Genomic DNA, 57671 nt, shown 5'->3' with positions numbered 1-57671 from the left:
GCCATGTAAGTAATAGTGGGAAAAGAATTTTTCACTTTGCTTATCACCGATCCCTGTATCAATAAGGATTAATTTATTGTCTTGTTCAATAAGCATACTGCGCATGGCCCAGTTACACATATTATTTTCATCGGCCGGATTGGTACGTTGCCAAATAGATTTCGGAACGACTCCAAACATAGCTCCGCCGTCTAACTTGAACATACCGGTATTGAGAGGGTGTATTGTCATTTGTTTGTATTATTTTCTTTGTCTAAAATAACAAACATTTGGAGAATTCGGGAAAGGAAAGGGACAAAAACAAAAAATCCCGGAATTTTCCGGGATATATAGTGTTCTGGTAACAATAGGATTATTTTTTCGTAATCCAGTTTACGATCTCTTCATCAAATGGTTTGGTTCCCGAATAAAACACTTTTTCCAGTTCTCCTTTTTCATTAATCAGGTATTTTTGAAAATTCCATTTTACCTTGGTGTCCATTACGCCATTTTTGGCAGATTCTGTGAGGAATTGATAAATGGGGTGTATGTCGCCTCCTTTAACACTGATTTTTTCCATCATCGGGAAGGTGACACCATAATTCTTTTTACAAAATTCAGCGATCTCTTCATTACTTCCCGGTTCTTGTTTCATAAAATTGTTAGCAGGAAAACCCAGTATGACAAAATTGTCATCTTTGAATTGTGTGTATAGTTTTTCCAGATCTTCATATTGAGGTGTATACCCACATTTTGAAGCGGTGTTAACAATCATGATTCTTTTTCCTTTAAACTGGTCCAAACAGATTTTTTCTCCTTCTATGGTATTGGCACAAAGGTTATAAATGCTTTTGGGTTGTTGTCCTTTTAGCGTAAAAGAGAGGAGGGTACCTAAGATGGCTAGAACTCCTGTAAACATTAATTTTTTCATAATTAATTTATTTTATGTAAAACATCCGGTCAGGCTGATTTGTTCAAAAAACGGGAAACACTATAAAAAGCGTTTCCCGTTTTAATATATTATAATGTTTTTATTTCATGAGGGGTTCCATTACTTCAGCTGAGACACGAAGCGTTGTGATAACAGGGTCTGTATTCGCTTTTATAGTAACTGTTTTGGACTGATTTCCTAATTGACTGGGTTTCGGACTGAAAATAACTTCAATTTCACCGACTTCCCCAGGAGCAATCGGTGCTTCCGGTTTTTTTGGTACAGTACAACCGCAAGTAGCAGAGGCATCCGTTATAATCAAAGGAGCTGTTCCCGTATTCGTTACTTTAAAAACATGTTTGTTATCCGTACCGGCAAATACTTTTCCAAAATGATGTTCATAAGTATCAAAAGCCAGTGTTGTGTATTGCTTTTCGTTCGGGTTTTGCTCCGGTTCTTTGTAATCCTCTTCAGACCATCCGTCAGCAGCCATTTTGCTTCTAACCTCTTCCGATTTTACGGTTCCTTCATTTCCTTTTTCTTCAGAACATGCAGTAAATAATACAACTGCGATTAAGGGAATCCATACTTTTTTCATAGAACTTAATTTTTCGCTAATTTAGATTTTTCGTATTCTTTATTTCCTAAAACTTCAACGGCACGAAGTAAAATTTCGTTGGTTGCGTTGTAAATTTCGTAAAAACGGTCATAATCCCATAAGTTTTGAGCTATAAATGCAAGCACACGCGTTTTGATAAGAAATTCACTTTCTGCATATTCTTCATTATCCAATGTTAACTCAGGATCTTCTTTTGCGAGGTAAGCCCGGAATGCTTTTTCTACTTCAGGATAAAATGTATCCAAAGAAGCTTTATAGGATTCGAAAGACGGGAACCGTTTCTTTAATTGTTCACGGTTATCATTTACATAATCAATAGAAAAACCATTCATATGTCCTTTTCGGGCAAGGGTACGTAAAACGTCTGTTACACCAATTGTGTCCAGTGGTACAAAGATATCAGGCATTATGCCACCACCTCCGTAGACTTCACGTCCACTGATCTTGGTTCGGTGTAAGAGAGAGTCAGGAAGACGTATACTGTCTTTGTGCATATACTCCCCTCTCAGATAACGGTTAACGGCATCTTTTTCATAGGATTCGGAATCTTCGTATGGTTTTTGAATAAAACGCCCGGAAGGTGTGTAATAACGAGCGATAGTCAGACGAATTTGTGCTCCGTCAGAGAGATCAATAGGACGTTGTACCAAACCTTTTCCAAAAGAACGGCGACCGACGATCAATCCTCTGTCCCAATCCTGAACTGCGCCGGATAAAATTTCACTGGCAGAAGCAGACCCTTCATCTATAAGTAGTACCAAACGACCTTTTTCAAAGATTCCTTTCTGGTCGGCAAGGTATTCCTGACGAGGCTGTCTTCGTCCTTCCGAATATACAATAAGCTGATCATCACTGAGAAATTCATCCGCTACAACTTTGGATGCATACAAAAGACCTCCCCCGTTACCTTGCAGATCAAAAATAAGGTCTTGCATTCCTTTGGATTTCAATTCTTTGATGGCTTCACGTACTTCGTCTACCGTTGTTCTTGAAAAGCTGGTCAGTTTGAGGTATCCGATTCGATTGTCGATCATATAATGGCTGGCAACCGAATGTAAAGGAATTTTATCCCGTTTGATTGTATATTCCAGAGGATCGGTTTCATTTTTACGCTTGATTGTAACGTTTACTTTACTCCCCAATTCCCCCATTAATTGTTCGCGCACATCAGCGTTCTTTATTCCTATTCCGGCAACATTTTCACCGTCTACAGCAATGATTTGATCGCCTGCGCGAATCCCTAATTTTTCGGAAGGACCGCCGGGGATCGGGTTGACGATCATTAAAGTATCCTTAATGATTTGAAAACGGACTCCGATTCCTACAAAACTACCGTTAATCTGCTGGTTAGCATCGTCTACGTCTTCTTTAGGAATGTAGACTGAGTGTGGGTCTAATTTTTCCAACATAGCAACTATTGCTTCATTAGCAAGCTCTTCTGCATTTACTTCATCTACATACAGGTAATCAATAAAGCTCAAGGCTTCAGAAACTCTGTTTTCCGGTCGTATTACTGTTTGCTCTTGAGCCTGAATCGTTATCCCGGTTAGTAAAAAGATAAAGAAAGCAGGTAAATATAATCGGAATGGTATCATATTTTTCATTTGTTTTGTGCCGTAGCCTAAAATTACAAAAATATCAGGAACGGGGTAATTTATTAACGAATCATTATCAAAATCCGAGCCATTTTTGAAAGAAAAACAGAAAAGAAATAATACAGCTTAGATACGTAAGTTAACAACGGATTGTGTATTAGATGTCCAATAGAGCAGGAGGGGCGAACATAATAATTACGATTTTTGTTCGTAATGAAAATTGGTAGAATGCGCAGTTTTGTTTTTCTTTTTATACTGTTCCCTTTTCTGGCAGTAGCACAGATAAAGGAATTTGACCAGGTGGAGATGTTGTATGATCAGGGGCACTACAAAAAAGTACTGCGCAGATCAAACAGGTTGTTGGATAATCCTGAGTATGATTTTTCAATGATTCCGACGTACTATAAAAGTTTGGCATTGTTTCAACTCTACCGCGATGACAACTGGAGAAAACGAAATGAGACTGCTTTTGACGAGGCGATTGTTTTGTTGCAGGAGGTAAAAAAGGAAGATGCAGGAGGAAAAATTTTCCACGCACATTATTATGAATTACAGGCATTAAAACAAGACTTACAATCATTTGCCCTGCTTTGTAAACAAACAGGAAATGAGGTGCTTTTCGCAAAAATTAATGCTGCGCTTACTACTTCTTTTTCAGGAATTGAAGGTCTGGACGAGTTGGAGTCAATAGTAGATACAGTAGAACCTTCACCTGAGATGAGTGATAAAGGAGAAGATCAATCTGGAACAGAACGGGCTAAATTAGTTGCCTTTGCTCAAAGTTATGTAGGCGTGCCGTACAAACCGGGAGGAATGGATCCAAAAGGGTTTGATTGCAGTGGGTTTACGTCCTATGTTTTTGAGAAGTATAACCGACAGCTTCCTCGAATAGCAAGAGATCAACAGCGTTCTTCACGAAAAAAAGATATGGGAATTGCCCAACCCGGAGATTTAATCTTCTTTAGTAGTGGATCGGGAGTAAATCATGTTGGAATTGTAGTTGAAAATCAGGATAAGTCAATCAAAATGGTTCATGCCAGTACCAGTCAGGGAATTATAATAACAGACGTACAGTCATCAACCTACTGGAGTCGGAGAGTACATAGTGTCGGCTCCTACCTGGATTAATTACTTTAGTTGAAATCAGGTGATTTTTTGTCAATAATCATCCGAAGTGAACTGAGAAAGCTCAATCCAATCAACAGAAGGATACTATTGAAAAGTGAGTTGTTTGGATAAAAAGCAAATAGGACTGATAATACAATTGCAACCAAGGTGAGAATAAAGGTCAGTTTTCCAAACAGATGTGATGGTGATTTTGCCAAAACCCCGGAATGATTGATAAGCAGAGTTCCAAGGCTTATCAGAAATGAGAAGATCAAATAATCGGAAGCTTCCAAGATAATGAACCGGATAGGGAAAAGACTAACGGGAATTAAGGGAAGAAGACTGAAAGCTGCGAATAGAAAACGAATCCTGTTTCTGTTGTCTTTATGATAATCAATTAATTGGTTCAGCACAACAATAAATACAGCGGCAATTATAAGTAACCACCGGATATTCTCCGGGAAACTTAATTGGGATGGATCTAAACGCAATGCCATTACTATTGCCAGAATTGGCAGGAGTAGTATTAATACGAGTGACAGGTAATATATTTTCTTTCTCATACGCGTATGGCAAATATGCAAACATCATCAATTTGTTCCATATTCCCTTTCCAGGATTCAAATTTTTCTTTCAGAATAACAACTTGTTGATCCATGGGGCGATGATGTATTTGCGTTAAAAGTTCTTTAAAGGGCCTTGATTTGAATTTTTTTCCTCCATTTTTGGCATCTGGTCCTCCAAATTGGTCAATAAAACCATCAGTATACAGATAGATAACGTCCTTTTCTTGAAGAGTTATACTCTGTAAGCTAAAGGGGGAGGAAAACTCATATTGCCCAACGGGTTGTTTATCTGCTTTCAGTTCTATGATTTCTCCATTGCGGATAATGACACACGAGTTATTCGCTCCGGCAAATAATAGTTCTTTTGTTGAACGATCCCATGAACATAAGGCAATATCCATACCATCTTTTACTTCCGATTGGTGTTGTCCCTTAAATGATTCAATTACAATTTCCCTGAGTTTGTCCAGTATTTCATTGGGTTTTCGCAATGAAAATTCGTTTATGGCCCGGATGATTCCATTGTGTCCCACAATACTTACGAATGCTCCCGGAACACCATGCCCCGTACAATCTGCTGCTGCAAATAACAACAGGTCGTCCAGTTGTTCTGCCCAGTAGAAATCGCCGGATACAATATCTTTCGGTTGATAAAAAACGAAATGCTCGGTATGTAAGTTATCCAATTCTTCTTTATCGGGAAGTATTGTGTTCTGAAGACGTTTTGCATAACGAATGCTGTCTACAAGATCCCGGTTGATCGTCTCGATTTTGTTCTTTTGTTTTTCAATCTCCCGCGTCCGTTCTGAAACGGTATCTTCAAGACGTTGATTTTGTTGTTTTACACGAAATAAAGAAATACGAATTAACAGATAGATAATGGAAGCTATCCCTATCAGGTATAGAAGGTAAGCCCACCAGGTTCTGTACCAGGGAGGGAGAATAGAAAAAGTGTATGCCGTTACGTCACTTTTTCTTCCATATTGATCACGCGCCTGTACGAAAAACTGATAACGACCCTCACGAAGTTTATTATACACAACAAAGTCATATGAATTCCAGTCTGACCAGCTTTCTTCCAGCCCTTTCAGTTTGGTTCTGTATTGGAGTTTATCAGTTCCGGTGAACAGATAAGAAGTAAATTCAATTTTTAACGAGTTTTGGTGATAGGAAAGGGGAGCCGGAGATTCTAATTCAACCGATTGTTTATGGAGGGTATCTAAAGAGTAAACACGTCTGATAAAAACAGGAAACTCAGTAGCGCTATTATTTATTGCATTTTCGTTAAGAACATACACACCCCGTTCTCCTCCGAACCAGGTTTTACCTGACTGATCGGAAAAGATGGCGTGAACAACATCTTCTTCTATTTCAGTAACCGGAGGGTGATGCCAAAACCATCTGTTTTTTGAGTCTTTTTCAAGATAACCGATTTCTCTATACTCGGACTCCATGTCCTCGTTATAGAAAAGAACCATCCACAGTCGTTGATTATTATCGTTGTATAATCTGTGAACATAGAGGTTCTCTTGTACGAGTGATTTATTTTCAATTCGGGAAAAAGGTATAAACTGATCTTTTTCTATCCTGAAAAGCCCATTGTTTGTGCCGGAAAATAGCTGGTTTTGAAAAAGACAGACGTAATACACATCATTTCCAATTTGTCTAGGTTGTTCTGTTATAAATCGGACACTACTGTCTTGAAAATTATAAATCCCAACTCCCCTGTTTTTTACAGAAAAATACAGGTTTCCGTTGTCTTCGGCAATACTTCTGACTTCTCCGTTTACTCCTGTCAGAAGAGGAGTATAGGTCCACTTATTAGCTAGCTTCTCTAATTTTCCAATTCCTCCCGGAGTATCCAATCCACAGTAAAATACATTTTTGTTTTTCTTAGATTGAACAATCGTCCATGTATAAGTACCTTCCTGTACAATTTGCTTTTTTAAGTCTTTTGTTAACTCATAAATACCGTTATAACCTACAATAAGGCAAGTCTTTCCGAATTCTGTATCGAACACCTTAATGCCAAAAGTGGGTTCCCGAATCAGGTGTGAGTTGGTGAAAAGGGATAATCCTCCACGGTTTTCGTACATAAACAAATCTGTTCGTGTTGCCAGAAGGTAGGTGCCCATAAAATGAGTTATAGCTTCTGTAGCGGCAGTTATTCCCTGTTTTTTATAGAAAGAAGTGACCGGCGATGAGGTCTCGATGAGAGAAATTCCATTATCTAATAAACACCACAGGTTGTTGTGATTGTCAAAGAATAGTTCGAAAACTGATACATTTTGCATACCTTCCTCCGGACCAAATTGTCGAACAATATTTCCAGTCTTGTTATAAACAACAACACCTTCATTATCTGTTGCGATATAGATCAGGTTTCCTTTACTTTCTACTTTATTGATTTTGAATGTATGAAGGGCATCAAAAATAACCTCATTCGGTACCCATTGAAATTCAGCCTTACCTGTTTGTAACGCAGTAACATGTTTTCCCCTTTCATCGAAGAGAACTAAAGTGTCGTTATACTGGATTGCACCTCTGATGTTTTTAAGTTTTGTCGTTTCCGGAGCGGGGATTTCTGTAAACTGATAGGAATGATCAGGGAGGTATAATAACTTTACATTGTCTTGTATCGTTTCTGTATTTTTAAGAAGAATAAGAATCCCTTTTCCAAAAGGATGAGAAGTCTTGATTTTGTCTTTTTGGATTTCCAAAAGTAATTCAAATGAATCGTCAGTTTTCTTTAGGAGTATCCCTTGTTCACCAAAGAAAAGCAGATCGCCTGATTGACGTTCTAATATATTCCATATAGCCCCTATGGTGTGCTGTTTTAATAATTCATTAGCTAAAGGTAAGATCTCGGGTTTTCCTGTCAGGTCTTTATGTAGTACTCCAATTTCATTTTCAGCTCCTACATATACGGTGCCGTTAGAAGCTCTGAATAGGCGCGTAACCGGTGTCTGTTCGGGAGTTTGAATTCTTGACCACCTGTTCCCGTCAAAAGTAATAACACCTTTATTGTTCGCAAAGTACAACAGCCCGTTTTTATCCTGTGTCCCATGCCAGATCTGGGGCGCAGCTTTGTAATCGTTGACAGAAAAGTTTACTGCTTCAGGAAATGCACCGAAAGTGATCTCATTTTGTGTCTGTCCCGCAAAGGGGAATAAAAAGAGAAACACGATAAGTAATGAAATAAACCTGTCCACTTGTACTTGATTCAGTTAATCAAATGTACAAAAAAGGCTCGTTTTTTGAAAGAGCGGAGCGTTAATTGATTATTAGTAGTAAAACTGATATTACAAGTAGCTGAACTGCAAAAATGATAAATCCAAATCCAATAGCTTTGCGTCCGCTTTTGTATAAATTTGCAAAACTGATTTTCATTCCGATTGCAGTCATCGCCATTGTTAATGTGAGGGTAGCCAAAAAGCCAATTACTTCTTTTATCTCTGCAGGCATGGGAATGTAAGAGCTGAAGAGTGTAACAGCTATAAAAGCCCACAAATAAATAGGTAGTTTAAAGTAATCCCGAAAATTCTTTATCTGTTTTCTATTGATCAGTAACGTGAAGAAAATAACCGCGGGGGCAAGTAATGCAACACGGATCATTTTTACGGTCAGAGAAATAGCACCTGTTTCTTCTCCCATTGCATACCCGGCTCCTGTCACATTCCCGACGCTATGGAGTGATCCTCCTATGACTATTCCGTCCTCCAGATTTGAAAGGTCAAAGTAGGGGAGGATAAGAGGTAGGACGACCATCCCGATACCTCCGATTAGGTTGATAACAGCCATTGATACACCTATATCTTCTTTATTTTTTGTAATCCCGGGAGCCACGGCAGCGATAGCTGATGAGCCACAAATAGCTGTTCCGAAACCAACTAAAAGCCCGCTTTCCCCCGGACATTTTACTAATTTACTGGTAAGTCTCGTTAGAAGTAGCACAAGGACTATTGTAGCAATAATGATGGTCAGTGTTGTCCATCCCATTTTACCGATTTCTGATAAATTAATATCGAATGCGAGCAGTACTATTGCTATTTCCAGAACGCGGGAACTACTGTAATTAATGCCGGGTTGCAGGCTTTGAGGAAGTTTGATGAGGTTCCCGGCAATTAACCCGAAAAGCAGACCGAGTAATACAGAATTCATACCGGGAATAAGTGGCGCAAGAAGATAGGCTGCAATTGCAAGTAATACGATAAACCCTAAGCCTTTTGAATATACTGAGAAGTTGAATTTCATTTCGGTATGTATAATATCAGAATATGCAATCTGTCCCAGACAAAAGTAGGTTTTCCGACGAAAAAACAAGGTGACAAAAGTCACATAACTAAACTTAATTTTTTCGGTTAACCGGGATGTAGCTTGTGTTTGAAGGGTACTGCTTTAGGTGAAAATTAGTTCCGTCAAACTCTCCGTATGTAAAATAACTAATCCAATCACCCAGGTTGATATAGGTAGAAGATTGTTCCAAATCAATAATCAACGGGAGATGTCTGTGGCCGAAGATAAAATAATCAAAATGTTCTTGTTGTAGAATTTCCTTGCAATATATGGCTAACCATTCTTTGTCCTCTCCCAAAAAAACAGCATCCAGATTTCCTGTCGATTTACGGCTTTTAGCAGACCAGTAATTTGCAATTCCTATTCCCAGATTAGGATGGATTCTTGCAAATAACCATTGGCAAAGTTTTGACGCAAATACTTTTTTCAGGAATTTGTATCCGTGATCTCCGGGACCTAAACCATCACCATGACCAATAAATAATTTCTTTCCTTCAAATTCGATTTGTATCGGTTCGCGATGCAATTGCACTCCGAGCTCCTTGGGTAAATAATCAAAGATCCACATATCATGATTTCCGGTGAAGAGATGCACAGGAATACCCTTGTCTGTAAGTTCAGCTATTTTTCCCTGTATCCGGGCAAATCCTCTTGGAATAGCATGTCTGTATTCAAACCAAAAGTCAAACAGATCGCCTACAAGGTAAATGGCTTCGGCATCTTCAGCAACTTGATCAAGCCAGTTAACGAGTAATTTTTCCCGCTCAAGACTTTTCTCATAAGAGGGAACCCCAAGGTGAACGTCAGAAGCGAAATACAACTTTTTTTTCACAGTACTCATTAAAAACCAAAAATCGAAGCAAGTGTCATTTCGAGTTGTTGTCCTCGCAGGTTTTTCTGGATTACTTTCCCGTCTTTATCAATCAGGACAGTAAAAGGAATACTGGAAACCTTATAGAGTTTTGCCAGATCACTTCCCCATCCTTTCAGGTCGGAAACGTGATGAGGCCATGTCAGGTTATCAGATTCTATTGCACGAACCCATGGCTCTCTGGATTTATCCAGTGAAACACTGTAGATGGTAAATCCGGCATCTTTGTATTTTTCGTAAAGCTTTACTACATTAGGATTTTCCCGTCTACAGGGACCACACCAGGAAGCCCAAAAGTCAATAAGTACGATCTTTCCTTTCAGGTCAGAAAGCTTACTGTCTTTCCCATTAATATCCTTCGTAACGATGTCCGGAACCTCCTGTCCGGGGCCTAAAAACTGCGAAGCATTATAACGTTGTTGCTGCTGTTCCAGCATGTTTTTTAATGATGCGGCAGTAGGACTACCTTCCATAGAAACAATGACTCCTTCCGTTAACGACTTGTACAAATCAAATTCATTCATCGGATCAACGGATTGCAGGGGAGCAATCAGTGCTGGAGAGTTTGCGTTTTGTCGAATGAAACTAGTCCGGTAGTTTTGGAAGGACTGTAATTTGGGGCGGAAAAATGCATCGAGTTCTCTTACTTTTTCAGGATCTACGTTAGCTACTTGCTGAACAGAGTCCCGAAGCGCATTAAAGCTGTTGACTTCTCTGAAAAATAACATCATTTGTGTACTGGCTTCGTTTCCGATGATGTTAGTATAGTACAAAAGATTTTTTCCGTCTCCATATACCTGAATAGTATCCGGAGAATTGATTGCCAGATTAATGGTTTGCTCGCCTACACGGAGTACATAAAAGTCTTTATTGGGAACCGTATAGTTGATGGAAAAATTTCCTTTTTCATCAAGGGAAGCAGAGGTAAAGTCCTTATAGGAGTTGTTCCCCTGAAAAACGGATAAACTGATTTCTTTTACGTCTGTATTGAAAATCTGCCCTGAAATTACGACAGGTAACTCCTGTTGGGCAATATAAATACCTGAATAGATGAATAGTGATAAAGTCGTGAACAAATGGGGTAATTTCATCATTTCGTTTTTGGTTTTCAATTTACAAAAAATAATCCTATCGGTTATTTACCGAGTAATTCGATCAATTTTTGTTCCAATTCTGCTCCTCTCAGATTTTTTGCTAGTATGACTCCATTTTTATCCAGTAATACTGTGTGAGGAATTCCGTTGAATTTGTACAATTGAACTACTAATGAATTCCAACGCATCAGATCTGAAACATGGTTAGGCCATACTAATCCGTCTTTCTGGATTGCTTCTTTCCAGTTAGAGGCATTGTCATCCAGTGAAACACTGTAAACAGTAAAGCCTTTATCTTTATACTGATGGTATAAACGTACCACATTAGGATTTTCTCGTCTACAGGGACCGCACCAGGATGCCCAGAAGTCAATCAGCACGTAATTTCCCCGAAGTGAAGACAGTCTGAGTTCTTCACCATTTGGTGTGTCAAGAAGTATATCAGGAGCCGTATCACCGATGTCTACCGGTTTGTTAAGGTCTCCGTAGAAAGCAAGTCTTTCCTGATATTTTTCATATTGTACCAGAGAACCTTCCCAGGAAGTAATCTGCTGTTGAAGTGAAGTTGTAAAGCTGGCATCCGGATACTCTTTTTTGTAGGATGAGTACACTTTTTTCAGCACTTCCATGTTACTTTTTTCCCAGAACTGAAATCCGTTATTCGGAAAGAGTTGTGCGGTTAGCACCTGATTAAGAGGGGAGGAAGGGTTTTCATCAATATATTCGATTGCGAATACTTCTAATGAACGTTTTTCCTTCATTAGTTGACGCATTAAGTCATTGATACTGGAAGTGTCTGAAGGATCTTGTTGCTGAATTCGTTGAATTAGCGGCTCCTGTTCTTTCAGGAATGTACTGAGCAATTCCATGTATTCATTCATAACAGAAGCGTAAGGGACATTAGAAACTGAGTAATTTGCACTCATATTCGGGTAACCGGTTTCTATATACACGGAGTCATTCCCACCTAGCGGAATTGGAGTACCGTTTGTGTTATCAACTACCAGCTGACAATAGAGAAGTTCTTTTGGAGCTGTTAGGTGAAATGTACCTTCTCTGTTAATTTCATAAGCAGACAAAGGATTCCATCTCTGTCCGTCAAAAGCCATTAACTTTATTGTTTTCCCTTCAGCTCCCGGAATTTTTCCGGCCACTATCTGACGTTCATTGTCGGATTGAACTACGTCATCTTCTTTCTTTTCTCCTGAGCAGGAAAATAAAAGCAAGACTGAAACGGATAGGGAGACAAAAAGTTGTTTATTCATGACAGTATTATTTTTCTAACAATTCACGCATTAGTTTATTGGCTGCTTTCGGATCTGCTTTTCCTTTGGATACTTTCATTAATTGTCCCATAAAGAATCCAACAAGTTGTTTTTCTCCGTTTTTATAGCGTTCAACTTCACCTGGATTATTTTCCATTACTTCTATGATAAACCCTTTTATACTTGATTCATCATTTTCCTGAAGGAGATTCATCTCTTCAGCTACCTGAAGAGCCGTTTTATTCGGAGTATTGATCAATTCGGGAAAGATACGTTGAGAAGCAACCGAATGAGAAATCTTCCCTTCTTCGATTAGCTTGATAATCTCTGCAATGCGTATGGCTGAAACAGGAAAATTTTCTATTTCAATTCCCATTTGGTTTAAGTAGGATTTAACTTCTACCATTACCCAGTTTGCTGCCGATTTATAGTTTTGCGTATTTTCAATCAACTGCTCAAAATACAACGCAATCCCTTTGTTATCAGTAAGAACCAAAGCGTCGTATTCCGACAGGCTTAATTCCTGTGTATATTTCATGAAAAGATCACGCGGAAGAGCTGGTAGTTTGCTTTTTACGGATTTGATGTAGGATTCGGTAACTTGTAAAGGTAATAAATCCGGTTCCGGAAAATAACGATAATCATTGGCTGCTTCTTTCGAACGCATCGCTATAGTTATTCCTTTAAGCGCATCAAAAGAACGTGTTTCCTGAAAAAGAGTTTCCCCGTTTTCAACAGCCTGTATCTGACGTTCTACCTCGAACTCAATGGCGCGCTGAACATTTCGCATAGAGTTCATGTTTTTGACCTCTACTTTTGTCCCAAAAGTGGAGCTTCCTTTCAGACGTACAGATACATTGGCGTCACAACGAAGCGATCCTTCTTCCATATTCCCGTCACAAATGTCAAGGTAGCGAACCAGTTTACGAACTTCGGTAACGTAGTTATAAGCTTCCTGAGAGCTTCTGATATCCGGTTCGGAAACGATTTCAAGAAGAGGAACTCCCGCACGGTTAAGATCGACCAGTGTATCAAAAGGATCAACATCGTGAATACTTTTTCCGGCATCTTCCTCCATGTGAATACGTGTAAGGTTCACTGCTTTTTCCTCCCCGTTTTCGTCTTTTATGAAGATGTGACCACCTGTACAGATAGGAGTTGTATCCTGTGTAATCTGATAACCTTTGGGAAGGTCAGGGTAGAAATAATTTTTTCTGGCATAATGCATGGTCGGGGCGATGTCGGCATCTACAGCCAGTCCCAAACGAACAGCATACTCGATTACCTTCTTATTGGGGCGAGGCAGTGTTCCGGGATGTCCCAGAGAGATAACACTGACGTTTGTGTTGGGAGCAGAGCCATATTCATTGGCATCATTGGAATAGGCTTTTGATTGTGTCAAAAGCTGAGTATGTACCTCGAGTCCAATAACCACCTCATATTTATCACGGATAGATTTATCTAACATATTTGTTTCTTAGATTCTACTAATCAATTCTTTCATTATCAGTGTCATTTTGGGCTCCTGACGGGAAGCTACATTGATGACATCCTGAACACTTACTTTTTTAATTTTTCCTGGTACTCCCAGGTCGGTAATGATAGAAATCGCAAACGTTGGTATTTCCATGTGTCGGGCTACGATTACTTCCGGCACTGTTGACATTCCTACAGCATCTGCTCCGATTACACGAACATATTTGTATTCAGCCGGAGTTTCTAATGTCGGCCCTGTTAATCCTAGATAAACACCTGTAGAAACTTTGATACTGTTTTCCTGTGCTATTTTTTGAGCGAGCTCAATCATCTCCGTGTCGTAAGATTCACTCATGTCAGGGAATCGCGGCCCCAATTCATCAATGTTCTTACCGATTAGCGGATGAGAAGGCATCAGGTTAATATGATCATTTATGACCATGATCTCTCCAACTTCAAAGTCAGGATTAACTCCTCCCGAAGCATTCGAAACAAATAAGCGCTGAATTCCAAGAATTTTCATCACCCGAACAGGAAAGGTAACCTCCTGCATAGAATACCCCTCGTAGTAATGAAAACGTCCCTGCATCGCAACGACGGATTTTCCTCCGAGTCTTCCCAGAATCAATTTCCCTTTGTGACTTTCAACTGTAGAAACAGGGAAATGAGGAATACTTTCATAAGGAATTTCATCAACAACTTCGATTTCTTTCACCAAGCCACCCAGCCCGGTTCCAAGAATGATACCAATTTCAGGCTGTATGGATGTTTTACTCTGAATAAATTCAGCTGCTTCGTTTATGGCTTTCAACATATTGTATTATTTCATTAGTAAACTTTCCACTGGCTTCAATATTGACCTCTATCGGGAGCATGAACCAGGGGAATTTATTTATCTCATGTTTAAACTCTTCTGTAAGCAGACGCATAGCATCTTTTACCGTTGTCACGATAATTGCTTTTTCGGGGGTAAAATTACGGAATATTTCGTGAACGCGATGGATATCTTGGAGGGAAAAACGATGGTGGTCGGGGAATACTACCGGAGTAATTTTTGCTTCCAAAGATAAATATTCCCGGATGGGTATGGGATTAGCAATTCCTGTTACAAGAATGATCTCTGAAATATCCGAAGATTTTGAGTGTCCTGATAGTGGAATTAGTGAGCCATAAACAACAGAAGAAAAGAAAACCTGTTGCGGATTGTGAAACGTTGAACGATAGTGTTTTTTGTTTCGTTCAGATACTTCCGGAGGGCATTTGGAAAAAACACAAAGGTCAGCTCGTTTTTCTCCGTTCTTCCACTCTCTTAAGTTCCCCGCAGGTAGCACAAAGTCGTTAAAAAAAGGACGAGAGTAATCACTGATAAGAATCGACAGACCAGCCTTAACAGCTCTGTGCTGAAAGGCATCGTCCAGTAAAATTACATCAGTATCCGGGAACTGTTCCAGTATCTTTTCAATACCTGTTTTTCGTTTTTCACAAACAACTACCTGCACATCGGAACCGAATTTCGATTTGTACTCCAGAGGTTCGTCTCCGACATTTGTTGCAGTAGAATCTGTCGTGACAACTAAAAAACCTTTCGTTTTTCTTCCATATCCTCTGCTGAGAATAGCGATGTTATACTTGTCCTTAAGAAAGGATGCCAGATATGCTACATGAGGCGTTTTTCCTGTTCCTCCAACACTAAGGTTTCCGACGATAATGGAGGGGACAGGGATTTCATAAGAAGAGAAAATACCGATTTTATACAACAGGTTGCGGACTCCGGTGATCGTACCGTAAAGAATTGAAAACGGCAACAATATAAGTCTCCATCGGTTCATAGGAATCAAAGGTAATAAAATTGTAAGTCTGTAATGTCAATAAGAGCAAGGACATTGAATAATGTTCTCTTCAACCTTTCGGAAATGAAATATTTACATATATTTGGTTTATGAGGTGTAGCTTATCTTTTTACAGGATACTGACTCGTCCTGAGCTTTTATGCGGCCTGTTTTTGTTGTTGGTATTTGCTTCATCAGCGCAGGATGATAAAGCATCGTCTGTAAGTATATACCGATCGAAAGCAGATGCTTTTTATGGGACAAATCCGGATTCATCGCTACATTATATCAAGCTGGAAGAAGAGCAGGTTAAAAAAGCATTTTCCAGAGAAAATAAGGAAGAGTATCATAATTCTCTCGGGGAGATAAACTACTTTATTGGAGTTCTGTATCACAGGATGGGGGAATTTGATGAAGCTATGGAAGCATACAGGGTTGCTTTGCAACAATACCTGCAAGGCGGAGATCAGAGAGGGCTTTCACTCACTTTAAGTACCATAGGAATTACTTACATGTCTCGTGGAGATTATGTGAAGGCGTTGAAATATTTTAAGTTAGCTCTCCGAATCAAGGAGCGGATAGGGGATAAACAGGGAGTAGCTTATGTTTTGAATAATATCGGTGTTGTTTTCAGAGATTTGGGAGATTATGATGCTTCTGTTGACTATTTTAAACGTTCCTACCTGATTTATGAAGAAATAACAGATTCATCCGGAATGGCTATGATCCTGAATAACCTGGGGGCTTGTTTTAGCAAGGACGAAAAGTTCTCTGTAGCACGAGAAAAGTATCTGGAAGCTTTAACATTGAGAAAAGCATTAAAAGATACGGTCAATATGGCTTCTACTCTGAATAACCTTGGAGTTGTTTCTTTTCGAATGAAAGAGTTTGGAGAAGCACAGGGATATTATGATGAATCATTACAAATTGTCGAGCGTTTCAGGGATTTAAAGGGAATGGGACATACATATCTGAACCTTGCGGAATTATATTCTGAAAGCGAACAACAAAATAAAGCGATAGCAATGGCTAAAATGTCGCTTGAATTGGGAACAAAAGTTGAGAATGTTGAGATACAGCGTCGCAGTTCCAGATTGTTGGCAAAATTATATGATGAAAAAGGGGAGTCCGGGCTGGCGGCAGATTTCTATGAACGCTCATTGAAACTACAGGAAGATCAGACAAGTGACGAGTTGAGAAAAGCAGCCTTAAAAGAAGCTGTGAAATTTGACTTTGAAAAACAAATGGCTTATGAGCGAATGAGTCAGGCAAATAAAGAGAAGGAGAAGAAAAGAGATGCTAACCGACAAAAGCTGATAACTACTTTGGTTTCGGTTATGCTATTACTTGCCATTATTGCGATCATTGTAGTGTTGAATCGACTGGCTGTGGTGAATCGAAAGAATAAAATTATAGAAGCGCAAAATCACGAACGTCAATTACTTCTGAAAGAAATACACCACCGGGTAAAGAATAATTTCCAGATCATTTCCAGTTTACTCCGTTTGCAGGCCGGGAATCAGGATGATGAGCACGTTGTGGAGGCATTTAATGAAGCTGTGCAGCGTATTCAGTCTTTAGCTATTGTTCATGAAATGATCTACAAGCAGGAAGATTTTTCTAACATTAGCACAACTGAATATTTTCAAACTTTAATCAGAAACCTTGAGGCGTTGACTCTGGATAAAAGGGTTGTTTTTACTTTCAAAGATGAGTTGGGGGCGTTGGATAGTGAGTTGCTTTTTCCTCTCGGTATAGTTATTAATGAGTTGGTTACTAATTCTTATAAACACGCTTTCGGAAAGGATGTAAATATTCAGCCCCGGATTGAAATTAGACTAAAAAAAGAAGATGACCTGATCTATTTGTATTATCGTGACAATGGAGTCGGCTTTGAAATTAATGAAAGAAGCAAGTCGTTTGGAATGGAATTGATTCGTACGATCATTGAGCAGTTTGACGGTGATCTTGAAAAGGTTAAAACAGAGGATGGACTTTCCTTTATCCGGCTGACTATCCGGCCGGATTCTGCCTGATCTGGTTTCAGGAGTAAACATTGTTGTACTTTTGTGGCAGATAAATAAGCTATGAAGATAAAAGATATAACAGATTTTTTAGAGCGAAAAGCACATCTGGCAACTCAGGAAAGTTATGATAATAGTGGTTTGTTGGTAGGAGATAATCAACAGCAGGTTACGGGAGTTCTTATCTCGCTGGATTGCACGGAAGATATTATTGACGAAGCCGTTCGGAAGGGATGTAATCTGATTGTTTCTCATCATCCGATTGTGTTTAAAGGTTTGAAGTCCCTGACCGGTAAAAATTATGTAGAACGAACAGTCATAAAAGCTATTCAGTCCGGGGTTGCTTTGTATGCAATCCATACCAACCTTGATAATTACAGATTTGGTGTGAATTTTGAAATAGGGCAGCGATTAGGGTTGAGTAACCTGAGTGTTTTATCTCCTGTAAAAGGAAAGTTGAGTAAACTGGTTACATATGTACCTAAATCACATTTTGAACCGGTACGAGAGGCTGTTTTTTCAGCTGGAGCGGGGACTATTGGTGAATATGATAAATGCAGTTTTTCATCAGAGGGATTGGGATCTTTTCGCGCACTTGAAAATGCCAGCCCGTATGTAGGAGAAAAAGGACAACTGCATGAAGAATCTGAAATCCGGTTGGAAGTGGTTCTTCCGGAATACCGTGAGGGAAGTGTTGTGAAAGCAATGCTAGCTGCTCATCCTTATGAAGAAGTGGCGTATGATCTTTTCCCGTTAAAAAATGAAAATCAATTCGAAGGTGCCGGAATGGTAGGTGAGTTAGATACTCCTGTGGAGATGATAGCTTTTCTGGAAAAAGTAAAGCAAGAATTTTCCTGTGGAACAATACGTTATACGGATCTTGTGAAAAAGGAAGTGAAAAAGGTTGCTTTTTGTGGAGGATCAGGTAGTTTTTTACTTAATCAGGCGATTCGTTCAGGAGCAGATTTATTTATCACAGGAGATTTTAAATATCATGAATTTTTTGATGCTGATGGTCATATCGTTATCGCTGACATCGGGCATTATGAAAGTGAGCAGTTTACAATTGAATTAATTGGTGATAGTATCAGGAAAAATTTTACTACCTTTGCCGTTCATTTGACAGAGTTAAATACGAATCCAGTAAATTATCTATAGCGCATGGCTACTAAAGCAAAGAAAAACGAAGCGAGTATAGCTGAAAAATTAGATGCACTATTCAATCTTCAGAAGATTGATTCTGAAATCGACCGAATCAGAACCATTCGCGGTGAGTTGCCTCTTGAGGTAGAGGACCTAGAGGATGAAATAGAAGGACTTTCAACACGGGTTGAAAAGTTGGAAGGTGAATTGTCAGACGCAGAGTCGGCAATAGCAGGTTATAAGAATACGATCAAAGAAGCTACTGCGGCTATTGAAAAATACAAGGAGCAGCAAAACAATGTTCGTAATAACCGTGAATATGAATCGTTGAGTAAGGAGATTGAATTCCAGACGTTGGAGATTCAGTTGAGTGAAAAGCGTATTAAGGAAGCAAAATCCGATATCGAGAACAAAAAAGAGGTTGTTGCTACCGTTAAAGAAACGTTGGAACGAAGAAAAGGAGATCTTGATGCGAAAAAAGGAGAGTTGGATGAGATCGTAGCTGAAACACAGAAGGACGAAGAAGATCTTGTAAAGAAATCAGAGAAAGCTCGTCAGTCAATCGATGACCGTCTTCTTTCTGCTTATGAGCGTTTACGTTCTAATTCAAGAAATGGTCTTGCTGTAGTTCCGATCGAACGAGATTCTTGTGGTGGATGTTTTAATAAGATCCCACCTCAACGTCAAATGGATATTCAGGCTAAGAAAAAAGTTATCGTTTGTGAGCATTGCGGACGAATCCTTGTTGGTCAGGATATGATTGAAGATATTTAATCTTTCAATATAATTGAATAAAAAAGGTTGTCGATGATTCGACAACCTTTTTTTATGAGTTGAAAGTTTACTTTGTTACTTAAAGTCAACCAGTTCGATCCGGAAAACAAGAGTTGTGTACGGTTGAATTCCTTGTGTTCCCTGATGACCATAACCTAATTCATAAGGAACATACAGTTTGTAAATACCACCTTTTCGCATCAACTGTAATCCCTGTTGCCATCCCTGGATCACTCCGTTTAGAGGAAAGCTAACTGGTTCAGGTTCCTGTGCATTTGATTCTACAACCTGTCCGTTTATTAATGAAAGCGTATAGTAAACCGAAACAGTAGAGTTCAAAGTGGGTTTTGCTCCTGTACCTTCTTTGATTACCTCAAACTGTAGTCCGTTGTCAGCAGTTGTAACTTCAGGACGTTGTTTGTTTTTCTCCAAAAATGCTTCTCCTTCTTTTTTCGTGAGCGAGCTAAAGTATTCAGAGATGATAGATACCTGATCGTTAATCGGAATCAGAGTGTCGTAATCAAAAGTACCGTCTTTAAATCCTTTTTTGATCAGATCGGCATTCAATTGATCGAAAACCCCTCTTTTAGCTAAAGAGAAACGAATTTCAAATCCTCGCATAAAGCCCATACAATCCGAAGCTCTGTTAGGTTTGATATGCATCGTGTCAAATGAGCCCGGAGTTCCAAAATAGGTAGAAAGTAGTTCATTGCAATCATCCGCTCTACTGGAGTCCGAAGAAGCGATCCCGGCGTAGAAACCATTTTTTAATGCTTCCTTATTAAAGTATTGACTGTATTTCTCCGAATCCGTGTACTCGCGCAAGTCTCCTGCTGAGTTAAAACCAATAGAATACGCTACTTTATCATCCAGAGTCGTAATTTGAAGATCGTCAAATTCATTACTTGTGGTAATAATCGAATTCTTTCCTTCTGTATCTTCCGTTTCCGTATTCTTTTCTCCACACGAGAATAAAAGGACCGGCAACGAAAGAAGTAGTGCTGTCTTTTTCATTAGGCAACTGAAATTAATTCTACATCAAATATTAATGTCATGAAAGGCTTGATCGCTCCACCCGGATGCGGATTTGCTCCGTACGCCAGTTCCTGAGGAATGTATAAACGGTATTTGGCACCTTCTGACATTAACTGAAGTGCTTCTGTCCATCCTTGAATAACCTGATGAACTCCAAATTGAGCAGGCGTTCCGCGCTCGATAGATGAATCAAATACAGTTCCGTCGATTAAAGTTCCGTGGTAGTGAACAGTTACTGTGTCCGACGCTGAAGGTTTTTTACCATTTCCTTCTGTAATAACTTCATACTGAAGACCACTTTCAGTTGTGTGTACACCTTCCTTTTGTGCATTTTCTTTCAGGAAGTTCTCTCCCTCGACTTTAAACTGCTCAAATTGTTTGGTTGTTTTCTCCTGAATAAACTCCTGAATAATCTGATTTGCCTGTTCAGCATTAAATTCCGGTGCATTTTGATCAAGTATATCGGTTAACCCTTTCAAGAATCGCTGAGGGTCAATCTCAGTCAAATTCTGTCCGATTAAGCTCCCGGCTACACTCATACCGAGGCAATAACTTGCATCCTTTACATTGTGTGACATAAATCTTAATTTTTTACAAAGATAATCTTATCCTGTAATTTGTCAGGGAGAGTTATTCGTGTCTCTCTGATTTCAGCTGAAATTCCTGATACTCGTTAAGTAAGATGGGCTTTTATCTAAAAGAAAACCCTCGCCGGGTAGACGAGGGTCGTATCTGATTTGTATCAAAATAGTTTATTCGATGTTTCCAAACTTCTCAATAACAGGTTGAGTAACTCCGGTGTTTGAGAAACCTCCGTCATGGAAAAGGTTTTGCATGGTAACGTAACGGGTAAGGTCCGAGAACATTGCCACACAATAGTCGGCACACGCCTCAGCAGATGCATTTCCAAGTGGTGACATCTGGTCCGAGAAATTAATGAATTCATCAAACCCTTTAATCCCCTGTCCGGCAGTTGTTACTGTCGGAGATTGAGAGATTGTATTCACACGTACTTTTTTCTTAATTCCGTAGTGATAACCAAAGCTTCTTGTGATAGATTCCAACAGTGATTTGGCGTCTGCCATATCATTGTAATCCGGGAAAATACGCTGTGCGGCAATATACGTAAGCGCTACAACAGAACCCCATTCATTCAACGCATCCATTTTATGAGCCGTAGCCAGTGTCTTATGAAGAGATCCGGCAGAAATGTCAAGTGTCTGGTTGTAAAACTTATAATCAATACCTGTATAGTGTTTCCCTTTTCGCACATTTGGTGACATCCCAATCGAGTGAAGAACGAAATCGATCTTACCTCCCAGGTGTTCCATTGCTTTAGAAAATAGATTCTCAAGATCTTCAAGGCTTGTTGCATCAGCAGGAATAACCAGGCTGTTTGTTTTTTCAGCCAGATCGTTAATAGCTCCCATTCGCATAGCAATTGGTGCATTGGTTAATACAAACTCAGCTCCTTCTTCATGTGCTTTCAGAGCCACCTGCCACGCGATAGACATATCGTTTAACGCCCCGAAGATGATTCCTCTTTTACCTTTTAATAGATTATTAGCCATAATGATTAATTTCTGTTCTAGTTGGGGGCAAATTTATAATAAAAATCGATTACCCGTTCCAATCGGAAAAAACTACCCTGTTTCCCGGTTGAGGTTCTCGCTTTGGTTCTTATTTCTTCTGAACGTTTGGTTTTTCGAAAATATAGCGTAAATTTGCACCCTTGAATTAGTTTTTTTATATTATTAACCGGGGTTTCGCACTCCAACTAATAAAAATTATGGCAACAAAAATCAGATTGCAAAGACACGGTAAAAAGCGTAAGCCTTTTTATCACATTGTTATCGCTGATGCGAGAGCAAAGAGAGATGGTAAGTTTATCGAGAAAATCGGTACATACAACCCGAACACCAATCCTGCAACAATCGATGTCGATTTTGATCGTGCGTTAAACTGGGTTCAGACTGGGGCTGAAATGACTGATACAGCTCGTGCAATTCTTTCTTACAAAGGTGTATTGTTCAAAAACCACCTTGTAAAAGGAATGCAGAAAGGTGCATTGACTGAAGAGCAGGTTGAAACAAAGTTCAACGAGTGGCAAGCTGCTAAAGAAGCTAAAATTACTGCTAAGAAAGATAACCTTTCGAAAGCAGAGCAGGATGCATTGGAGAAGCGTTTGGCTGCTGAAGCAGAAGTAAATGCTGCCAGAGCGAAAGCAATTGAAGCTAAAAACGCTCCTGAAGAGGAAGTAGTTGAAGAGGCTGAAGTTCCTGCAGAAGAAGCAGCAACAGAGGAAACTCCAGCTGCAGAAGGTGGTGAAGAAGAGACTGCTGCCGAGTAAAAAGAGATGACGAAAGAGGAATGTTACTTGTTGGGTAATGTCGCCCGTCTCTACGGGTTCAAAGGTGAAGTAATGATTTACCTGGATGTAACCGATCCTCTTGAGTATAGCGAATTGGAGTCAGTTTTCGTGGATATTCACGGACAACTGACTCCTTTTTTTATTGAATCAATTCGGATTCAGAATAAGAATTTTGCCCGTGTTCGATTTGAAGGTGTGACCACTGAAGATGAGGCAAAAGAGATTTTGAAAAAAGAACTATACCTACCACTTTCATTTCTTCCGGAACTGGAAGGAACTTCTTTCTATGATCATGAAGTTATTGGTTTTGATGCGGTAGAAACCCATTTTGGACAGGTTGGAAAAGTGGTTGCGATTTTAGATCACGCAGCAAACCCGCTTATTCAGATTGATGCCAAAGGAACAGAAGTATTAATTCCACTTTCCTCTGATACGGTGTCAAAAGTCGACCGATCAAATAAAACGCTTCATTTTACCGCTCCTGAAGGTTTGATAGAACTCTATCTGTCCGGAGAAGAAGCAGAAGATAAAGATCAGTAATGTCACTTTTTCGTTTCAAACATTTTTCTGTAGAGCAGGAAGGATGTGCAATGAAGGTTGGTACCGACTCTATGATTTTTGGTGCCTGGCTGGAAGTGGATCCTTTTCCGAAAACTATTTTGGATGTAGGGACAGGTACTGGGGTGTTGTCACTTATGATGGCACAAAAGTATCCTAGTGCAAAAATTGATGCCGTTGAAATTGATCCAAAAGCCTGTCAGGTAGCGCAAGCAAATTTCAGAACGAATCAACTAGGTGAAAATTGTTCGGTTTGGGAACAGGACTTCTTAGTACTACCCGAAGACAAAAAGTATGATCTGATCTTGTCTAATCCTCCGTTTTTTGAGAATGCTTTGAAGTCAGGGAGAGAGCAAAAAGACAAAGCACGTCATACGGATTCATTACCCTTATCTTCCTTTTTCGAGAAATCATTCCGGTTGTTAGCAGACGGAGGTACTTTAGCACTGGTTCTCCCGGCAGATACAATGGGAAAATACCAGAAAGCGATTGCAGGTTTGTATGTGCATTCTGAATTAACGGTATATGCAAAAGATGAGTTGGTCAAAAGAAAGTGTGTTACTTTCAGGAAATCCCCTACCAACCCAATAACACAACAGAGTCTGATTGTTCGGGAAAAAAGCGGGATGTATTCTGATGCATATATTGAATTGACGAAAGAATTTCACGGAACAGAATTGAAAAAATCTATATCCTGATTTCTACTTCCGAACTGTTTTTTTTCGCATCATTGTACTATGAATACAACGGTTATCTATTCTGTTATTATAGCTGTAGTTATAATAACGACAATTTATCGTAGAAGAATACTGAAACCTGAAAACCAAAACAAATCATGGTATTATAACAATCGTGTTCTTGTTGCTTTACTTGCAATGGTTATTGTTCCGGTTATAACACTAAACGTTTTTATACCGGATAAAGAAAACCTTACCCCTGAAGAAGCGATTTCCCTGGGAAGCAAATATGAAAACAGAAATTTATACCTGAGAGGGCTGAGAGAAAAGGCAATAGCCAGTCCCAATGATATGCGGGCACAAATTGAATACATTCAGGAGTTTTCCTATAAGCAAACAGAAGCTGAAATAAACTGTAATTCTCTTATCAATCTGTATGGTGATTCGGAAGAGATACATAAGCGAATGGCTTATGAATACGCGATGTACTTTTGCGGGGAGAAAGAGATGAATATTGCTTATCTGAACACCCTTCCGGATACAATGGCGTTTGTAAACTTCATGAAGTCGGTATACTATATTCAAAATAAACGACCTGAAGAAGCTGAAATATCTTTACTACAAGAGGAGAAGGTAAATCCTGGCTTTGAGCAAACGTATATAATGCTTTACCAGATGTATTGGTTGGAGACTTCCGATTCATTGCAGTCACTTATGCAAAACAGGGACAGAAGTAAATACTTACCGAATCAGATTCAGAATGATTATCACTTTTTGAATGGAAACTGGGAGCTTTATTTTGTCAATTTATTGGATTGGAGACTTTCCGGAGTCGGACTGTTTACGTTTATAGCGGCTTTCGTTATCTCATTTATTTGGGTTATCTTTTTGCGTACAATGGATATGTACAACCGGGAAAAATGGCGGGATATTTTGATTGTATTTGTGCTAGCCTGTTTTTCGACTTTCTTATGCTTGCCGATTTATGATTATGCCCGGTTAGTTGCCAATTGGACCCTGAATGGGGACGTATGGAACGATTTTATGTATTGTACGGTGGTTATTGGTGGAGGAGAGGAGTTGGTAAAGGTGATTCCGTGGATTCTTTTTGGGATATATGCTAAAAAATTACGGGAGCCATTCGATTATATTCTTTATGCTTCTGTTTCTGCACTTGGTTTTGCATTTGTAGAAAACCTAATGTACCTGGAGCATTATGAAAACATAGTGGTGCGCTCAATTATGTCAACGGTCGGACATATGTTTGATGCGGCTATTGTAGCATATGCTTTTATCATAGCCCGGTTCCGTATGCCTAAAGACTCTGTCTGGAAATGGCTGGTTATTTTAGGAGGTTTCATAGTATCTATGCTGGCGCATGGATTTTACGATTACTGGTTGATAAGTCCTGCTGCAAAGGGCTTTGGTGCGATAACTATTGTCTTCTTTCTTCTGTCATTGCGCGTTTGGTTCTATTTCAAGAACAATGCTATGAACCATTCTCCTTTTTTTGCGGGAAATCAAAAATTCAGAATAACATTGCAACAAGATATACTGACCATTTCAATGGTGACTATCTTAATGCTGCAATTTGTTTTTATGAGCCTGGAAGTAGGAGCTTTAAGTGCGATGCCAACTTTCATCAGTGGTGCGGTGTATGTTGGAATTTTTGTTGTATTTATTTCGGTAGAGTTGGACAACTTTAAATTGGAAAGAGGAGTTTGGAAGCGTTTCAATTTGAGAAGGAAGTTTGGTTCGGGAAAATTGAAAAGACTGTTACATTACTTCAGTAACCATGGATACACTACCCAGGATTCTCGGACAGTGGTTACGAATCTTTCCGGGTTAAAATTACGTCTTTTCGCTCCTAAAACGAACCCGTATATTGGAGGTAAACTACCGGTTTCTGGTGAGTGTATCCGAATGATTGAGGTTGGAGGTAGCCCGGATTGGTATGTGTTTAAGTTAAACACACCTGTTGCATTTGGGAGTTATGTTCAGGATACGATTATTGTACGAAACAAACGATCGGATCAATCATTGACAGAAGATAAAGTAGAAATTTATTTTATGTTCATCCCATACCCTGAGTTATTGACCAGAAGCAAAATAGCGATTGAAGAACTCCGCTACGCAGGAAGGGCATATTCGCGACCTATTATTGACTAAAATATTAGTCGTTGTTAGCTTGTGTTTTTTCCAGAAACACGGTTTCAAAGTCAGTACTTTCTGTTTGTAGCATCCGGTCATAAAAAGTGAAATATAAGCCGAAATTTTTTGTGTAGTATTTGTGATGCTGACTATGGTGTGTCGCTCCGATTACCCATTTACCTATTCCGGTTCGGGCCATCCATCCTGGATAAATTTCGATATTAAGGTGGTTAATGGTAGCAGATACGGTCATTAATACCAGTAGAAAAAATAAGCTATAGATGTGTAAGGGAACAGCTAATGTTACCAGAGGGATAATTAGAGCTTGTAGCAGAGTCTCCAGGGGATGAAAAGAGAAAGAAGTCCAGGCAGATGTGATAATACTATCATGGTGTACTTTGTGAAAGTGTCTGAAGACTTTCGGGTGATGCATCCACCTGTGCAGAAAATAATAATAAGTTTCATGTAAGAACAATACCAGCAGTATACTCAGTGGAATGTACCAGATGTCGTGAAGAGAAAACTGATCGTATAACAACGTTTTATTTTCGGTATAAGCATATAAAAGGAGGGTGCCGGATATCGCAAAAATAAAGGACGATAAACACGACCACATTACTTCTTTCCATTTCTGAGAAGGAGGATGTAATGAAGTATTGATTTTTCTTGTTGTCATTGTATTTTGCAAAATGCGGTCAAATACAAGGATGAAAATTCCACAGATGATAACGTAGCGAAAAAATATAGCAAGGAATGTTACTAATATGAAGCGCAGAACCGACACCGGATCTTCAAAATTAATAATGTCCTCTAATGTCATTGTTATGGATTGTATTCTTCAAGAAAAGTAGCTGCCTGTTGTATGCTCTGAATCGTAACCTGTGTTGTAAAACCATGTCCTTCTCCAGTAAAAAACTGGTGGAAATGAGGCACAGAATACGTTTGTAAAGTATCCAATAGCATTTCGCTCTGACTCATAGGAACGACATCGTCATTGGTTCCGTGAAAAAGGACAGTGGGAACAGAATTAGAAGTAATATAATTGATCGGACTGGAACTGGAATAGAGTTCCGGTAAATTTGTCGGGGTACCTCCGGTTAAGGCAGACAAAACATAAGTGGAGAACCAGTTGTAACTATAAAATGAAGCCAATTCGGTAGGAGGGAAGTAGCTGATTGTAGCTTTAATAAAACCATCTGTATTATGTTTGTAAGCCTGGAGCAGACATAAATGACCTCCGGCACTGGCACCGGCAATGACTGCTTTATCGGAAATATTCCATTCGTTCAGATGTGATTGAATATATTCTACCGCCAGTTTGATGTCGTTTTCCTGATCGGGAAACATATGGTCAGTAGTTGTGGAAGTATATAGTCTGTAATTTACAGCAATATAAGCATAGTCCGGTAAATAGTAATCCAGAGATGATTTGAGGTTAGCAAACTCAGATTTATCTCCTTCCATCCACGCGCCGCCATGAATCCAAATGAAAAGTTTTGTTGTCTCACTGGTACGTCCGGCGGGAAGGTAAATGTCCATCCGGTTTCTTTCATCCGGTCCGTAAGAAATATTTTTTAGTACTTTTTCCTGAGAAGCATCATTCACAGGATCTTTTTCCTTTTTTTTACAAGAAACAATCAATATTCCAAAAATAAAGAAATAGAGTAAGAAAGGAATTGTTTTCATACTTTGCGTTTTATCTAAAACGCTGAAAAATAGGAAAATATTTTTAGTAGTAAAAGATCCCGAAGGTGATTTTTTCTCCTTCGGGATGTATTGCAGTTATGCTTCGAAAATTTCAATCTTGTCGATCGTATCACCCTGGCGTATAGCATCCAGTGTTTCCAGCCCTTCAATCACTTTTCCGAAAACAGTATGATTTCTGTCAAGGTGTGCTGTATTTTTACGGCTGTGGCAAATGAAAAACTGTGAACCTCCAGTATTTCTTCCGGCGTGTGCCATAGAAAGAACGCCTCTGTCGTGAAACTGATTGTCTCCGTCCAGTTCACAGTCAATGCTGTATCCGGGACCGCCTGCACCGGTTCCGTCCGGACACCCTCCCTGAATAACAAAATCAGGAATAACGCGATGCCAGTTTAAACCATTATAAAATCCGTCATTTGCCAGTTTTTTAAAATTGGCTACTGTGTTAGGAGCGTCCTTTTCGTAAAACTCAACAATCATTTCACCTTTGTTGGTTGTTATTTTTGCTTTTTCCATTCTATTCATTTTATGCAAAAATCACCATTTTTTTTCACTCCTGAACAGTTTTTCCGGAATAAATTCCTTTTACTCTTCCGTCTTGCAACAGGTAGAATCGTTACCTTTGTGGCATGCAAATTGAACGAATAAATCGCAGCGAATTACCTTTTTTTTCGGAGTTACACTGCAAACTGGCATATCAACAGGAGGCTTTACAAGGGTTTTTGGGAACCCCCTTTTCTAAAGAAGCTTTTGGTGAAGTAATGAGAAGAAAAGATAACCAGTTTACAGCTGATGGCAGGTCACGTTTGGTGGAGGTGCTGAAAGAGCAATATAACCGTTGGGGAATAGTACAAAACGATGCTTTGACCCGTTTGTTGGATGATTCTACGTATACGGTTACAACAGGTCACCAACTTAATCTGATGACTGGGCCGTTATTTTTTATTTATAAAATAGCTCATGTTATTAAACTGGCTAAAGAGCTGAAAGAAGAGTATCCGGATAAGAATTTTGTTCCGGTTTATTGGATGGCTACCGAGGATCATGATTTTGAAGAAATCAATCATTTTCACCTTTTTGGGAAGAAGATAGAGTGGCATACCGGACAGTCGGGGCCTGTTGGACGATATGAAACAGAAAACTGGGATCAATGGCAACAGGAGGTTTTTGGTCTTTTTCCGGATAAAAAAGATGAGTTAGAAGTCTTGTTTAGCCATTATTCAGGAGAGAATCTTGCAGAAGCTACTGCTCGATTAGTACACTATTTATTTGGGAAATACGGAGTGGTGATTATCGACGCGGATCACGCAGACCTAAAAAAATTATTTAGAAAGACCATGGCAAAAGATCTGGTTAGTTCTTTTGCTTTTCATCAGGTTGAAAAAACATCAGCGAAACTACAGGAAATGGGCTTTAAGTCCCAGGTTATGCCTCGTCCGGTAAATTTATTTTTCATTGAAAAAGGACACCGGGAGCGACTTGTTCCGGAAGGAGGAAAAATAAGTATTGAAGGGAAAGGAGAATTTTCTCCCATGGAATTGATGGATTTGCTGGATAGCCGCCCTGAATTGTTTTCCCCGAATGTAGTTCTTCGTCCGCTTTATCAGGAAACGATTCTACCGAATCTTGCCTATATAGGTGGCGGCGGGGAATTAGCTTACTGGTTACAGTTAAAAGGTGTTTTTGAAGAAGTAGAAATTCCCTTCCCGTTATTAGGATTGAGAAGTTCTCTGCAATTTGTTGATAAGAATACAGCAGGGAGAATGGGGGATTTGGGATTGTCATTTTCCGATTTTGCTAAGCGAATAGAGGACTTGCGAAAGGAATACGTTCTGGAGAAGTCAGGAAATGAACTGGATTTTTCGGGTGAAGAAACCTTGCTGGAGCAATTAGAGCAGAGCCTGAAATACAAAGCCGAACAGACTGATGTCTCTCTGGCGGGTATGGTTGGAGGAGAAATGGCGCGGTTCAGAAAATCCCTTGATAACGTAAGAGGAAGATTACTGAAAGCAGAAAAGCAGCGGTTTGAAAACGACTTGAACCGGATGGAGAAGATACAGCAGAAATTATATCCTCAGCAGGGGCTACAGGAGAGATATGATAATTTTCTACCAATGTACCTTAAAAATCCAGATGCTTTTATTGACCAGATTATAGATGTAATTCAGCCGTTTAATCCTGATTTTATTATTGTGGCGGGCGAATAGATCAAAAAAAATGTAAAAACACATATAGTTTACTGGCGACTAATGGGCTGTTTTATATCTTTATAGGCAGAATGAACAGATTATGATAGAAGTTGAAAACTTATACAAAGAATTCACGCTTACTGCCAAACAAAAGAAAGAACTGAATACCAGAGAATCGAAAGCCATTGCAGTTGACAGAATATCTTTTACATGCCAACCGGGAAGAATTTTTTCCTTACTGGGACCAAACGGAGCCGGAAAAACCACAACAATGCGAATGTTGTCGACGATTTATCGCCCAACATCGGGCGGAATCAGAATCGGTGGGGTAGATGCGATAGCATCACCCCAGGAAGCAAGGAAGAAAATTGGTTTTCTAACAGGATCAACAGGATTATATGCGCGTCTGACCCCCAATGAAGTCATTGACTATTTTGGGAAATTGTATCAGGTACCATCTGCTCAACTCAGAGAAAGAAAGCAATACCTTTTCGAATTGTTAAATATGACCGATTTCATTCATAAGCGAATCGGAAAACTGAGTACGGGTATGAAGCAAAAAGTATCAATTTGCCGTACAATGATTCACGACCCTGAAGTGGTAGTTTTTGATGAACCAACCAGTGGACTGGATGTCATTACATCTGCCGGAATTATTCAGTTGATCCGCAATTGTAAAACGCAGGGAAAGACAGTCATATTTTCCAGTCATATCATGTCAGAAGTAGATTTGTTATGTGATGATTTGGCGATCATTCATAAAGGGAAACTGTTGTACAGTGGAACAATGGAAGAATTTAGAGGCAATATGCAGGAAGATAGCCTGACGGGTGAGTTTATACGAATTGTAAATCAGGGATAACATGAAGCAAATAATCACAATTTTTACAAAAGACTTACTAGAAACGTTGCGTGATCGTCGAACATTAATGACAATGATCGTGATCCCGGTACTTTTATTTCCTGTTGTTCTTACTGTATTCGTTAACGTTTCAGAAAGCTTTCAAAAGGATGCTATGACGAAGAAAATGATCATTGCTTATGATCAGCAGTTTGAGAATAACCCGATTGTTACTGCGTTGAAAGCTTTACCTGATAGTTTGTCTAACCTTGATTTTGTTGCCGTTTCTGATCCCGCGGTTATGCAGGAACTTGTTCAGGAAGACAGTGTTCAGGCTGCAATATCTATACCGGTTGGTTTTGATGGAGATATGAAAAACCACAAAACGAGTAAGATAGAAGTATTTGTAAATGCAACAAAAATCGGAAACAAAGAACGGGTAAAAGGATATCTGGATGCGATCTCTGAAGCGATGCGTATTCAGCGTCTCAATGAAATGGAATTGTCTGTTGAGAGTGTGACACCAGTCCAGATAACCTATTCGAATACGGCAAGTGACAAAGAAACATTGGGAAAACTTGCCGGGGGAATATTACCATATTTGTTTATAGCCTTCGGTTTTATCGGGTGTATGTACCCGGCTATTGATTTATTTACGGGGGAAAAGGAAAGAGGTACTATAGAAACCTTGCTGACAACACCGGTTGAACGTTGGAAGATACTGATTGGTAAAATGATTGTTGTGGTTTTGTCCGGTTTGATGGCTGCATCTCTCGCATTATTCGGTCTGTTTATTTCCATTGAAGTATTGGATTTGATCAAAGACCCAAAATTGCTTGAAATCATGTATAGTATTTTGAGCGGAGAGTTTTTGGGAATGTTGTACTTACTTTTAATTCCTCTTACCATCTTCTTTGCGGGAATAATGATTCCGATAGCGGTATATGCGAAATCATTTAAAGAAGCGCAGAGTATTATTACTCCACTTAACTTTTTGGTGATCCTCCCTGCAATGGTCGGATTCTTTCCGGGAATAGAGTTGAATGTGGCAACCGCTGCAATTCCTATTGTAAACGTTGTACTGGCTACAAAAGAGTTGATTGCCGGAACACTCGATTTCGGACTACTGATGATTAGTTTTGCAACAATGATTCTTATTGCGGCAGCTGCCGTTTTTGTATCCTTTAAGCAATTTGACAAAGAAACCAATGTGGTACTCTAAGCAAAAATATAGTTTTACCCTTCTTGTATTCCTCTTTTTTACGGTTTCAACCGCTTTTGCTCAGAAATATTCGGTTAGCGGTTATGTAAAAGACGGAGAAACGGGGGAAACAATGATCGGAGCACAGGTTTATTTTCCTGAAGTTAATCAAGGAGTGGTAACCAATACCTATGGTTTTTTCTCTATTAGTCTTCCGGAAGGACGATATTTTTGTAAAATATCTTTTTTAGGATTTGACAGCTATACAGATACAATCGAACTCTCAAAAGATGTTTCCCTGGATATTTCTCTTCTACCTGAATCACGCGTTACAAGCGAGGTGGTTGTGACGGCCGTAGACGAAAATAAGAATACAGAAAGTACCGAAATGGGGACAATCTCTCTGGATGTTTCACAAATGAAAACCCTCCCTGCTTTTTTGGGAGAGGTGGATGTTATTAAAACAATTCAGCTATTGCCCGGAGTTGCATCAGCAAATGAAGGGGCACAGGGTTTTTATGTCAGAGGGGGAGGTCCGGATCAAAATCTGGTTTTATTGGATGAGGCTACCGTTTACAATGCATCTCATTTATTTGGATTCTTTTCTGTTTTCAACGCGGATGCGATAAAAAACGTTAATCTTATTAAAGGGGGCATGCCGGCTCAATTCGGAGGAAGGTTAGCATCCGTTCTTGAAGTCAATATGAATGAGGGGAATAATAAACGATTTTCTGTTTCGGGAGGAATAGGTGTTTTGTCGTCACGTCTTACGGTAGAAGGTCCCATTGTTAAAGATAAAGGATCTTTTATTCTGAGTGGACGAAGAACGTATATCGATTTGTTTATGAAAGCATTTGTACCCGAATCGTCAAATTTTCACGGATCCAGTTATTTTTTTCATGACTACACTGCCAAGCTGAATTACAGGATTTCAAAACGGGATAAAATTTACCTGAGCGGTTATTTCGGAAAAGACAAATTTATATTTAATAACGCGAAAGATGATTTTAGAGTGGAAATGCCCTGGGGAAATGCTACAGGAGTAATCCGGTGGAATCATTTATTTGGAGAAAAACTGTTTATGAATATATCCGGTGTCTTTACAGATTACAATTTTCAGTTTAACTCGGAGCAGGACGAATTTAAATTTTCACTGTTTTCAGGTGTTCGTGATATAGGCGGGAAAATCGACTTTTCGTATTATCCGACTCCACGACATGAGATAAAATTCGGAGCGGCTTATACCTATCATGTTTTTACACCAACAAGTGTTTCAGCTGAGTCGGCAGATGTAGTCTTCGATACGGGAGATATTCAACGTATTTACGGACAGGAAGGAGCTGTTTATGTGCAGGATGATTTTGCTGTAACAGAATGGTGGAAAATTAATTTGGGACTTCGTTACTCATGGTATCAGCATTTAGGTCCATTTGAGCGGTATATAAAAAATCCGGGGCAGGTGAACGATAGTTCAATTGTGTACGGAAAGAACGAAGGAATTAAGTTTTATGATGGGTGGGAACCCAGAGTTAGTACCCGTTTTATGTTGAAGGACAAATCATCGATTAAGGCTGGCTTTAACCAGGTTACGCAGTACATTCATCTAGCTTCGTTAAGCTCAGTATCTTTACCAACGGATATTTGGTTCCCGAGTACAGATATTGCACGACCTCAACGTGGTTGGCAGGCCTCATTAGGGTACTTCAGGAATTTCTTCAAAGGTATGTTTGAAACTTCCGTTGAAGTCTATTACAAGGGCATGAAAAACCTGATTGAATACCGAGAGGGAGCATTGCCGGAACAAACGGTGAATGATAATCCGGATAATTTGCTGGTATTTGGAACCGGGAGATCATACGGAATAGAATTTTTTATCCGGAAGAATATAGGTAAACTAACAGGTTGGGTAGGATATACTTTATCCAAAACCGAGCGATTATTCCCCGATTTGCAACCGGACTATTTTCCTGCCAAATATGACCGACGACACGATCTGTCGATAGCATTGACTTACAAATTGAGTGAACGCTGGACATTTGGAGCTGTTTTTGTTTACGCTTCAGGAAATACGATGACACTTCCGGTTTCGTGGTACCTGAACGGAGAACAGATTATGTATGAATACGGAGAGCGGAACTCTACCCGTATGCCGGCTTATCACAGGTTGGATTTTTCTGCCACCTGGTATGATAAACCGACCAAAATGAAAAAAAATAAGGCTACAGGAGAGAAAGTTGAGGTAAAGAAAAAACTCCGAAGTAATATAAGTATGTCTGTGTATAATGTGTACAACAGACAGAATCCGTACTTTATTTATGTCGATACAGATGGTTCTCCTGCAGGAGGAGATTTTCAGATCGGATTGAAGCAGGTATCCCTTTTCCCGATCATACCGAGTATCACCTGGAATTTTAAATTTTAGACGCATGAGAAGCAGCTACATATTTTTCTGGATTTCCGCTTTTCTTTTGCTGGCTTGCGAAAAAGAGGTGAAGCTGGATTTACCCGAATTTCAACAGAAAATAGTTGTCGACGGTAGAATAGAACCCGGAATGCCTCCGATTGTAGTACTGACTCGTTCGCAGGACTTGTATGCACCGACAGATATTAATGCGTTGCAAAACAATTTTGTAAAGAATGCCATTATTACAGTAGATGACGGCACAAGTGAAGTTGTACTGGATGAATTCTGTATGGATAATCTTCAGCCGGAGTTAATTCCTGTTATTGCCGCTGCCATTGGAGTTTCTGAAGAAACCCTACAGCAGTTGAATTTCTGCGCTTATTCCACATTTGATCCCAACTTTTTAGGACAGGTTGGAAAAACATATGGATTGACCATAGAAGTGGAAGGTAGCACCTATACTTCTTCCACAAAAATAATCGATCCTCCGGTGTTGGATTCCGTTTATTTTAAACTTAATGGTGAGTTGGAAGAACATGGGTTCGGATGGATTCTTATTAACGATAACCCTACTGTGTATAATACTTATTTTTTGGAAATGAGAAGGATTCATCAGAATAGTGCCGGTGAACCTGCGGATAGTCGCTTTTTACCGGCTTTTGGTCCTGTATTTGACGATGAGTTTTTTAATGGATTAGTATTTGATTTCGGTTTCGGAAATATGGGGAGTTATGAGGACAATGATATTCCTGACGAATTCAAAGGATATTTTAAAACCGGAGACACGGTTGTTGTAAGAATCTCTTCTATGGATTATGCTGCGTATGAGTTTATGAAAATCAAATATATTCAGGACAGCAACGGAGGTAATCCTTTTGCTTCTCCGGCAAATGCTCCAACAAATATACAGGGTGGAGCACTGGGGGTCTGGGTTGGCTTTTCACCTCTTTTAGACACACTTGCGTGTTATCCCCAATAAAATGTGGATTATTCATTTCCTTATTTATTGCTATAAAATAAGTTTGAAGTAATTTCGCTATATTGGACAAAAAGCAACGTATGAGCAAACAAGTCACAGATAAACTACTCATTGTTTTTTTGGACTCACCATTGTCTGTTGATGCACATGAAGTTAACACCTGGGATCAATCTCTGTTTGAACAAATTGAGGAGCATACTTGTGAGGTCGCTCGTTCAATTGATGCAAGAAGACATGTGTATTATCCTTCAGAAATTATTGAGGACGATCGATGGAGTCGTACTAGGTTTATCAAACATAAACAGTCGGAAGGAGATAGAGGAGAACGTCTGAAAGAGGCGTTTCGGAACGGATTCAAAAAAGGATACGGTCGCATTGTATGTATAGGTGTGTGTTGCGGTGATATTCATACACAGGATATTCAGAAAGCATTTGACTTGCTCAATACACGAAATTCGGTGATGGGGCCATCAACCAACGGTGGATATTACCTTCTGGGACTTTCATCCCCTTTTGAACCGATTTTTGACGATAAACCATGGGGAAAAGAGACCCTGTTTAAAAAAACATATCTTGAGCTAATGATGTACAATAAGTCAATTGCATTGTTGGAAGAAAAAGTGATGAAGTCAGCTAAAGATATTGTCGTGTAATATGAAAAAGAGTGAGTTGACCAAAAAGTTTGTTGATGTTGAGGAGTTAATTCTCTCCAAAAACCCGAAACTGTATCGTCGTATGCCGCGTTTTATATTGAATTATCTTAAAGCGAAGGTACACGAAGATGAGGTGAATGCCTTTATGGAAAAACATAAAGACAAAACCGGGGTAGACTTTTGTGATGCCATCATTCATGATTTTAATATTGCGGTTGAACTATACGGGGAAGAGAGAATTCCGCGTGAGGGAGGAGTGATTTTTGTCGCTAATCATCCGTTGGGAGGAATGGATGCTGTAGCTATAGTGTCAGCTTTGAAAGGAATCCGAAATGACCTTCGGTTTATTGTAAATGATTTATTGCTTCAGATTAACAACCTGAAAGGACTTTTTGTCGGAGTGAATAAACATGGAAAAAATGCAACGGAATCTTTGCTTTCTGTTGATGAATTATTCTCGTCGGATAAAGCGGTATTTATTTTTCCTGCAGGTCTGGTATCCCGTAAAATAGATGGTAAAATCAGGGACCTCGAATGGAAAAAAACGTTTGTATCCAGAGCGAAAAAATACAATAAAACGGTTGTCCCGGTTTTTGTTGACGGGAAATTATCTTACTTCTTTTATTTGTTGTCAACCTGGCGCAGACGATTAGGTATAAAGGCGAATATTGAAATGCTTTTTCTTTCGGATGAAACGTTTAAGCAAAAGAATAAAAAAATAAGAATCTATTTTGGAGAACCTATTCCCTCAGATCATTTTGATAGTTCAAAAAGTGATCAGGAATGGGCTAATGAAATAAAGGATATTGTTTACAAAGTAGACGATAGTTTTAAGAAATAACTGGATGAACGAAATAATAGCACCTATAGACAGGGCTCTTGTAGAGTCCGAATTAACCAACGAAAGATTCGTAAGGTACACCAATAAAGGAAATAATGAGATTTATATAGTTAATCATCATAATTCTCCGAATGTTATGCGCGAAATTGGGAGGTTACGCGAACTGTCTTTCCGCTCTGCCGGAGGAGGAACAGGTCTGGATTGTGATATTGATCATTATGATACAGATGAGATTTGTTATGAGCAGTTGATCGTATATAGTAGGGAAGATCAGGAGATAATTGGCGGATATCGGTTTATTGAAGTAAACAAGGCGATCAAACCGGATGGAACAGTTGGTATATCTACAGCGAGTTATTTTGATTTTTCAGAAATTTTTTTGAAAGAATACGCTCCGTATACGATTGAGTTGGGGAGATCCTGGGTTCAGCCGGGCTATCAACCCGCTGTAAATCCCCGAAAGGGAATCTTTGCGTTGGATAATATCTGGGACGGTCTGGGTGCACTTACGAAATTATACAATGTCCGGTATTTCTTTGGGAAAGTGACAATGTATCCTAATTACGATCCGAAAGCCAGGGATATTTTGCTTTATTTTATGAACTATTATTTCCCGGATAGGGATAACCTGATGGACCCCAAAAAACCATTGGAAATAAAGTCAGATATACAAGAATTCGAAGCGATATTTGATGGACTTAATTTTACGGAAGGCTTTAAAGCTTTGAATTCGTATGTGAGAGCTTTAAATGAAACTATTCCGCCATTGGTTAATATCTACATGGGACTGTCTCCTACAATGAAAACATTCGGAACGATGGAAAATACGGATTTTGGAAATGTAGAAGAAACCGGAATTATGGTGACAATTGCAGACGTTTACGAAGAGAAGAAAGAAAGACATATTAATACATTTGATTTGTAACACTTTGCTGATTGATGTTATATGAGGTGAAAGATAAACTGAAGTCTGATCAGGTTGTTAAGGTTGCATCATTCAGGAAAGAGGTCAGAAAGACCACTGCCCATAAGCATAATAAATATCTGGAAATCGTTCTTTTAACAAAAGGTGAGGGAACGCATACAATTGATATGCGTTCGCATGAAATACATCCTCCCCAGATTTTTGTTATCAGGAAAGACCAACTACATCACTGGGATATAACTACAGAACCGGAAGGAGTAGTACTCATTATTAAAAATGATTTTGTCAGGCAGGTATTGGACAAAGAGTTAATCCGACTGGTGGAGCAACTGAGTAGTATGACGGAATTGAAACTCCGGGAAATCGAATTTATCAGTGATGTATTCAGGTTACTTTTGGAAGAAATGGACGGGCAGCATCCTTCGCAAGTTGTTTGGGAAGGATTATTAAAAAGTGCCTTGTATAAAATTATTCAGCAGGGAGATCAGTTATTACAGAGTAAACTGGGAACTATTTATGACACGTATCTCAATTTGTTATATGATTCCCGGGAATTGGTAAATAATGTTGCTTTTTATGCTAAAAAATTGAACACTACACCTCAAAATCTAAACCGGATTTGCCGACAGGAGAAAAATCAATCGGCATCAGAAATACTGGCAGAAGCTATCCTTTCCGAAGCAAAAAGAAAGTTGGTGTATACCGACCTTCCTGTGAATGCTATTGGCGATTCACTGGGGTTTAAAGATGCATCGCATTTTACAAGGTATTTCAAAAAGCATATCGGATACACACCGTCAGTATATCGTAGTATGTCTCGTTAGTTTATACCAGTATTGTTTCAAATAAGCCGTTACCAGGGTTGGTTTCGTTTTTACTTTTGTACGGCGCAAAGAATATGAAAAGCAACCAAATGACAGAAAGGCAAAAACTCGTTGAAATAGCAAGTGTTTTTTTTAAACTGGGAGTAATTTCATTTGGCGGTCCTGCTGCACACATTGCAATGATGGAAGATGAGATTGTAACCAAGAGAAAATGGATGACAAGGGAACATTTTCTGGACTTGGTTGGGGCCACCAACCTGATTCCCGGGCCTAACTCGACGGAAATGACCATGCATTGCGGACATGAACGAGCCGGATGGAAAGGTTTATTTGTTGCAGGGGGAAGTTTTATTTTTCCCGCTGTCATTTTAACCGGAGTTTTAGCCTGGTTATATCAGGAATATGGAAAATTGCCGTATGTAGAACCTTTTATTTATGGAATCAAACCTGCTGTAATAGCCATTATTGTATTTGCGGTTTACCGGTTGGGAAAGAAAGCATTCAAATCGGTTGAACTTGCCATAATAGGCGGGATTACGCTCACTGCAACACTATTGGGTGTACATGAGATTATTGCTTTATTTTCTTGTGGACTACTTGGAGTAGTTTGGTATTCGATAAAACGAGGACAGAAAACAGTAAACTCTTTATTCCTGCCACTATTTCTTCAGGCGGGAGTAGCCAATCTGGGAGGGATGAAACTTTTTCTGACTTTTTTGAAAGTGGGAGCCTTGCTATATGGAAGTGGTTATGTATTATTCGCATTTCTGGATGCAGAATTGGTTTCTGCAGGCTATTTGACACGACAAGAGTTGATCGATTCGGTTGCTGTGGGGCAGTTCACCCCTGGTCCAGTATTGTCAACAGCTACTTTTATCGGTTGGCAGCTAAATGGTTTTTCAGGTGCCGTATTAGCCACATTGGGAATCTTTCTCCCTTCTTTTCTTTTTGTTTGGATATTGAATCCGCTGGTTACAAAGATGCGAAAATCGGTACTGGTAGGTTCATTTTTGGATGCAGTAAACAGCGCGGCAGTTGCCATCATTCTTTCGGTCGGAATAGCGATGTTCTACGATTCCGTTACTGACTGGAAGACAATGATAATAATGCTGTTGAGCTTATCCTGTCTGATTCTTTTTCAATCGGTAAATAGTGTATTTATCGTTCTGGGAGGTGCTGCAACCGGTTATTTATTCAGTTTTCTTTAAAAAGGGTAGTTGCTAATTTAAGCGAGGATCCAATGGGAATTTGGACATCATCTCGTATTTTCCTCCTTGATTGGACATAAGGTCTTTCCAAATCGAATCATAGTCGGTATTCATGATCTGCTCGGAATCAAATTGATCAATTACTAACCACGATTTTTCACTAAGCTCATTCGCAAGTTGCCCCTGATTCCAACCGGAATACCCCAGAAAAAACCGAACGTGTTTCAGTAAGGATAAGTCTGCCAGAATTTTTTCAATCAGAATGTCATATTCTCCGCCCATATATATTGAATCGGCAATGAGAATACTTCCCGGAATCATTTCGCCAAGCGAGTGAATAAAATAAAGGTTTTGATTTTTTACCGGTCCCCCGAGTGAAATTCGTGCAGGAATATCCGGAAAGTTTGTACTGACTTCATGTAGATCAATATCCAGATAATTGTTGAGAACAAATCCAAAACTGCCTTCCTCATTGTGTTCACAAAGTAAAATAACGGATCGGCTAAAATATTCATCCTGTAAAAATGGTTCGGAGAGCAATAACTTTCCTTTTGCTGGATCTATCTGATTATGTACACTTAAATCTAAATCTTTCATTCTTTTGTCTTTTGACTTACCAATTCCTATTTCTGGAGTACGGGAAAGTCAGTTTCTATTTTGGTAACCCGGTCATGAATCACAATGCTACCTGCAACGGCAACATTCAATGAATGATTTCCCGGTAGCTTTACCAAAAAGTGACACCGGTCAATTACATCTCTGGGTAAACCATTGTCCTCAGCTCCCAAGAGGTAAACAGCACGTTTCGGATGAACAAAATCATGTAAAGGTTCGGCATTCTTATCGATTTCAATTCCAACAACCCGACAGTCATAAGGAATTTGCTTAAAAAACTCATCTGCCGTTTCATAATGGAAAAGAGGAATCCTTGCCCAGGAGGAAAGCACATCAGAGCTTTGTTTTTTATAATTTTTTCCGATTGTAAAAATGTACTTGGCTCCCAAGATAAAAGCGGAACGCCATAAGCTACCTAGATTGTGATCTCGTTTGTGTCTGAAAATACCGATTGCGTAATATCCTGTGTCTTTCATTTCTATTGATTGACCCTAAAAATAATTATCTTCGGGATTGAATAAAAATTTAATCATAAAAAAAGCACTATTATGCACTTTTTGCCGGATGACATTGACCAATACAGCGATAATCATACAGAAAAAGAAGGAGAGTTACTTTATGAATTAGATCGGAAAACACATTTGAATGTGCTGCAACCGAGAATGCTTAGCGGGCATTTTCAGGGAAGATTATTGAGTTTATTATCACATATACAACAACCGGAAAGAATTTTGGAAATCGGTACGTATACAGGGTATTCGGCAATTTGTCTTGCGGAAGGTCTCCGGGAAGGTGGAAAAGTGATAACGATTGATATTAATTACGAACTGGAAGATATGGTGAAGGAATATATTGACCGTTCGGGAAATAAAGATAAGATAGAAATGATTGTCGGGGATGCAATGGAGATCATTCCCGGTCTGGAGGAAACGTTTGATATGGTTTTTATTGATGCGGATAAGTCCAATTATATTAACTACTACAACCTTGTGTTACCGATGGTACGTCCGGGAGGTTTAATTATTGCAGATAATGTATTGTGGAGTGGAAAAGTGACCGATCCTCAGAAAAATAAAGACCTGGATACACAGGTACTGGTAGAATTTAATAAGCTGTTACAAGAAGACGATAGGGTACAAAATGTACTGTTACCTGTTCGGGACGGACTTATGGTGGCGCGAAAAAGGAAATAGGATATGATTGATTTCAGAAGTGATACTGTAACGAAGCCCTCGGAAATGATGCGGGAATTTATGATTCGCGCCGAAGTAGGGGACGACGTGTTTGGTGAAGATCCGACGGTAAATGAACTAGAAAAGTACGCAGCCGGATTATTTGGTAAAGAAGCGGGTTTGTTTTGCTCTTCAGGCACACAGACGAATCAGATTGCTATTTCTGTGTATTGCCAACCCGGAACAGAAGTAATCTGTCATGAGGATGCACATATCTATAAGTACGAGGGAGGAGGAATTGCACGCAATGCGAATGCCTCCGTTCGTTTGTTGAAAGGCAACAGAGGAAGATTATCCGCAGATGAGATTAGTAAATGGATAAATAATCCTGACGATGTTCACCTCCCACTAACAGCTCTTGTATCAATAGAAGATACAATGAACCGGGGAGGTGGTTGTGTTTATGACTTCGCAGAGATACAGCGAATCCGTGAGTTTTGTACAAAATCAGGATTGCCATTACATTTGGATGGAGCAAGAGTCTTTAATGCTTTGGCAGTAAACGGAGTGGATGCAAAAGTATACGGAGATCAGTTTGATTCGATCTCTATTTGCCTATCGAAAGGATTAGGCGCCCCGGTAGGCTCTGTTCTTATTGGTTCTGCTGATTTCATCAGGAAAGCCCGCCGGGTCAGAAAAGTCATGGGCGGTGGAATGCGACAGGCTGGAATAATCGCAGCCGGAGGACTCTTCGCACTTAAAAACAATGTGGATCGGCTGGGGGATGACCATCACCGGGCTAAACAGCTAGAGGTAGCATTGAACCAGGTGGATTGGGTAGAGGAAGTTATTCCCGTTGAAACTAATATTGTGGTTGCGATCCTGAGAGATGTACAACAGCAGGAGGAAATACTTTCACGGTTAAAAGAGAAGGGAATTCTGGCAGTATCATTTGGGACAGGAATGATACGCTTTGTTACACATCTGGATATTAATGAGAAGGACATCGAACAATGCATACAAGTTATAAAAGAATTGGAGTAGTTTTTATCGCCTGTTGTTTGTTGCTTTCGTGTGAGGACACATCAGAGAAGGAGGAGGCAGTGCTGGAAGATTTTATTCCGAAAGCAAAGAGAGATTATTCTTTCGATGAGGAGCAAAAAGATACGCTCCAAAAGAAGGAATTATCAATACCCTATTTTGCAGAGATTGTTGAACAGATTAGTGCAGATTCAATTGAACTCGAAGAAAAAGAAAAAAGTTCCTATCCCGAGCGTTTCGGATATTCGGCAAAAATGTCATTAACAGAACAGAGTCTGGGCGGAGAAATCAACTGGTACATCTTGTCGTATGAAGACAGTTTATTAACTGTTAATGCGATGTATAATTGGCTGGATTGCTTTACTGAGGATTGTGTCTCTCTGAAATTAGGAGAAGAGAGAGCGTTAAAGAATTATGGAGGTGTTTGGATGACAGATACGCTACTTGTTTTCTTTCATTCCGAAAATGTAGATCTGGATAAAATGCGAAGAAATGCTATAACGCGCTATTTGGAAAAAGATCTTAACTTGTACATAGGATGGAAAAATAAAAGAAAACCGGACTGGATACTGCCGGATGATCAAAGTGAGGAATAATTTTGAATCCATTCGGGTTGGGTAACATCCCTGAGTATTTTCCAGAAACTGGTATCTGCAAAAAAATCGGTGTTTAGATTATAAACTCCGTATTCTTCATACAAATACTGTTGTTGCTTGGCCGAGGGCATATAATTTCCATGCGCCCAGCCCTCACTTTTAAAATAATAAGGATTGGTATTGTATTTTACTTTCCAGAGAGAGTCCAGTGCCGGGCAAAATAAATTTTCTTCACCACTAATTGAATCAACAAATAAACCACCGAATACGTTGTGTTCTTCAAATAGGTTTTCCCGATGGGGATTAATCGGGTGCTTCCATTTTCCGGAGGCAATATGTAAAAAGTCATTTCTGGATATATGCGTAACTGTAACTCTTCCTCCGTATGTTGGTCGAATAATGGCAAATGTCATGTCACTTCCTGCAGGACTGGTAGTAATTGATACCCCAAAATAGGGAGGGTTTCCCTGAGATAAAGGAGTAAAACTTCTGTCTCCGAATGAAGCTCCACATACAATACTGATAGAGACAAGAAGTAGGAGATATGTCAGTTTTTTTAGCACAGCCAAAATTTACAAAATCTGACTGAAACTAAATAATTATGAGTAATAAGATTGTATTAATCCAATAGAGGGTCATCGTCGGATTGACTATTTTCCGGAGCGATTATTTTATTAATTTCTTCTTCTGTTTTGTTTAGTTTTTCCCGACAGAATTCAACCAGTTCTTTTGCTTCAAGAACCGTTTGTGCGAGATCATCAATTTTAACTTCTCTGTTTTCAAGTTTTCGCACAATTTGCTGTAGTTTTTGGAGGGCTTCTTCGTATGTTTTTTCAGCCATTTTCGTCTTTTTTAATGGGTTCCTGTTTACTAATTATACTTGTAATTAATGAATGTGTTGTCAATGTCTTTAATTCCTTTCCAACTAAATCTGAAGTAAGTTGGTAGAGGTCTTCATTATCAATCGTAGAGAGCGTATATCCGGATTGTAACAATTTTTCCGGATTAATAATTTCCAAAAGATGCTCAAGGTTTTTTACTTCCAGATGATTCTGGTTGATAAAATTCGTACCTAACAGACCTATCTTTTCAAGAAGTGCAGAAGTTTCAATATCCCTTGTCAGCCTTATTTTGTGAATAGCAGCTCCCTTTCCTTTCTGTAAAAACAACTCCAGATCCTGACGGTGAATGGAAATAAAATAATGAATGAGTCGGTGAATTTGGTGTGTATTTCTTTCCAGAGAAGAACGATAGTCGGATAAAAGACGCTGACTGTGATGCAGAAAATACTTGCTGAGATGAGAAAATTCATCTTTAGCAAAACTAAGTTGAGTCATGGACTGTTTGATTAATCCGTCAAAAGCTGCGCGAAGTTCGGAAGAGAATACAGCAATCTGGACATATAAATGTTTAGCGGCAGCGGTTGGTGTAATACAGTTTAACCGACTCACTAAATCTGCTACCACTTCATCTGTTTCGTGTCCAATTCCGGTGAGAATGGGAATTGTTGTTAGACAAATCTCTCTGCAAAGAGCATAATCATTGAAAATATTCAGATCCATCTTACTGCCACCTCCCCGAATGATAACCATAACATCAACGTCATATTGACGGGCTTCACGGATCGCATGAATCAGTTCCCCCGGAGCTTTTTCACCCTGTACGCTGGCAGAGAATGTCTTGATAGCAAAGTTGGTATAGACCGAGTTTTGCCGTAGCTCATTCATAAAGTCGCGGTATCCGGAAGTCTGCGGAGATCCGATTACGGCAATACGTTTGGCTATTGTAGGTAAATACAATAGTTTTTGTTTTTGAAATATACCTTCTTCTTTTAATTTTCGGATGGTTTCCTGTTTCTTGCGCTCAATATCGCCATAGGTATAGGTCGGATCAATGTCAAGAATGTTAAGTTTTAATCCGAAGATACTATGGAATTCAATTTTGATATGGAGGAGTACATTATTTCCCGGCTTAAGAATAGCAACAAGATCACTTCCGACTCTTTCCTGTACATTTCGGAAATTAGCAGCCCACATATAAGCAGAAACCTGCGCGATTAATCGGCCGTCAGTTGAATCCGCGAGTTCAAAATACTTGTGTCCGCTTTTTTCAGTGATTTTGGTAATCTCGGCAGTTACCCAAAACTGACGGGAACCAAAGTGCTTCATAATGAACTTCTCCAAAGATAGATTCAACTGGGACAGGGAGTATATTTTTCGCTCGGGTTCCTCCATATTTGTAAAGGTAATTATTTGCGTATAATTTGTTCCTCTCCTGATGAAAAACAGAATTCAAACATGCCTAATTTGATTATCTTTGCTGCAAAACAGAGATGAGCATGCAACTTTTAGACGGAAAAGCCACAGCGGCTTCAATAAAATCGGAATTAGCAGAAGCAGTAGCAAAACGAAAAGCATCCGGAATGAAAGTTCCGCATTTGGCAGCGGTTCTTATTGGAGAAGACGGAGGTTCAGTTACCTATGTAAATGCAAAAGTAAAGTCATGCGAAGAAATAGGGTTCGAAAGTTCTTTGTTACGCTACGATGCATCCATTACTGAAGAAGAGTTGTTAAAAGTTGTACAGGATTTGAACGAAAATGACCAGATAGATGGTTTTATTGTTCAGCTTCCTTTACCGGCTCATATTGATGAGAATAAAGTAACCATGGCAATCGACCCGTCAAAAGATGTGGATGGTTTTCACCCGGTTAATATTGGTAAGATGGTGCTGGGATTACCTTGTTTTCTTCCGGCAACACCTGCAGGGATCGTTGAATTATTGAAACGCTATTCGATTGAAACATCCGGAAAACATTGTGTGGTTTTGGGTAGAAGTACTATTGTAGGTACACCGGTCAGTATCATGCTAAGTAGAAATTCAAACCCGGGAAACTGTACTGTAACATTGGCACATTCCCGTACGGCAAATTTGAAAGAAGTGTGTAAGTCTGCTGATATTCTGATCGCAGCTATTGGAAAGCCGGATTTTGTTACTTCTGATATGGTAAAACCGGGTGCTGTTGTCATAGATGTGGGAACTACCCGAGTAGACGATGCAACAAAAAAAGCAGGATGGCGTTTGAAAGGAGATGTCAAATTTGATGAAGTGAAAGATATTTGTGGTGCGATTACCCCGGTTCCCGGAGGAGTTGGTCCGATGACAATTGCTTCGTTGATGATTAATACTCTGCGTGCTATGGAACTGAACGGAAAATAATCCGGTATAGGCTTATGTCATTGAAAAAGCTCTTCGCGTTATTGGTAATTGTATGGTGTTCGGGAATGTCTGTTGCCCAGTACAATTTTTATGAGCGAAACTATCTGGAACCTGAGGCGGATACCGTTCTTTTTGACAAAAGGAGCGGAACCCGCCATATCGATTCACTTGACAGAGCATATTATAATTATCAGCCTTCCTTATTCAATAATGGACGAGCGTATCTTCCCGAGTTCAGAGATGTTAAAGATTGGGGAACTTACAGACATTTTTTTGCAGATGAGCGTCCATTTTACAAAGCGGACTATCATTTCACGGCTCTTCCGTATGTAGGTTTCTTCTATAGTTTTGGAGGAGGGGGAGATCAGGTACTGGATTTACGTTATACGCATAATTTCGGTAACAGAGTTAATTTGTCTTTCCGCTACCATCGTTCGGCAGATAACGGACAAATGAGAAATATGTCTGTTAATAATAACGATCTGAGTTTGAAATTATCGTATCGGGGAAATCATTTCCGATCGTATCTGGATGCCTATTACGGATATGATAAATACTCAGAGAGTGGAGGGGTTACTGCTGCACAGGATCTGGAACCTTTTACGATTGACTTGTTCCAAACGGAGAAAAATGACGCAAGAGCAAAAGTGCAGAGAGCGTATATCACCAGTAAAAACTTTTTGGTGTTGGGAAAGGATTCGCTCAGTCCCTGGAATGTCTACTTTTCTCCTTCCTGGTATGTGTATGAAAGACGATATGAAGAAACGTTGTCGGATACAGCCTTGATAAATAATGCAAATTACAGTTCAACGTATACGAGTGATAATTGGCAGGAACCGCATTTGCTTTTGGATGCCGGAATCCTTTTTAACAAAGAGAAGTTTCGTTTTTCAGCGGGGTATACCTATGATTACTGGGTCTATTCCAACCACGCAAACCGAATTGCTTCCAGTGATAATTACCTGGTTTCAGGACTAAAATGGAATTTCGGTAAATTTCAATTAAACAATGATTTCCGGTTTTTTATTACCGGAAACCCTTTTGAATTTTCAGATAAAGCAAAGTTGACATTTGCCTGGAATGAAAAAAACAGAGTAGGGGCTGAGTTTTTGATTGAAAATTACTTTTTGGAACCTTTTCAGATGAGATACAGTGCCAATCATTTTGACTGGACCAACGCGTATACAAACTCCACCTCTACAAAACGTATTTTTGGAAATGTGTTTTATGAGTTTTCCGGAAAGCAGAAAGTTCGTGTAAATATTCGGCAGCTCGTAATTAATAATCAGTATCTGTTTGAAAATGGAAACTGGTCAGCAACAGGGAGTACACAAAGTGTGTTCACTCCTTCTTTATCAGCATCTCTTCGTTTTTGGAAGTTTTCGAGTAATACATCTGCCGAATTGTTTGTAAGTGATAAAAGTGTATTGCAACATCCTGATTATCGTATCCGTTCCCGTTTCTTCTTTGACAGTCCTGTGTTTAAAGCTAAACGATTAAAGATAGCCACGGGAGTAGAAGTAAATTATATTCCAAATTACAGAGTCGCATCTTATATCCCCGAACTGGGATTGTTTTATTATTCGAACGCGATGCAGAATAACTCCATTAATTCATTACAGTTGGACTTTTTCCTGAACTTTGAGATAGAACGTTTTCGTTTCTTTATTTCGGCTAACGGACTAAATAATTTATGGGATGATTCCCCCAGGTTTTATGCCGATGGATACCCGGTACGTCCCTTTTTCCTGCGTTTGGGGTTGAGTTGGGATTTTGTGAACTAAGCGGTCAGTATCCTCCTTGTTGAACTTCTTCCAGATTATTAGCTTCTTCTTCGGTAAACAGACGGCTTTTAATAAGAAACCGTTTTCCATACGGAATTTCCAGTGAGAAACTGGCACCTCTACCATTGGTAACATCCAGTGTCAGATGCGTATGTTTCCAGTATTCAAATTGATCCGCACTCATGTAAAAATTACATCCGTTAATTTCTCCAAGTAAAACATCCGAATTTCCAATCTTAAAATCTCCTTTTTGAAAACACATGGGACTGGAACCATCACAACAACCTCCGCTTTGATGAAAAATGAGTTCTCCGAATTCCTGTTTTAACTGATTGACAAGTTCGGTAGCCTCGGGAGTTATTGATATGCGTTTGTATTTATTCATAATAATTGTTTATAGAAAAGGGAGGCTGAAACCAGTCTCCCTTTACATTATCATTGGTGATTAGAAAAAACCAAGCTTGTTTTTGTCGTAAGAAATAAGAAGATTTTTGTTTTGACGATAATGATTGAGCATCATCAAATGAGTTTCACGTCCGAAACCAGACTTTTTATACCCTCCAAATGGAGCGTGTGCCGGGTAAGAGTGGTAACAATTCACCCAAACTCTTCCGGCTTGTATAGCGCGGGGAACCGTGTAGGCTTCGTGAGCATCTCTTGTCCAAACTCCGGCTCCAAGTCCATAAAGCGTATCGTTAGCAATTTCGATAGCTTCCTCAACAGATGCGAAAGTAGTAACCGAACATACCGGACCGAAAATTTCTTCCTGAAAAACACGCATTTTATTATGCCCTTTCAAAAGAGTTGGCTGAATGTAATATCCGTTTTCAAGACCGCTGTTTAGGTTAACGGGAGCTCCTCCGGTCAACACTTCTGCACCTTCCTGCTTTCCAATTTCAATATAGTTCAGAATTTTTTCAAATTGATCCTGCGAAGCCTGTGCTCCCTGCATGGTATTCAAATCAAGTGGATTTCCTACCTTAATAGCATTAATGCGCTCAATTACCCGCTCAATAAAACGGTCATAAATACTTTCGTGAATCAGAATACGGCTGGGACAAGTACAGATTTCTCCCTGATTAAGGGCAAACATAGATGCTCCTTCTAAACATTTGTCAAAGAATTCATCGTCAGCATCCATAATGGAGGGGAAGAAGATGTTAGGAGATTTTCCTCCAAGTTCCATAGTTACCGGGATGAGATTTTCAGATGCGTATTGCATAATAAGTCGCCCGGTAGTTGTTTCACCCGTAAAAGCGACTTTATTAATACGTGGAGACTGCGCAAGTGGTTTCCCACATTCAGGACCAAAACCGTTTACAACATTCAATACACCGGGAGGAAGAAGATCTCCGATCAACTCCATCAATACCATGATAGAAACAGGAGTTTGCTCAGCGGGTTTAACGATTGTACAACACCCGGCAGCCAGCGCAGGAGCCATTTTCCATGTAGCCATAAGTAGCGGGAAGTTCCACGGAATAATTTGACCGACTACACCTACAGGTTCTTTGATATTCATAGAAACTGTCGTTGAATCAAGTTCTGATGCTGTTCCTTCTTCAGCGCGGATACACCCGGCAAAATAACGGAAGTGATCAACAACAAGTGCCAAATCCGCATTGATGGTTTCGCGAATTGGTTTACCGTTATCAACTGTTTCCACAGCTGCCAGATACTCCAGATTTTCTTCGATTCTGTCGGCAATCTTTAGTAAGATATTGCTTCTTTGCGCTACAGAAGTCTTTCCCCATGTTTTGAAAGCTTCATGAGCAGCATCCAGTGCAAGGTCAATATCTGCCGCTTTTCCTCTGGCAACTTTTGTAAATACTTTGCCGTCAAGTGGGCTGATGACTTCAAAATAGCCTCCGTCAACCGGGGCAACAAATTTCCCTCCGATGTAATTATCATAGTGTGACTTAAAGTCCGGACGTTTCATTAAAGTAGATACTTTTTCTTTTTCTACTGATTCCATAATGTTTTGAGTTTAAAGTTCGAAAGCTAAATGTCTCCTTATTTTCTGTATTCGAATGTCAGGATTGATGCATTGAATAGCACAATAGTATCATTTTGCTTTTAGGTTTGTTTTTTTTCTGTGATGTAAGTACCTTAGGGAATAATAAATACTGATCTGTATCACAAATGTTAGAGGGTGTAAACTTAAAGGAGAAATACAAAATTTTCAGTAGTCCCATAGATGAAGTGGAACACCGGACTGCACACCATGCAGATCATGCGTTGTTGAATGTTTTTGAAACCAGCCGGGAGGCATTTAAGTTTGACCTTCAATTTGACAACCCGACAGTTGTTAGTATGATTCAGGGAAAAAAAGTGATGCATCTTAAATCAAAAGATCCCTTTGACTTTTCTCCCGGTCAAACGATAATAATGCCATCCTCTGAAATGATGTACATTGATTTTCCCGAAGCAGATATAAGTAACCCTACTCAGTGTCTGGCATTAGAAATCAGTGAAGGGTTTGTTCAGGAAACATTAATCTGGCTGAATGAACTTTTTCCCAAAACAGAGGGAGATCTTTGGAGTTGGAGTAAAGAAAGCTTTTTACTTCTCAATAACCCTTCTGTGCAGCAAAACCTGAATCGCCTGATTCGGGTAATGGTAGACAATAATTTCGGAAAACAACTCCGTGCCTGCAATACGACCAAAGAACTTATTGTTTCGCTTATGCAAACCCAGGCGCGTTATTTCTTGTTGGAAAATATAGATAAATTAAGTACGCGAAATCGGTTAGCTCATGTCATAAAGTATATTCGGAATAATATTCATAAGAGCTTGTCTGTAGAAGAACTTGCAGGGCAGGCTTGTTTGTCAAGAGCTCAGTTCTTTCGTGCTTTTCAGCGGGAATTAGGTGAATCTCCGGTCCACTTCATTAACCGGGAGCGGTTACAACTTGCCAAACACAAATTATTTGCAGGAGGTCTGTCAGTTTCGCAGGCTTGTTTTGATAGTGGATTTAACAGTCTGAATTATTTCTGTAGGGTCTTCAGACAATTTGAAGGTGTAACTCCTGTACAATGGAAGGAGCGACAAGTTAAACGTGTTCAGGAAAAATTTGGTGTAAAATAAGCAAACAGCTTTATTTGATTTTTAAATCCAGCAGCTTTTCACCGTTCAGGAACCCTTCCAGATGATCTCCGATCTGAACAGGCCCCACTCCCGCAGGAGTTCCGGTAAATAATAAATCTCCAATTTTTAATGTCATGAATTGAGAAATATAAGCAATCAATTTGTCTATAGAGAAAATCATATCTTTCACATGACCTGATTGAACGGTAACACCATTCTTATATAATTCAAAAGAAGTAGTATCGAGATCCAGATCTTGTATTGGTACAAATCGATCTGATAAAGGAGCTGAATGTTCAAAGGACTTCGCTATCTCCCATGGAAGTCCTTTCTCTTTACATTCTTGTTGAAGGTCCCGGGCTGTGAAATCAATACCTAATCCAACTTCATGATAATACTCATGTGCATATTTTTCAGAGATATTTTTCCCCAATCTCGCTATTCTTACAACGAGTTCTAATTCGTGATGAAGATCTTTTGTAAAGTCCGGGTAATAGAAAGGATTACGCTTCGGCAAAAGAGCCGTATCCGGTTTCATAAAAAAAACAGGTTTTGAAGGTAAGGGAGCGTTCATCTCTTTTGCATGATCGCTGTAATTTCTTCCTATACAAATGATCTTCATAGTCACATGATTATTTACCAAATTTAGCTTTTAGAGCCGCAATTTTCTCATCCATGGATAAGTTATCCTGAGGTTCCTTTTTTCTTTTGACCTGAGGTTTCTGAGAAGGATTCCCACTAGTCGCTTCGGATGATTTGTTTTCGCTCTTTATTTTTTCCATTTCACGTCGAAGAACTTCCTTTGTATATAGAGGAAAGTTGGCATTCAACATCCATCCATAGTATCCGGGTTCTTCTTCATTAACCTCGCGGATTGTTTTTCCTTTATGTTTCCCGAAGTTGTATATCGCTTCACCCTCACTGTTAAGAGCTACTCTTCCGGCGAAATCGATGATTTTATTGCTCCCCTGTCTGGAAAAATCAGCAAGGAATGAAATATCCTTTTCAAGACTCTCGTATTTATCCAATTGTGCAAGGAATACGTCTTTAGTCGCTTCTATATCAGCAAGAGCAGAATGTGCATTTTCTAATTCCTTGTTGCAGTAAAACTGATAAGCTGCCGCAAGCGTACGTTGTTCCATTTTGTGAAAGATGTTCTGAACATCTACAAATTGTCTGGCTGACATATCAAAATTATTTCCTGCTCTAAGAAACTCTTCTGCGAGTACAGGAATATCAAATTTATTGGAATTGTACCCTGCCAGGTCAGCATCTCCTATAAAAGCGGCTACTTCTTCAGCTATATCAGTAAAAGTAGGGGCATCTTTAATCATTTCGTTAGTAATCCCATGTATTTTGGAAGATTCTTCCGAAATCTCAATTTCAGGATTAACACGCTTTTCATAAGTAAGAGAAGAGCCATCCGGCAATAGTTTGATTATAGCTATTTCTACAATTCTGTCGTTAGTAATATCAAGACCTGTTGTTTCCAGGTCAAAAAATGCAAGAGGTTTGTGTAATTGTATCATGATAAAATTATTCTGGCGCAAATATCGGGTTTCTTAATTGATATCCTTTCCGTGTGTAGCGCTTTTGTTTCCTAAATTTTTATCCATAAGATAGATCAGACTGGCAATTGACGCACAACCGAGTTCCAGTTCCCGTTTGTTAACCGATTCAAAAACATCAGCTTCCGAGTGATGAAAATCAAAATAACGTTGTGAATCCGGAACAAATCCGATCAGGGAAATCGAGGGGAAATAATCTTTTAAAGGATTAATGTCCACGCCTCCGTAACCTTTTTCGAATTTATGTAATTCATAAGGGGCTAAAACCTTAGAATATGATTGTAGTAGCTGAAGCATAGGATGCGTTCCGTCAAGTGTAAAACCGCGGGGAGCAAAGCCTCCGCGATCGCTTTCGATAGCCAGGATGTGCTCTTCTCCTGATTCTTTAGAAGATGCAGCGTATGTTTTTCCACCCATATTTCCATTCTCTTCATTCATGAACAGAACCACCCGGAGTGTATGAATAGGCGTATAATTAAGTTCCTTCAGAATACGAAGAGCTTCGATGGAATGAACAATTCCGGCTCCATCATCATGTGCACCTTCTCCTAAATCCCAGGAGTCAAGATGACCACCAACTGTAATTATCTTATTCGGATAGTGTTTTCCGGCAATTTCGCCAATCACATTATACGATTGTTTTGGTGGATAAGACCGGCAGTCCATTTCAAAGACAAAGGACAGTTTCTCTTTTTGCAGATGCTCTTTCAGGTATTCAGATTCTGCGGTAGATAAAGCAGCAGCAGGAATTTTCTGAATGCCTTCTTCATACTGCATGGATCCTGTGTGAGGGTGATAGTCAATTGACGAACCAATGGAACGGATAATGACACCGATAGCCCCTTTTTTAGAAGCTTCGATTGCCCCGCTGTTGCGCATAGGGTAACAGCCTCCATAAGCGTGAAAAGTAATAATCTGTTTTTCATCCATTGGTTGATTAATAAAAACAATTTTTCCTTCAAGCGTACCATCTGGTACCTTTCTTAATTCGTCAGTGGTAGAAAAATAAACTATTTCACCTTCCATCTTACCGTTTGTAGCAATGGAGCCACCTAAAGCAGTAATGGATACCTTTTTTAGTTTGCCATCCGAATGTTTGATCCAGGCAGACTCCTTTGTCCCTCTTTCCCAATGTGGGACCATGACTGGTTGTAGGTAAACGGTATCAAAATTATAAGATTGCAGTTTCTTTTCGCCCCAGTAAACAGCCATTTCAGCTTCTGCTGATCCGGAAAGACGCGAGCCGATATCTTTACATAAGCTGCGAAGATCTTCATACGCTTTCCCTTCAGAAAGAGCTGCGTCAAAAATACGACGAATAAAAAGGGAGTCTGTATTTTGAGCGAATGTAATAGTAGAGAAAAACAAAATGAAAACTAACCTGAACATATCGTTAACTGAAAATTTCCCGAAAAATACTATTAATTCACTAATTAAGGAAAGGGATCGGGTATTGCGATGAAAAATATAGGTCAGGAAAAAGAGAAAACAAATCTGTTAAACACACAATTTTCATTAATTTCAACGCAAAATATATAGGTTATGAGAATAGGAGTGAATGGTTTCGGGAGAATTGGACGTTATTTCACACGTCTATCTTTGGAACGTGAGGATATGGATGTCGTGATGGTAAATGACCTTGCGCCGATTGAAACGTTGGCACATTTACTTAAATACGATTCTGTACACGGAAAATTGAAATATGATTTTACAATACATGGAAATGAAATACACTTTTGTAACGGAAAGAAACTGAGTTTTACTTCAGAAAAAGATCCTGCACAAATTAACTGGGGAGCGAAACAAGTCGACTATGTGTTGGAGTCTACCGGATTATTTCGTAGTTCAGACAAAGCTGCTCTTCATCTGAGAGATACCGTTAAGAAAGTGGTTATAAGTGCTCCGGCTAAGGGGGACGATGTAAAGACGGTTGTTATTGGTGTCAATGATCATTTGTTAGAGCCGGAAGACACAATCGTGTCAAATGCATCCTGTACAACAAACTCAGCAGCACCTTTGGTAGCTGTTTTAAAAGAAATATGTACCATTAAGAGTGCTTATATAACAACAGTACATTCATATACATCTGATCAGCGTCTTCATGATGCACCTCATTCTGATTTGAGAAGAGCCCGAGCCGCAGCTCAGTCGATTGTTCCTACTTCTACAGGAGCAGCGAAAGCATTGACCAGAATTTTTCCGGAATTAGATGGTTTTATGGGAGGATGTGGGATTCGTGTCCCGGTTCCTGATGGATCATTGACAGATTTAACAATAGTGGTGGATAAGGCTCCGACTGTAGAAGAAATAAATGCTGCTTTCAAGAAGGCTTCGGAAACAAACCTGAAAGGAATCTTATCTTATATAGAAGATCCGGTTGTTTCTGTTGATATTCTGGATAATCCGCACAGCTGCATTTTTGATTCATTACTGACAAGTGTTATCGGTGATAATATGATTAAGGTAGTGGGATGGTATGATAACGAAGCTGGCTATTCCAATAGATTGATTGATTTGATGACCAAGCTGAAGTAACCGGATGAAATGGTTGAACCTGTGTATTGGTTTTTTGCTGTTTATAGCCTTTCTCTTTATTGGTGAGAATAGTCTGCTGTATAATGCAATTGGTTTAGCTGCCTGGATGGTATACTGGTGGATTACGGAGTGTGTGCCTTTATATGCGACCGCTTTGCTTCCGATTCTACTGGGACCTCCTCTTGGATTAATAGATACCAAAGAGTTGGCACAGGCCTATGGTCATACCATGGTTTTTCTTTTTTTAGGAGGTTTTTTAATTGCGTTAGCTATTGAGAAGTGGAATGTTCATAGGAAAATTGCTTCCATGATTGTTCAACAAACCGGATCTACTCCGGCTGGAGTACTTTTAGGGTTTATTTTGTCTACAGCCTTTTTAAGCATGTGGTTGAGTAATACAGGTACGGCGATCATGATGATGCCCATGGCAATGACAGTCGTTTCTGTTCTTCCGGAGAGTAAATTTTCATCACGTTTCTCGACAGCCCTATTGTTAAGTATTGCTTTTGCAGCTAATATAGGTGGTACAGCAACGCTGATTGGCTCTCCTCCCAATGTTCAGATGAGTGGAATATTGGCAGATAACTTTAATATACAGGTGGATTTTTTAAGTTGGATAGTAATAGGACTTCCTTTTTCCGTTTTACTCCTTATTGCTTTATTCTTTTACCTGAGAGCTACTTTTTTGAAAACGGACGAACACGTTGAAATTGCTTTTCGCGATAACTCACCCTGGAGTACGAATCAAAAAAGAGTTTTAATTGTTTTTTTTCTGACAGCTGTACTTTGGATTGTAAAGCAATTTATTAATAAGGCGTTTGACTGGTCTGTTACTGATACGCAAATTGCAATACTAGGAGGGATATTACTTTTTATTATTCCTTCAAAGGGGGAAGATAAGAAGACGGGAGTGCTGAAATGGGAGGACACAAAAAATCTTCCCTGGGGAATTTTATTACTTTTCGGAGGAGGGTTAGCATTGGCAAAAGCACTTTCGAATGCAGGTGTTTTATCTCTTTTTGCAGACTGGGTTAGCGAACACGGGGGAGATAGCTATTTTTGGTTGCTGTTTATTCTGATCGTTGCAGGAGTATTTCTCACCGAACTGATGTCTAATCTTGCTTTGGTTACAATATTGATTCCTATTATAGCAGAACTTGCCATAAAAATGGATTACCCGGTTCTTGCATTATGTTTACCCGTGACTTTATCGGCATCCTGTGCTTTTATGCTTCCTATGGCAACCCCGCCTAATGCGATTGTATTTTCATCCGGTAAGCTCAGAGTAAGTACGATGGCAAAAGTCGGAGTAATAATGAATATCATTTCGGTAGCTGCTGTTCTTGGTGTAGCTTATATATTAACACTAGTATAATAGTAGAAGAAATGGGAATTGAAATTGAACGTAAATTTTTGGTTGATAAAAGCAAGCTCAGTGAAGAAATTCGAAAAAAGAACTTTGATAAGGTGTTTTCAATTGCTCAGGGGTATTTGAAAAACGAAAAAGAACAAACGATTCGGGTTCGTATAAAAGGAGAAAAAGGATTTCTTACTATAAAAGGAGAACAGCAGGGAGCCAGTCGTACGGAGTATGAGTATGAAATTCCAGTTGAAGATGCAGAACACTTATTATATACATGTAAGGAAGGTCGTATAATAAAGAAGAGGTATATTATACCATATAAAAGTAAATTATGGGAAGTTGACTTCTTTGAAGAAGATAATGAAGGGCTAGTTGTTGCAGAGATAGAATTGTCAGAAGAAGGAGAGGAGTTTGCAAAACCTGAGTGGTTGGGAGATGAAATAACCAGTGATTTTAGATATACCAATGCAGTTTTAGTGAAAAAACCGTTTAAAACATGGTAGACTTACGTTGTTAACTACTTATTTTATAGTGTTTTATTAAAAACATCATAAAAAAGGGGT

General features: G+C 39.3%; 56 protein-coding genes (1 of these 56 running past the window's edge). 27 read left to right on the top strand and 29 right to left on the bottom strand.

From position 1 onward, the window contains the following. The 4 genes from AC4PL9_RS06965 to AC4PL9_RS06950 all read right to left on the bottom strand — a co-directional run. A protein-coding gene (locus AC4PL9_RS06965) for an MBL fold metallo-hydrolase (protein WP_491604030.1) crosses the window boundary here: on the bottom strand, positions 1 to 231 show its beginning. Its footprint begins 618 nt before the window's first position; 231 of the gene's 849 nt are visible here — the first part of the coding sequence; the start codon lies at positions 229 to 231; its stop codon lies off the left edge, out of view. Between the two features lie 121 nt (positions 232 to 352). After that, positions 353 to 910 (bottom strand): glutathione peroxidase, encoded by a 558-nt coding sequence (locus AC4PL9_RS06960; protein ID WP_491604029.1) that lies wholly within the window; start codon positions 908 to 910, stop codon positions 353 to 355. 100 nt (positions 911 to 1010) lie between these two features. Then, positions 1011 to 1508 carry a DUF1573 domain-containing protein gene (locus AC4PL9_RS06955; protein WP_491604028.1) on the bottom strand — a complete coding sequence of 166 codons (498 nt, stop codon included), beginning with the start codon at positions 1506 to 1508 and terminating at the stop codon, positions 1011 to 1013. A gap of 5 nt (positions 1509 to 1513) precedes the next feature. Continuing rightward, positions 1514 to 3124 carry a S41 family peptidase gene (locus AC4PL9_RS06950; protein ID WP_491604027.1) on the bottom strand — a complete coding sequence of 537 codons (1611 nt, stop codon included), beginning with the start codon at positions 3122 to 3124 and terminating at the stop codon, positions 1514 to 1516. 228 nt (positions 3125 to 3352) lie between these two features. Here AC4PL9_RS06950 and AC4PL9_RS06945 point away from each other — a divergent pair, with 228 nt between their 5' ends. Continuing rightward, positions 3353 to 4252: a C40 family peptidase gene (locus AC4PL9_RS06945; protein WP_491604026.1), complete on the top strand. Its 900-nt coding sequence runs from the start codon at positions 3353 to 3355 to the stop codon at positions 4250 to 4252. Positions 4253 to 4257: 5 nt separating this feature from the next. On the opposite strand, the gene AC4PL9_RS06940 is transcribed toward AC4PL9_RS06945, so the two are convergent. The 9 genes from AC4PL9_RS06940 to lpxK form a co-directional block, all read right to left on the bottom strand. Continuing rightward, positions 4258 to 4794: a hypothetical protein gene (locus AC4PL9_RS06940; RefSeq protein ID WP_491604025.1), complete on the bottom strand. Its 537-nt coding sequence runs from the start codon at positions 4792 to 4794 to the stop codon at positions 4258 to 4260. Further along, positions 4791 to 8009 (bottom strand): SpoIIE family protein phosphatase, encoded by a 3219-nt coding sequence (locus AC4PL9_RS06935; protein ID WP_491604024.1) that lies wholly within the window; start codon positions 8007 to 8009, stop codon positions 4791 to 4793. Before AC4PL9_RS06935 ends, AC4PL9_RS06940 begins: the two co-directional genes overlap by 4 nt. Before the next feature lie 61 nt (positions 8010 to 8070). Further along, entirely contained in the window at positions 8071 to 9051 is a 981-nt protein-coding gene (locus AC4PL9_RS06930) for a YeiH family protein (protein WP_491604023.1), read from the bottom strand. Positions 9052 to 9145: 94 nt separating this feature from the next. After that, on the bottom strand, positions 9146 to 9934 hold the full coding sequence (locus AC4PL9_RS06925; RefSeq protein WP_491604022.1) for a UDP-2,3-diacylglucosamine diphosphatase: 789 nt from the start codon (positions 9932 to 9934) through the stop codon (positions 9146 to 9148). Beyond that, positions 9934 to 11058, bottom strand: a complete 1125-nt coding sequence (locus tag AC4PL9_RS06920) for a TlpA family protein disulfide reductase (RefSeq protein ID WP_491604021.1) — start codon at positions 11056 to 11058, stop codon at positions 9934 to 9936. The genes AC4PL9_RS06925 and AC4PL9_RS06920 overlap by 1 nt, the downstream gene beginning before the upstream one ends. 41 nt (positions 11059 to 11099) lie before the next feature. Continuing rightward, the gene (locus tag AC4PL9_RS06915) at positions 11100 to 12323 is read right to left on the bottom strand and encodes a TlpA family protein disulfide reductase (protein ID WP_491604020.1); all 1224 of its coding nucleotides are present in this window, start codon (positions 12321 to 12323) and stop codon (positions 11100 to 11102) included. A gap of 7 nt (positions 12324 to 12330) precedes the next feature. Then, a complete protein-coding gene (gene gatB / locus AC4PL9_RS06910) occupies positions 12331 to 13791 on the bottom strand; it encodes an Asp-tRNA(Asn)/Glu-tRNA(Gln) amidotransferase subunit GatB (RefSeq protein WP_491604019.1) in 1461 nt (486 codons plus the stop codon). Between the two features lie 9 nt (positions 13792 to 13800). Then, positions 13801 to 14613, bottom strand: a complete 813-nt coding sequence (locus AC4PL9_RS06905; RefSeq protein WP_491604018.1) for a purine-nucleoside phosphorylase — start codon at positions 14611 to 14613, stop codon at positions 13801 to 13803. Further along, positions 14585 to 15628 carry a tetraacyldisaccharide 4'-kinase gene (gene lpxK / locus AC4PL9_RS06900; protein WP_491604017.1) on the bottom strand — a complete coding sequence of 348 codons (1044 nt, stop codon included), beginning with the start codon at positions 15626 to 15628 and terminating at the stop codon, positions 14585 to 14587. The genes AC4PL9_RS06905 and lpxK overlap by 29 nt, the downstream gene beginning before the upstream one ends. A gap of 110 nt (positions 15629 to 15738) precedes the next feature. Here lpxK and AC4PL9_RS06895 point away from each other — a divergent pair, with 110 nt between their 5' ends. The 3 genes from AC4PL9_RS06895 to AC4PL9_RS06885 are packed head-to-tail and all read left to right on the top strand — an operon-like array spanning position 15739 to position 19569. After that, positions 15739 to 17664, top strand: coding sequence for a tetratricopeptide repeat-containing sensor histidine kinase (locus tag AC4PL9_RS06895; protein ID WP_491604016.1), 1926 nt, complete (start codon positions 15739 to 15741; stop codon positions 17662 to 17664). Positions 17665 to 17715: 51 nt separating this feature from the next. After that, entirely contained in the window at positions 17716 to 18810 is a 1095-nt protein-coding gene (locus AC4PL9_RS06890) for a Nif3-like dinuclear metal center hexameric protein (RefSeq protein WP_491604015.1), read from the top strand. 3 nt (positions 18811 to 18813) lie between these two features. Beyond that, the gene (locus tag AC4PL9_RS06885) at positions 18814 to 19569 is read left to right on the top strand and encodes a zinc ribbon domain-containing protein (protein ID WP_491604014.1); all 756 of its coding nucleotides are present in this window, start codon (positions 18814 to 18816) and stop codon (positions 19567 to 19569) included. 75 nt (positions 19570 to 19644) lie between these two features. Here the strand turns inward: AC4PL9_RS06885 and AC4PL9_RS06880 are convergent, their stop codons facing one another. The 3 genes from AC4PL9_RS06880 to AC4PL9_RS06870 form a co-directional block, all read right to left on the bottom strand. Then, complete coding sequence (locus AC4PL9_RS06880) at positions 19645 to 20583, bottom strand: FKBP-type peptidyl-prolyl cis-trans isomerase (protein WP_491604013.1); 939 nt, start codon at positions 20581 to 20583, stop codon at positions 19645 to 19647. Continuing rightward, entirely contained in the window at positions 20583 to 21182 is a 600-nt protein-coding gene (bamJ, locus tag AC4PL9_RS06875) for a BamJ family beta-barrel-assembly machinery protein (RefSeq protein WP_491604012.1), read from the bottom strand. Before bamJ ends, AC4PL9_RS06880 begins: the two co-directional genes overlap by 1 nt. 174 nt (positions 21183 to 21356) lie before the next feature. Further along, the gene (locus AC4PL9_RS06870) at positions 21357 to 22175 is read right to left on the bottom strand and encodes an enoyl-ACP reductase FabI (protein ID WP_491604011.1); all 819 of its coding nucleotides are present in this window, start codon (positions 22173 to 22175) and stop codon (positions 21357 to 21359) included. 218 nt (positions 22176 to 22393) lie between these two features. Here AC4PL9_RS06870 and AC4PL9_RS06865 point away from each other — a divergent pair, with 218 nt between their 5' ends. Genes AC4PL9_RS06865 through AC4PL9_RS06850 form a run of 4 tightly spaced genes read left to right on the top strand, consistent with a single transcriptional unit; the run spans position 22394 to position 26379 of the window. Further along, positions 22394 to 22954, top strand: coding sequence for a 30S ribosomal protein S16 (locus tag AC4PL9_RS06865; protein WP_491604010.1), 561 nt, complete (start codon positions 22394 to 22396; stop codon positions 22952 to 22954). A 6-nt stretch (positions 22955 to 22960) separates the two neighbouring features. Continuing rightward, positions 22961 to 23515, top strand: coding sequence for a ribosome maturation factor RimM (gene rimM / locus AC4PL9_RS06860; RefSeq protein WP_491604009.1), 555 nt, complete (start codon positions 22961 to 22963; stop codon positions 23513 to 23515). Beyond that, positions 23515 to 24231, top strand: coding sequence for a tRNA1(Val) (adenine(37)-N6)-methyltransferase (locus AC4PL9_RS06855; protein WP_491604008.1), 717 nt, complete (start codon positions 23515 to 23517; stop codon positions 24229 to 24231). Before rimM ends, AC4PL9_RS06855 begins: the two co-directional genes overlap by 1 nt. A gap of 39 nt (positions 24232 to 24270) precedes the next feature. Next, positions 24271 to 26379, top strand: coding sequence for a PrsW family glutamic-type intramembrane protease (locus AC4PL9_RS06850; protein ID WP_491604007.1), 2109 nt, complete (start codon positions 24271 to 24273; stop codon positions 26377 to 26379). A 4-nt stretch (positions 26380 to 26383) separates the two neighbouring features. On the opposite strand, the gene AC4PL9_RS06845 is transcribed toward AC4PL9_RS06850, so the two are convergent. The 3 genes from AC4PL9_RS06845 to AC4PL9_RS06835 form a co-directional block, all read right to left on the bottom strand. Next, positions 26384 to 27181 carry a sterol desaturase family protein gene (locus AC4PL9_RS06845; protein ID WP_491604006.1) on the bottom strand — a complete coding sequence of 266 codons (798 nt, stop codon included), beginning with the start codon at positions 27179 to 27181 and terminating at the stop codon, positions 26384 to 26386. A gap of 2 nt (positions 27182 to 27183) precedes the next feature. Beyond that, entirely contained in the window at positions 27184 to 28047 is an 864-nt protein-coding gene (locus AC4PL9_RS06840; protein ID WP_491604005.1) for a prolyl oligopeptidase family serine peptidase, read from the bottom strand. Positions 28048 to 28143: 96 nt separating this feature from the next. Beyond that, positions 28144 to 28581, bottom strand: coding sequence for a peptidylprolyl isomerase (locus tag AC4PL9_RS06835; protein ID WP_343785739.1), 438 nt, complete (start codon positions 28579 to 28581; stop codon positions 28144 to 28146). A gap of 113 nt (positions 28582 to 28694) precedes the next feature. On the opposite strand from AC4PL9_RS06835, the gene bshC reads away from it, so the two are divergent. The 10 genes from bshC (at position 28695) to chrA (ending at position 40130) form a co-directional block, all read left to right on the top strand. Next, on the top strand, positions 28695 to 30272 hold the full coding sequence (gene bshC / locus AC4PL9_RS06830; protein WP_491604004.1) for a bacillithiol biosynthesis cysteine-adding enzyme BshC: 1578 nt from the start codon (positions 28695 to 28697) through the stop codon (positions 30270 to 30272). A gap of 82 nt (positions 30273 to 30354) precedes the next feature. Further along, positions 30355 to 31116: an ABC transporter ATP-binding protein gene (locus AC4PL9_RS06825; RefSeq protein WP_491604003.1), complete on the top strand. Its 762-nt coding sequence runs from the start codon at positions 30355 to 30357 to the stop codon at positions 31114 to 31116. 1 nt (position 31117) lies between these two features. After that, the gene (locus AC4PL9_RS06820; protein WP_491604002.1) at positions 31118 to 32317 is read left to right on the top strand and encodes an ABC transporter permease; all 1200 of its coding nucleotides are present in this window, start codon (positions 31118 to 31120) and stop codon (positions 32315 to 32317) included. Next, complete coding sequence (locus AC4PL9_RS06815) at positions 32304 to 34718, top strand: TonB-dependent receptor (protein ID WP_491604001.1); 2415 nt, start codon at positions 32304 to 32306, stop codon at positions 34716 to 34718. Before AC4PL9_RS06820 ends, AC4PL9_RS06815 begins: the two co-directional genes overlap by 14 nt. 4 nt (positions 34719 to 34722) lie before the next feature. After that, positions 34723 to 35679, top strand: coding sequence for a DUF4249 domain-containing protein (locus AC4PL9_RS06810; protein ID WP_491604000.1), 957 nt, complete (start codon positions 34723 to 34725; stop codon positions 35677 to 35679). An 80-nt stretch (positions 35680 to 35759) separates the two neighbouring features. After that, positions 35760 to 36332, top strand: a complete 573-nt coding sequence (locus AC4PL9_RS06805) for a DUF2064 domain-containing protein (protein ID WP_491603999.1) — start codon at positions 35760 to 35762, stop codon at positions 36330 to 36332. Between the two features lies 1 nt (position 36333). Continuing rightward, a complete protein-coding gene (glsA, locus tag AC4PL9_RS06800) occupies positions 36334 to 37173 on the top strand; it encodes a lyso-glycine lipid O-acyltransferase GlsA (protein ID WP_491603998.1) in 840 nt (279 codons plus the stop codon). 4 nt (positions 37174 to 37177) lie between these two features. Then, entirely contained in the window at positions 37178 to 38098 is a 921-nt protein-coding gene (glsB, locus tag AC4PL9_RS06795) for a glycine N(alpha)-acyltransferase GlsB (RefSeq protein WP_491603997.1), read from the top strand. 26 nt (positions 38099 to 38124) lie between these two features. Next, positions 38125 to 38922 carry a helix-turn-helix domain-containing protein gene (locus AC4PL9_RS06790; protein ID WP_491603996.1) on the top strand — a complete coding sequence of 266 codons (798 nt, stop codon included), beginning with the start codon at positions 38125 to 38127 and terminating at the stop codon, positions 38920 to 38922. A gap of 89 nt (positions 38923 to 39011) precedes the next feature. Further along, positions 39012 to 40130: a chromate efflux transporter gene (gene chrA / locus AC4PL9_RS06785; protein ID WP_491603995.1), complete on the top strand. Its 1119-nt coding sequence runs from the start codon at positions 39012 to 39014 to the stop codon at positions 40128 to 40130. Between the two features lie 12 nt (positions 40131 to 40142). Here chrA and AC4PL9_RS06780 read toward each other — a convergent pair whose 3' ends face one another. Continuing rightward, on the bottom strand, positions 40143 to 40727 hold the full coding sequence (locus AC4PL9_RS06780) for a YqgE/AlgH family protein (protein ID WP_491603994.1): 585 nt from the start codon (positions 40725 to 40727) through the stop codon (positions 40143 to 40145). A gap of 26 nt (positions 40728 to 40753) precedes the next feature. Next, positions 40754 to 41221: an RNA methyltransferase gene (locus tag AC4PL9_RS06775; RefSeq protein ID WP_491603993.1), complete on the bottom strand. Its 468-nt coding sequence runs from the start codon at positions 41219 to 41221 to the stop codon at positions 40754 to 40756. A 72-nt stretch (positions 41222 to 41293) separates the two neighbouring features. Between AC4PL9_RS06775 and AC4PL9_RS06770 the strand changes: the two genes are divergently transcribed. From AC4PL9_RS06770 to AC4PL9_RS06760, 3 genes are read left to right on the top strand one after another with little or no spacing between them, the layout of a single operon-like run. Then, the gene (locus AC4PL9_RS06770) at positions 41294 to 41938 is read left to right on the top strand and encodes an O-methyltransferase (protein ID WP_491603992.1); all 645 of its coding nucleotides are present in this window, start codon (positions 41294 to 41296) and stop codon (positions 41936 to 41938) included. Positions 41939 to 41941: 3 nt separating this feature from the next. Then, a complete protein-coding gene (locus AC4PL9_RS06765; protein ID WP_491603991.1) occupies positions 41942 to 42961 on the top strand; it encodes a threonine aldolase family protein in 1020 nt (339 codons plus the stop codon). Next, positions 42931 to 43554 carry a hypothetical protein gene (locus tag AC4PL9_RS06760; RefSeq protein WP_491603990.1) on the top strand — a complete coding sequence of 208 codons (624 nt, stop codon included), beginning with the start codon at positions 42931 to 42933 and terminating at the stop codon, positions 43552 to 43554. The genes AC4PL9_RS06765 and AC4PL9_RS06760 overlap by 31 nt, the downstream gene beginning before the upstream one ends. Here the strand turns inward: AC4PL9_RS06760 and AC4PL9_RS06755 are convergent. Genes AC4PL9_RS06755 through xseA form a run of 3 tightly spaced genes read right to left on the bottom strand, consistent with a single transcriptional unit; the run spans position 43539 to position 45788 of the window. Further along, positions 43539 to 44117: a hypothetical protein gene (locus AC4PL9_RS06755; RefSeq protein WP_491603989.1), complete on the bottom strand. Its 579-nt coding sequence runs from the start codon at positions 44115 to 44117 to the stop codon at positions 43539 to 43541. The two genes, AC4PL9_RS06760 and AC4PL9_RS06755, sit on opposite strands and share 16 nt — an antisense overlap. Before the next feature lie 56 nt (positions 44118 to 44173). Then, a complete protein-coding gene (gene xseB / locus AC4PL9_RS06750; RefSeq protein ID WP_343785723.1) occupies positions 44174 to 44395 on the bottom strand; it encodes an exodeoxyribonuclease VII small subunit in 222 nt (73 codons plus the stop codon). After that, entirely contained in the window at positions 44388 to 45788 is a 1401-nt protein-coding gene (gene xseA, locus AC4PL9_RS06745; protein ID WP_343785722.1) for an exodeoxyribonuclease VII large subunit, read from the bottom strand. The genes xseB and xseA overlap by 8 nt, the downstream gene beginning before the upstream one ends. A 104-nt stretch (positions 45789 to 45892) precedes the next feature. Between xseA and AC4PL9_RS06740 the strand changes: the two genes are divergently transcribed. After that, on the top strand, positions 45893 to 46771 hold the full coding sequence (locus AC4PL9_RS06740; RefSeq protein ID WP_491603988.1) for a bifunctional 5,10-methylenetetrahydrofolate dehydrogenase/5,10-methenyltetrahydrofolate cyclohydrolase: 879 nt from the start codon (positions 45893 to 45895) through the stop codon (positions 46769 to 46771). A gap of 14 nt (positions 46772 to 46785) precedes the next feature. Further along, the gene (locus tag AC4PL9_RS06735; protein WP_491603987.1) at positions 46786 to 48555 is read left to right on the top strand and encodes a putative porin; all 1770 of its coding nucleotides are present in this window, start codon (positions 46786 to 46788) and stop codon (positions 48553 to 48555) included. A gap of 4 nt (positions 48556 to 48559) precedes the next feature. On the opposite strand, the gene AC4PL9_RS06730 is transcribed toward AC4PL9_RS06735, so the two are convergent. Then, on the bottom strand, positions 48560 to 48940 hold the full coding sequence (locus AC4PL9_RS06730; RefSeq protein ID WP_491603986.1) for a DUF779 domain-containing protein: 381 nt from the start codon (positions 48938 to 48940) through the stop codon (positions 48560 to 48562). A 60-nt stretch (positions 48941 to 49000) separates the two neighbouring features. Beyond that, the gene (locus tag AC4PL9_RS06725; RefSeq protein ID WP_491603985.1) at positions 49001 to 50530 is read right to left on the bottom strand and encodes an aldehyde dehydrogenase family protein; all 1530 of its coding nucleotides are present in this window, start codon (positions 50528 to 50530) and stop codon (positions 49001 to 49003) included. A gap of 167 nt (positions 50531 to 50697) precedes the next feature. Between AC4PL9_RS06725 and AC4PL9_RS06720 the strand changes: the two genes are divergently transcribed. After that, positions 50698 to 51642 carry a helix-turn-helix domain-containing protein gene (locus AC4PL9_RS06720; protein ID WP_491603984.1) on the top strand — a complete coding sequence of 315 codons (945 nt, stop codon included), beginning with the start codon at positions 50698 to 50700 and terminating at the stop codon, positions 51640 to 51642. Positions 51643 to 51652: 10 nt separating this feature from the next. On the opposite strand, the gene AC4PL9_RS06715 is transcribed toward AC4PL9_RS06720, so the two are convergent. From AC4PL9_RS06715 to AC4PL9_RS06705, 3 genes are read right to left on the bottom strand one after another with little or no spacing between them, the layout of a single operon-like run. After that, positions 51653 to 52264, bottom strand: coding sequence for a fumarylacetoacetate hydrolase family protein (locus AC4PL9_RS06715; protein ID WP_491603983.1), 612 nt, complete (start codon positions 52262 to 52264; stop codon positions 51653 to 51655). A 10-nt stretch (positions 52265 to 52274) separates the two neighbouring features. Continuing rightward, positions 52275 to 53171 carry an exonuclease domain-containing protein gene (locus AC4PL9_RS06710; protein WP_491603982.1) on the bottom strand — a complete coding sequence of 299 codons (897 nt, stop codon included), beginning with the start codon at positions 53169 to 53171 and terminating at the stop codon, positions 52275 to 52277. A 33-nt stretch (positions 53172 to 53204) separates the two neighbouring features. After that, positions 53205 to 54599 (bottom strand): M28 family peptidase, encoded by a 1395-nt coding sequence (locus AC4PL9_RS06705; RefSeq protein WP_491603981.1) that lies wholly within the window; start codon positions 54597 to 54599, stop codon positions 53205 to 53207. Between the two features lie 153 nt (positions 54600 to 54752). Between AC4PL9_RS06705 and gap the strand changes: the two genes are divergently transcribed. From gap to AC4PL9_RS06690, 3 genes are read left to right on the top strand one after another with little or no spacing between them, the layout of a single operon-like run. Then, on the top strand, positions 54753 to 55745 hold the full coding sequence (gap, locus tag AC4PL9_RS06700) for a type I glyceraldehyde-3-phosphate dehydrogenase (RefSeq protein ID WP_491603980.1): 993 nt from the start codon (positions 54753 to 54755) through the stop codon (positions 55743 to 55745). A gap of 4 nt (positions 55746 to 55749) precedes the next feature. Continuing rightward, on the top strand, positions 55750 to 57120 hold the full coding sequence (locus tag AC4PL9_RS06695) for an SLC13 family permease (protein ID WP_491603979.1): 1371 nt from the start codon (positions 55750 to 55752) through the stop codon (positions 57118 to 57120). A gap of 11 nt (positions 57121 to 57131) precedes the next feature. Next, positions 57132 to 57611 (top strand): CYTH domain-containing protein, encoded by a 480-nt coding sequence (locus AC4PL9_RS06690; RefSeq protein WP_491603978.1) that lies wholly within the window; start codon positions 57132 to 57134, stop codon positions 57609 to 57611. Positions 57612 to 57671: the final 60 nt, after the last annotated feature.

This window comes from Wandonia sp. (genome assembly GCF_984588085.1).
The sequence above is the reverse complement of the archived record's forward strand: the minus strand, read 5'-3'. Positions and strand labels throughout refer to the sequence as shown.

Bases quoted from the DNA above. Each gene is read 5' to 3' on its own strand.
- AC4PL9_RS06820 (WP_491604002.1), top strand. From the start codon at position 31,118: ATGAAGCAAATAATCACAATTTTTACAAAAGACTTACTAGAAACGTTG.
- AC4PL9_RS06845 (WP_491604006.1), bottom strand. From the start codon at position 27,181: ATGACATTAGAGGACATTATTAATTTTGAAGATCCGGTGTCGGTTCTG.
- AC4PL9_RS06775 (WP_491603993.1), bottom strand. From the start codon at position 41,221: ATGAAAGACACAGGATATTACGCAATCGGTATTTTCAGACACAAACGA.
- AC4PL9_RS06940 (WP_491604025.1), bottom strand. From the start codon at position 4,794: ATGAGAAAGAAAATATATTACCTGTCACTCGTATTAATACTACTCCTG.
- xseA (WP_343785722.1), bottom strand. From the start codon at position 45,788: ATGGAGGAACCCGAGCGAAAAATATACTCCCTGTCCCAGTTGAATCTA.
- AC4PL9_RS06950 (WP_491604027.1), bottom strand. From the start codon at position 3,124: ATGATACCATTCCGATTATATTTACCTGCTTTCTTTATCTTTTTACTA.
- AC4PL9_RS06720 (WP_491603984.1), top strand. From the start codon at position 50,698: ATGTTAGAGGGTGTAAACTTAAAGGAGAAATACAAAATTTTCAGTAGT.
- AC4PL9_RS06770 (WP_491603992.1), top strand. From the start codon at position 41,294: ATGCACTTTTTGCCGGATGACATTGACCAATACAGCGATAATCATACA.
- AC4PL9_RS06850 (WP_491604007.1), top strand. From the start codon at position 24,271: ATGAATACAACGGTTATCTATTCTGTTATTATAGCTGTAGTTATAATA.
- AC4PL9_RS06890 (WP_491604015.1), top strand. From the start codon at position 17,716: ATGAAGATAAAAGATATAACAGATTTTTTAGAGCGAAAAGCACATCTG.
- bshC (WP_491604004.1), top strand. From the start codon at position 28,695: ATGCAAATTGAACGAATAAATCGCAGCGAATTACCTTTTTTTTCGGAG.
- AC4PL9_RS06925 (WP_491604022.1), bottom strand. From the start codon at position 9,934: ATGAGTACTGTGAAAAAAAAGTTGTATTTCGCTTCTGACGTTCACCTT.
- AC4PL9_RS06740 (WP_491603988.1), top strand. From the start codon at position 45,893: ATGCAACTTTTAGACGGAAAAGCCACAGCGGCTTCAATAAAATCGGAA.
- xseB (WP_343785723.1), bottom strand. From the start codon at position 44,395: ATGGCTGAAAAAACATACGAAGAAGCCCTCCAAAAACTACAGCAAATT.
- chrA (WP_491603995.1), top strand. From the start codon at position 39,012: ATGACAGAAAGGCAAAAACTCGTTGAAATAGCAAGTGTTTTTTTTAAA.
- AC4PL9_RS06815 (WP_491604001.1), top strand. From the start codon at position 32,304: ATGTGGTACTCTAAGCAAAAATATAGTTTTACCCTTCTTGTATTCCTC.
- bamJ (WP_491604012.1), bottom strand. From the start codon at position 21,182: ATGTCACACAATGTAAAGGATGCAAGTTATTGCCTCGGTATGAGTGTA.
- AC4PL9_RS06905 (WP_491604018.1), bottom strand. From the start codon at position 14,613: ATGTTGAAAGCCATAAACGAAGCAGCTGAATTTATTCAGAGTAAAACA.
- AC4PL9_RS06760 (WP_491603990.1), top strand. From the start codon at position 42,931: ATGCATACAAGTTATAAAAGAATTGGAGTAGTTTTTATCGCCTGTTGT.
- AC4PL9_RS06690 (WP_491603978.1), top strand. From the start codon at position 57,132: ATGGGAATTGAAATTGAACGTAAATTTTTGGTTGATAAAAGCAAGCTC.
- AC4PL9_RS06920 (WP_491604021.1), bottom strand. From the start codon at position 11,058: ATGATGAAATTACCCCATTTGTTCACGACTTTATCACTATTCATCTAT.
- glsB (WP_491603997.1), top strand. From the start codon at position 37,178: ATGAACGAAATAATAGCACCTATAGACAGGGCTCTTGTAGAGTCCGAA.
- AC4PL9_RS06765 (WP_491603991.1), top strand. From the start codon at position 41,942: ATGATTGATTTCAGAAGTGATACTGTAACGAAGCCCTCGGAAATGATG.
- AC4PL9_RS06885 (WP_491604014.1), top strand. From the start codon at position 18,814: ATGGCTACTAAAGCAAAGAAAAACGAAGCGAGTATAGCTGAAAAATTA.
- AC4PL9_RS06825 (WP_491604003.1), top strand. From the start codon at position 30,355: ATGATAGAAGTTGAAAACTTATACAAAGAATTCACGCTTACTGCCAAA.
- AC4PL9_RS06840 (WP_491604005.1), bottom strand. From the start codon at position 28,047: ATGAAAACAATTCCTTTCTTACTCTATTTCTTTATTTTTGGAATATTG.
- AC4PL9_RS06955 (WP_491604028.1), bottom strand. From the start codon at position 1,508: ATGAAAAAAGTATGGATTCCCTTAATCGCAGTTGTATTATTTACTGCA.
- AC4PL9_RS06730 (WP_491603986.1), bottom strand. From the start codon at position 48,940: ATGAATAAATACAAACGCATATCAATAACTCCCGAGGCTACCGAACTT.
- AC4PL9_RS06865 (WP_491604010.1), top strand. From the start codon at position 22,394: ATGGCAACAAAAATCAGATTGCAAAGACACGGTAAAAAGCGTAAGCCT.
- AC4PL9_RS06810 (WP_491604000.1), top strand. From the start codon at position 34,723: ATGAGAAGCAGCTACATATTTTTCTGGATTTCCGCTTTTCTTTTGCTG.
- AC4PL9_RS06930 (WP_491604023.1), bottom strand. From the start codon at position 9,051: ATGAAATTCAACTTCTCAGTATATTCAAAAGGCTTAGGGTTTATCGTA.
- AC4PL9_RS06705 (WP_491603981.1), bottom strand. From the start codon at position 54,599: ATGTTCAGGTTAGTTTTCATTTTGTTTTTCTCTACTATTACATTCGCT.
- AC4PL9_RS06960 (WP_491604029.1), bottom strand. From the start codon at position 910: ATGAAAAAATTAATGTTTACAGGAGTTCTAGCCATCTTAGGTACCCTC.
- AC4PL9_RS06735 (WP_491603987.1), top strand. From the start codon at position 46,786: ATGTCATTGAAAAAGCTCTTCGCGTTATTGGTAATTGTATGGTGTTCG.
- AC4PL9_RS06915 (WP_491604020.1), bottom strand. From the start codon at position 12,323: ATGAATAAACAACTTTTTGTCTCCCTATCCGTTTCAGTCTTGCTTTTA.
- AC4PL9_RS06945 (WP_491604026.1), top strand. From the start codon at position 3,353: ATGCGCAGTTTTGTTTTTCTTTTTATACTGTTCCCTTTTCTGGCAGTA.
- AC4PL9_RS06725 (WP_491603985.1), bottom strand. From the start codon at position 50,530: ATGGAATCAGTAGAAAAAGAAAAAGTATCTACTTTAATGAAACGTCCG.
- AC4PL9_RS06715 (WP_491603983.1), bottom strand. From the start codon at position 52,264: ATGAAGATCATTTGTATAGGAAGAAATTACAGCGATCATGCAAAAGAG.
- glsA (WP_491603998.1), top strand. From the start codon at position 36,334: ATGAAAAAGAGTGAGTTGACCAAAAAGTTTGTTGATGTTGAGGAGTTA.
- rimM (WP_491604009.1), top strand. From the start codon at position 22,961: ATGACGAAAGAGGAATGTTACTTGTTGGGTAATGTCGCCCGTCTCTAC.
- AC4PL9_RS06880 (WP_491604013.1), bottom strand. From the start codon at position 20,583: ATGAAAAAGACAGCACTACTTCTTTCGTTGCCGGTCCTTTTATTCTCG.
- AC4PL9_RS06895 (WP_491604016.1), top strand. From the start codon at position 15,739: ATGAGGTGTAGCTTATCTTTTTACAGGATACTGACTCGTCCTGAGCTT.
- AC4PL9_RS06835 (WP_343785739.1), bottom strand. From the start codon at position 28,581: ATGGAAAAAGCAAAAATAACAACCAACAAAGGTGAAATGATTGTTGAG.
- gap (WP_491603980.1), top strand. From the start codon at position 54,753: ATGAGAATAGGAGTGAATGGTTTCGGGAGAATTGGACGTTATTTCACA.
- lpxK (WP_491604017.1), bottom strand. From the start codon at position 15,628: ATGAACCGATGGAGACTTATATTGTTGCCGTTTTCAATTCTTTACGGT.
- AC4PL9_RS06710 (WP_491603982.1), bottom strand. From the start codon at position 53,171: ATGATACAATTACACAAACCTCTTGCATTTTTTGACCTGGAAACAACA.
- AC4PL9_RS06695 (WP_491603979.1), top strand. From the start codon at position 55,750: ATGAAATGGTTGAACCTGTGTATTGGTTTTTTGCTGTTTATAGCCTTT.
- AC4PL9_RS06870 (WP_491604011.1), bottom strand. From the start codon at position 22,175: ATGGCTAATAATCTATTAAAAGGTAAAAGAGGAATCATCTTCGGGGCG.
- AC4PL9_RS06805 (WP_491603999.1), top strand. From the start codon at position 35,760: ATGAGCAAACAAGTCACAGATAAACTACTCATTGTTTTTTTGGACTCA.
- AC4PL9_RS06855 (WP_491604008.1), top strand. From the start codon at position 23,515: ATGTCACTTTTTCGTTTCAAACATTTTTCTGTAGAGCAGGAAGGATGT.
- AC4PL9_RS06780 (WP_491603994.1), bottom strand. From the start codon at position 40,727: ATGAAAGATTTAGATTTAAGTGTACATAATCAGATAGATCCAGCAAAA.
- gatB (WP_491604019.1), bottom strand. From the start codon at position 13,791: ATGTTAGATAAATCTATCCGTGATAAATATGAGGTGGTTATTGGACTC.